The sequence below is a fragment of the Rhizobium sp. ERR 942 genome, assembly GCF_007828395.1.
Lineage (GTDB): Bacteria > Pseudomonadota > Alphaproteobacteria > Rhizobiales > Rhizobiaceae > Rhizobium > Rhizobium dioscoreae.
The window spans coordinates 288,358-345,489 of the sequence record NZ_VIUA01000005.1 but is presented as its reverse complement, the minus strand read 5'-3'; the positions used below and the strand labels follow the sequence as shown (position 1 = coordinate 345,489).

The window sequence follows — 57,132 nt, the reverse complement described above, 5'->3', positions numbered from 1 at the left end:
ACAGCACCGTCGCCCTCATGCTGGCGCTCTTCGTCAATGCCGCGATCCTGATCGTCGCAGCTGCCGCCTTCCACACCAGCGGCCATTCCGACGTCGCCGAGATCGGTCAGGCCTACGAGCTGTTGTCGCCGCTGCTCGGCCTCGGTATCGCCTCCACCCTTTTTGCGATCGCGTTGCTCGCATCCGGCCTCAACTCGACCGTAACGGCGACGCTTGCCGGCCAGATCGTGATGGAAGGCTTTCTCCGGCTCAGGATTCCGCACTGGGCAAGGCGACTTTTGACCCGCGGCCTCGCAATTATTCCGGTTGTGTGCGTGACCGCCATTTATGGTGAAAAGGGCACTGCGAACCTGCTCGTGCTGAGCCAGGTCGTGCTATCAATGCAATTGCCCTTTGCCGTCATTCCACTGGTCCAATTTGCCACGAATCGCGAGAAAATGGGCAGTTTCGTCATCCCCAGAAGCGTCGCGGTTCTCTCGTGGATAGTTGCCGCGATCATCCTGGCACTGAACTTCAAACTGCTCTACGACACCATCTTCGGTTGACGAATCATCTTGAACGCGCAAATCTCGCCCTGTGGATGATCACGGCAGTTAACCGACTCGTAATATTTGCCTAGATTTTGCCATGATTTGCCCTAGTTTGGGCCCACCGCAATCTGCAGGGTTCCTCACTTCATGGCCGAAAGTCCATTGCGCGTTCAATTTCCTGCAGAGGCTGCGATCCAGGCGCGGCCGCATCACGATTTTCATATTCCCTTTCTGCCGCGCTCTGCCCATCTTCGCCACCTGATCGTCATCGGTCTCGCAGGCACTGCCTCCTTCGGCCTGCTCGCCACCGTGCTCTATCCCCTGCTGGCGCGTCACACGATCGAACGGGCGACGCCGGTGCGCACGGCCCAGCTCGCGCGCTCTCAACCAGCCATGCGCAAAGCCAGCCGGCTGGCTGCAAAACAGCGCTTCGACGGCGCCCGCTTTGCGCAGGTGGCCGAAAAATTATCCAGCGGCGAAACCCGCATTTTCACCTATCATCGCACGACGCTGGTCTTCAAATCCGACGAAACCGCCCTGGCACGTGACGGCGGGGGCGCCATGAGTGCCTCCTATGGCGACGAACGCGCCGACAATGTGGCATTTTCGCCGCCTTCGCTTTCCGATATCCGCCACGGCATCTATCCGCAGACCACGCATTACGATGCCGTGCGCCGCTCTCGCTTTCCGGTTCGCGGCGTGCCGCTGAACGTCAGCGTAGCGCGCGCGACGACCGGCGAAGCCGGGCGCGAGTTCCACAGGCTCGTATCCATGCCGAAGGACAAGCAGGATCTTCAGGATATCCTGGCGTCTGCCGGCCTCGGCAGCGACGCCGGCGACGAGCTGCAGCGCGCCCTGGAGACCGATACCGTTTCCCCCGGCGACAGCCTGGAACTGCTGCTTGAGAAAAAAGGCCCCAATGCCCGCCCGAAGCTGATCATGGCGCGCCTCAGCGGCGACAAGACGCCAGAGCGCGTCGTTGCCCGCGATGATGCCAATGGCTTTGTTCCGATGGCCAATGACAGGCTGTTTTCCACGCTCTACAGCGAAAGCCAGGCCGAAGCTCCATCCTCGACGGAGGTCGCCGCGGTCGATTTGAAGGGTGTCGACGAGAGCGACGAGCGGGCAGTCAGCGACAAGCTCGAAAGAGCCGGCCTCACCAAGGAATATGCCTCGCAGCTCATCAAGCTCGCCAAGGCCAAGGGCATTTCGCTCACCAGCATCGACGATGCTCCCGACAGCGTCGACCTGCTCTTCCGCAAGGCGGAAGATGGCCGCACCGAACTGATGTTCATCGAATTCCATGCCGACGGCGACACGCATCGTTTCTATCTGCATAAGAATGAAGGCGAAGGCCCCTCGGAATTCTACGACGAGAGCGGCCACTCGATCGCGAAGTCGCTTGTGCACCGGCCCGTGCCGAATGGCACGCTTGGTGACGGCTTTGCCTGGCGCATCCATCCCATTCTCGGTGTGAAGAAATTCCACAACGGCGTCGATTTCCGTGCGCCGATGGGAAGCCCCATCCAGGCCGCCGGCGACGGCGTCGTCGAAAAGATCTCCTGGGAAACCGGCTACGGCAAATATGTCCGCATCCGCCACGACGGCGGCTACGAGACCACCTATGCCCATATTTCGGCAACGCCGTCGGATCTTCGCGTCGGCCAGCGCGTCACCCAGGGCCAGGTCATCGCCTATGTCGGCTCGACGGGCTACTCCACCGGCCCGCATCTCTATTACGAACTGCGCGTCAACGGCCGTTACGAAAATCCGCTGACAGCGCAATTGCCCGCCGGCACCAATCTAACCGGCAAGTCGCTCGACAGCCTGCGCTCACAGGTCAACCACGTCGAGAACATCATGAGCTACCTCGACGTTCCGCCGGCTCGCGGCAATCCCTCCGCCCCCTTCGCCAACTTCGAGCAGGGGCCGAGCTTCGGGCCGAATTCAGGATCGGATTTCGGACCGAATTTGGGACCGGGCTTTGGGCCGAGCCATTTCGGCGCGCCGTCTCCATAAGCCAGCCAGAAATCCGCACGAACGTCCTTCCCGATCCTTGCAAACCCGATTCCCGCGGGCGGCAATGGCGCCTCGATGACGAATGCGATAACAATCCTTCTGTATTTCGCCATGGAGAAGATATCGCCGCGCGCCATCTGACGCGATGCCGGATATCCTCACATGGTAACCTGCAAGGAGCAGAAATTGGCGCGCAAGCCGTTGCCGGAACCAAAACCCATGCTGCCGAATGAAAGCAGGCGTCTGCGCGCAGATGCGCGACGCAACTATGGCAAGTTGATCGAAGTTGCAGCACAAGCTTTCGCCAGCCATGGCACCGCCGCCTCCCTGGAAGACATAGCTCGCCGCGCGGATGTCGGCATTGGCACGCTCTATCGCCATTTTCCGAGCCGGGAACACCTGGTGGAAGCGGTTTATCATCACGAAGTCGAAGCACTGTGCGATGCCGCCGAAGAACTTTCACGCGAGCGCCCACCGGATGAAGCTCTGGAGGAATGGATGCATCGCTTCGTCGGTTACATCGCGACGAAGCGGGGCATGGCCGACAGTCTGCGCATCCTTTTCAACAGCAATTCCAAGCTCTTCGCCGACAGTTACGGCAAGGTGCCGGTCGCGCTCGCAAGTCTCATCGACCGCGCAGTCGCCGCCGGCGCGATCCGCACCGACGTCGACAGTACCGACGTGCTGCAGGCACTTTCCGGCACCTATTCCATGCCCGATTCACCGGAATGGTATGACCGATCCCGCCGCCTCGTACGCCTCCTCATGGATGGCCTACGCTGGGGGGCCTTGAAAACGCCGGGGTCGCAAGGGACCTGATAATCGGCAGGATGCTTCCTATATCCCTTTGAACTGAGATTGTCAGGCGAGTTTGGTTCTGCTGCAGTTTCGTGCATGGCCCCGCATCGCGGGGAGAGGGCTAGGGTGAGGGGTAGACCACATAAGCGGCAGCAGAACCAAACTCATCTGACATTCACCAAAGTTGAGGAGAGCCAGAATGTCCGAAAGAGCAGTCAAGATCCCCGGTCCCGATCATCCAATCACGATCGAGGAAAAGCAGGCCCATGTCATCGTCTCCGTCGCCGGCAAGGTGATCGCCGATACGCATGAGGCCCTTTCGCTCAAGGAAGCATCCTATCCAGCCGTCATCTATATCCCGCGCAGGGATGTCGACATGTCCTCGCTGGAAAAGACCAGCCACGAAACCTACTGCCCCTACAAGGGCGAATGCTCCTATTACAGCATTCCGGCCGGCGGCGAGCGCTCGGTTAATGCCATATGGAGCTATGAAAACCCCTATCCATCCGTCAGCCGGATCAAGGATTACATGGCCTTCTATGCCGATCGCGTCGATTCCATCGATGTGAGAACCTAAAGAGCCAGGCCGCTCGCGGCGTCGAAGACATAGACCTGCTCCGGGCTCACCGAGACATTCAGCGGCTGCCCATAGCGCACCGGCGCCTCGCCATCGACAACAGCCGTCACCTGTTCGCCGGCAAGGTCGAAGAGCACGTGTGTCTGGGCGCCGGTCGGCTCGACCAACAGCGTCTGACCGGTAAGGGGCGAACCGGCACTTGCAAGGCTCAGATGCTCGGGCCTCAAACCAACCTTCACGCTCTGGCCCGCCTTCACCTTGCGTTCCCCAGCGATGCGGATCGGCGTGCTGTCCTTCAGCCGCACGGCAGGAACGCCCTCGACGCCTTCGACCACGCCATCGAGAAAATTCATGGCCGGCGAGCCGATGAAGCCGGCGACGAAGAGATTGGCCGGCTTGCGATAAAGTTCGATTGGCGTGCCTTGCTGCTCGATGCGGCCCTGGTTCAACACCACGATCCGGTCGGCCAGCGTCATCGCCTCGATCTGGTCATGGGTGACGTAGATCGAGGTCGTCTGCACCTTCTGATGCAGTGCCTTGATCTCGGAGCGCATCTGCACGCGCAGCTTCGCATCGAGGTTGGAGAGCGGCTCGTCGAACAGGAAGACGGCGGGATTGCGCACGATGGCGCGGCCCATGGCGACGCGCTGGCGTTGACCACCGGAAAGCTGCGCCGGCTTGCGGTCGAGCAGCTTGGTGAGATCGAGCATGCGTGCGGCTTCATTGACCCGCTGTTCGATCACCTGCTTGGTCTCGCCCGAAAGCTTCAGGTTGAAGCCCATATTCTCGGCGACCGTCATATGCGGATAAAGCGCGTAGGATTGAAAGACCATGGCGATGTTACGCTCGCGCGGCGTCATCGAGTTGACCACCTGCCCGCCGATCGACACATCGCCATCGGTGATTTCCTCCAATCCGGCGATCATCCGCAGAAGCGTGGATTTGCCGCAACCGGAGGGGCCGACGAGCGCGATGAACTCTCCGTCCTCGATCGAAAGCGAGATATCGTGGATGACGGTCAGCGCCCCATAGGCCTTGTGGATGTTATGCAGTTCGACGGATGCCATGTTGTTTGCGCTCCAGTAAGGCTCAGGATTTCACGGCGCCGGCAGTCAGACCGGCAATGATGTGCTTCTGCGCCAGGAAGAAGACGATGACCGTGGGCAGGATGGTCAGCGTGATGAAGGCGAGCACCAGCTCCCATTCCGTGCCGAATTCGCCGCTATAGACCATCATGCCGAGCGGCCAGGGATAGATCGAATCCGAGTTCAGCATGATCAGCGGCAGGATATAGCTGTTCCAGCTGCCGACGAAGGAGATGATGCTGACAGTCGCGATGATCGGCCGCGAAAGCGGCAGCGAGATATGCCAGAAGAAACGGATATAGCCGCAACCGTCGACAAAGGCCGCCTGGAACAATTCTTCCGGAAGGTTTCGAAAATAATTCCGGAAGAGCAGGATGCTCATACCGAGGCCGAACGCCACCTGCGGCAGCACGACGCCCCAATAGGTGTTGAGCAGGCCGAGATCGCGGATGCGGATGAAGAGCGGCAGGATGGCGGTGGCGGCCGGAAACATCAGGCCAATGAGGAAATAGTTCAGCAGGAAATTCGAGCCGAAGAATTTCACATGCGCGAAAGCGAAGGCGGCCATGGCCGAGACCGACAGCGTCAGGAACACTGTCAGCACGGCGATGATCAGAGAATTCATCATCTGCCGCCAGTAGCGGTCGCCGAACAGAATGCCGGTATAATTCTCGAAATGCCACTCGGCCGGCAGACCAAACGGGTTGGTGCGGAGATCGCCGAGCGTCTTGAAGCCGCCGAGCGCCGTCGTCAGCAGCGGGATCAGCACGATCGCGGCAATGATGGTCAGCGACACATAGAGATAGATCTTTGTGCCGGTGGTCAGTCGAACGGATGAGGCCAGATCAGTCATTGCGCATAAATATCCGTTTATAGCCGAAGGCGAGGGTGACGCAGATCACGAACAGAACGACGCCGACGGCGCTGCCGAGTCCGACCTGCATGCGGGTGACGCCGAAATTGTAGAGGAAGGTCACCATCGTCTGGGTCGAGTTGAACGGGCCGCCGCCGGTGAGCGGCATGATCATGTCGAAGAGCTGCAGCGATCCTACGACAGCGAAGAAGACAGAAAGACGCAGCGTCGAGCCGAGCAGCGGCAGCGTCACGTAGCGGAATTTCTGCCAGCCGGTAGCGCCGTCGATCTCGGCCGCCTCGAGCACGCTCTTGTCCAGCGACTGCATACCGGCGATGAAGAGCATCATGTGAAAACCGAAATATTTCCACACGATCACGCCGAGCACGGCATACATCGCGAGATCCTTGTCGGCGAGCACGTAGGGCGTCGGCGTGCCGAGGAAATGCGCGATCGCGGCGAACAGGCCGTAGTCGCCGTCATAGACGAAGCGCCAGATCAGACCGGCAGCCACTTCGGCCAGCACGTAAGGCAGAAAGAAGATCAGCCGGAAAAGCACTACGCCGCGAATGCGGTGCGCCAGCATCGTCGCGAGCCAAATGGCAAGCGGCACCTGGATGGCGATCGACACGACGATGATCAGCGCATTGTTCTTGAGCGACGTCAGAAAGGCGCCATTCTTGAAGAGAACCTGGAAATTGCGCAGCCCGACGAACTCGGTCGGCGGGCCGTAGCCGTTCCAGCGATAGAGGCTGTACCAGGCAGCTTCACCCATCGGCAGGATGACGAAAATGGTGAAAAGCAGCAGCGCCGGTGGCAGGAACAGCAGAATGACGGGCAGGCGGCCACGCGCCGCCGGCGACTTTCGTTTCGCTGCGGGTCTTACTCTTGCGACGGAAGGCATGGCGGTCGTGGCGCTGACATCGGTCATGGGCAGTCTCGACAGTTGCAATTCAAAGAAGAACCGGCGCCGGCACAAGGGAGAGGCCGGCGCCGGAGGGCGCTAGAGCTGGTCCTGCTCGAAGGCATCCTGGACCTGCTGCGCGCCATCCTTCGGCGAAATCTGGCCGGAGACGATGCCGACGGCCACATCGTTGACGACGCGGCCGACCGAGGGGCCGAGATCCTGGTCGAAGAAGTTCTGATGCCAAGTCGAATGCGCCAGCTGGTCGGCAGCCTCGTGCATCAGCGGACCCTTGACGCCATCTTCCGCACCGACGGCAACCGGGATGATCATGCCGGCTTGCGCCATGGTGCGCTCGTTTTCGGCATTGGTGAGATAAGCGAGGAAATCGAGCGCCTCGGGCGGGGCTTTCTTGGTGACAGCCCAGCCGTTCAGCCCGCCGAGCGTATCAGTCGGAAGGCCGGCACCGCCGGTCACGGCCGGGAAGGCGAAGCGGCCGATATTGTCATCCGCCAGACCCTTGCCGTCACCGGAATTGGTGCGCTGGTTGGCAACGGTATTTTCGAAGCCGAGGATCATTGCAGCCTTGCCGTCGCCGAAGACGCCGAGCGCCTGCGGCCAGGTGGTGCCGAGATAGCCGGGCTGGAAAGGTTCGAGCTTGCCGAGCTCTGCAAGCTGTTCGCCGGCCTTGATGATAGCCGGATCGTTGAAGCCGTTGCCCTTGCCGTTCTTGGCGTCGTTGAAGACCTGCTGACCGCCGTCGCGCATCACCAGATAGCTCCAGTAGAAATGGATCGGCCATTTCTCTCCGCCGCCGCCGGCGATCGGCGCAATACCGGCAGCCTTGATCTTCTTGACTGCGGCCAGATAATCGTCCCAGGTCTTGATAGAGCTCGCATCGACGCCAGCCTTGGCGAACAGCGCCTTGTTATAGAAGAAGGAAACCGTGCCGAGCTTATACGGAACGGCGCTGATTTTGCCGTCGAAGGTCAGGCCCTTGATGGCCGCCTGATTGTAGCTCTTGAGCCAAGCGCCATCCTTGGCGTTCATTGCCGAAGTCAGATCCAGCAGCGCGCCGGTCTGCTGCTGCTGCTTCAAGACACCACCGCCCCAGCTGAAGAAGAAATCGGGCGCGTCCTTCGATTGCAGCAATGTCGGCAGCTTCGCCTTGAACGCCTCATTGGCCAGGAACTGCATCTCTATCTTTGTGCCGGGATGCTTGGCCTCATACTGATCCGCGATCTTGCGCCAGACGGCGACATAATTCGGATCGGTTTCCAGATGCAGCCATTTGACGACGGTATCGGCAGCAGCGCCCGTCGCGCCGGCGAGAATCGCCAGTCCAGTCGTGGCGGCGACAGCCGCGATGCGAAGGGCTTTGGCCCCGCGTAGATGGATCATGATTTTCTCCTCCCAAGGGAACCAAGAGCCTCAGATATTTTTTCCCTTATGCGGAATAATTCAACGGAGCTTTGCTGAAATGTCAACCGCCAACGCTAAATTTTCGGCAGACCGTCTGCAAAATGGCTTGACATTGGGCAATGGCCATAGGCTATTTAATTCGCATTCCGTTAAAAATATCAGGCCGCAGCCGAGCGGGTCCGTCATTCGGCGCCATTCTCATGAAAACAGCAGATCCCGAGCTTATGCGGGCGATAAACCGCTTCAATGTGCTGGATACGATCCGGCGGGCGGGCTCCATCGCACGTATCGAAATCAGCGACCGCACCCAGCTTTCCACGACCACAGTCTCGGCAATCACGGCCTCGCTGCTGGATGACGGGCTGATCCTGGCCCGCACCGAAGGCGACCTGCGCGAGGCGGCCAGCCGCGGCCGGCCCCGCGTCATGCTGGAGCTCAACCCGGATGCCGCGCGCGTCGTCGGTGCGAAAATCGCCGCCAATCGCATGGTCTTCGTCGTGACGGACTTTTGCGGCGAGGTTCTCTCGACGCTGACACTGGCGCTGCGCGTCGACCGCCAACCGATCGGCGTTATCGCCGATCTCCTCGAGGATGGCGTGCGCCGCTGCGTCGTTGACGCCAATCTGGCGCTGGACGAGATCGATTCCGTCTGCCTCGGCCTGCCCGGTGTCGTCGAGCACCGCACCGGCCATGTCCGCACCAGCCCGATCTTCCGAGAAGCCGGCGTCGATTTCGCCAAGGAAATGTCGGAGCGGCTGGGCGTGACCACCATCGTCGAAAGCGATGCACATGCCATCACGCTCGCGCACCACTGGTTCGGCAAGGCGAGAGACCTGGACGACATGGTACTGGTATCGCTAGAGCAGACGCTGGGCCTGGGTGTTCTGCATGGCGGCCAGCTCTTTCGCGGCGCCGGCGGCCTCAGCCATAACCTTGGCGACCTCGTTCTCGGCATGGGACCACAGGGCATCATTCGTTTGGCAAGCCTTGCCGGCGAGAGCGCCATTCTCGGCGATCAGCCGAGCGGCCGTTTTGCCGAAGCCATCCGCCTCGGACGCGGAATGGCGCATGCCAAGACGCTGATCGATGCCGAGGATGTCTCGCTCATCAGCGCGGCCATTCGTGCCGGCGAGGCCTGCGGCATGGCGCTCGCCAACATCGTCACGCTGTTTGCCCCGCCGCGCGTCATTCTCGTGGGTTCGAGCCTGGCGCTCGGCCAGCCCTTCCTCGACAGCCTGCGGGAGGCCTATTCACTGGCTATTCCACCGTCGATCAGGGGTGTGACCGAACTGGTTTTCGACCAGTCGACCGACGAGACCTGGGCGCAGGGCGCCGCCGTCGTGGCACTGCGCGAACTCTACGAATCGCCTTGGGGAACGACGGGGCCGGCACCGGCTCTCTAATTTCGCAGGACAGCAAAGACAATTCATCTGGAGGAATCTTATGAACAAGGTCGGCATCGGCATCATCGGCTGCGGGAACATTTCCGGCGCCTATCTCACCGCCATGAAATCCTTTCCCATTCTCGACATCAAAGGTGTCGCCGACCTCAATCGCGAGCTCGCCGAGGCAAAGGCCGCTGAATTCGGCTTGAAAGCGGTCGACATCGCCACGCTGCTTGCCGATCCCTCGATCGAGATCATCGTCAACCTGACCATTCCGAAGGCGCATGTCGCCGTCGGTCTGCAGGCGCTCGATGCCGGCAAGCACACCTATTCGGAAAAGCCGCTCGGCATCAATTTCGCCGAAGGCAAGAAGCTGGCGGATGCCGCTACCGCCAAGGGGCTGCGCATCGGCGCTGCCCCCGATACCTTCCTCGGCGGCGGTCACCAGACGGCGCGCGCGATCATCGACGAGGGCGCGATCGGCATCCCGGTCGGTGGCACCGCTACCTTCATGTGCCCCGGCCATGAGCGCTGGCATCCGAATCCGGCTTTCTATTATGAAGTCGGCGGCGGCCCGATGCTCGATATGGGTCCCTATTACATCACCGATCTCGTCAATCTGCTCGGTCCCGTCTCGGAGGTGGCAGGCTTTGCCGTCACGCCGCGTAAGGAACGCATCATCACCAGCGAACCCCGTAATGGGGAACACATCCCCGTGCATGTGCCGACACACGTCGCCGGTGTCATGGCCTTTGCCAATGGCGCGGTCGTCCAGATCGGCATGAGCTTCGATGTCGCCGGCCACAAGCATGTTCCACTCGAAGTCTACGGCACCGAAGGCACGCTAATCGTGCCCGATCCCAACCGCTTCGGCGGCCCGGTGGAGTTTTTGAAGAAGGGCGGCGAATTTGCCGAGCGCGAGATCACCGCGCCCTATGCCGACGGCAATTACCGTTCGCTCGGCGTCGCCGATCTGGCGCACGCCATCCGCTCGAACCGTCCCCACCGCGCCAATGGCAGCCTCGCGCTGCATGTGCTCGAGGTCATGGAAGCCTTCCAGACGGCTTCCGATACGGGTCGCACGGTCGCCATCACGACGCAAACGGAGCGTCCCGCCCCTCTGTCCGAATCCCTGGTGGATGGGCAGATCGGCCGCTAACCAAGTAATTTCAGGAGGATTATCATGCGTGAAGCACTTATCGTCTGGGGCGGCTGGAGCGGCCACGAACCGCAGGAATGCGCCCACATCATCCGCGACATGCTGGAAGAGGACGGTTTCAAGGTCTATCTCGAAAACAGCACCGAGGCCTTTGCCGACCCTTCGATCCATGATCTTAGCCTGATCGTGCCGATCGTCACCATGTCGAAGATCGAGAAGGAGGAGGTGAAGAACCTCGCCGCTGCGATCGAAAGCGGCGTCGGCATAGCCGGCTATCATGGCGGTGCTGGCGATAGTTTCCGCGAGAGCGTCGAGTACCAGTTCATCATCGGCGGCCAATGGGTCGCCCATCCCGGCAATATCATCGACTATACGGTCAATATCACCCGCCCGGACGATCCGATCATGGAGGGGATTACCGATTTCCCCTACACGTCGGAGCAATATTACATGCATGTCGACCCCTCGAACGAGGTGCTGGCGACCACCACCTTCACCGGCGATCATGCCTACTGGATCGACGGCGTCGTCATGCCGGTCGCATGGAAGCGCAAATACGGCCAGGGCCGCGTTTTCTATTCCTCGCTCGGCCATCAGGCCAAGGAATTCGACGTCCCGCAGATGAAGACCATCTTCCGCCGCGGCGCCAACTGGGCGGCGCGCTAAGTCCCGTCCATTTCGAAAACTGCCGCTCCTCATAATGCTTGAGGGGCGGTTCTGCGTCGGTAAACGATGACGGCGCGAGCGCGCACATGGCAGATTTCATCGTTTCGAGCAAATGATAAGCAGGCAGGGCAGACGCCCGTGAATGGAGCTTGGGCATGAGCTCCATCCCGCATCCTGCCATCGATCACCTTCCCTATTCACCGCCGGATATTGCAGATCCTGCCTCGCACTCAGTGCCAGGCTCCGAAACGCACGACTGTTCGGACGGGCGATCAGGCTCCGTCCGGCCATGATGCGAGTGGACGCATCGAAAGGGACACCAGCCTCCATTTGCAATTCAATCAATTGCTTACCGGATTGAGAATAAATCGCTAAAGCACGCCAGAGATGAGATTCATGAAGCGAAACTGAAACGCGGTCAATTTTCGTTTGACATTCCTTTATCTTCATTTATCGTCATTCTTGTTTCGGTTTTCGCGTGAGGGATGCAAATCGAAACAAGGGGAGGAATAATTGTCCGAAAATCAGATCAATACGGAAAACGGCTTGGTTTGCGGCATCGGCCGCACCTCCATTGACCTCGCGCGGCACCATTCAAGCCGATGCGATGTTTCCGCAGGCAGATCGGCACAATCCACCTCCCGACAACCATAATCTCAGCAATAGACACCGCCCGGCGACGGCATTTCCGGACGGATCAGTCTCTTCGCGATCCTCGCGGCAGCATCGATATGCGGCGCATGGAAGGAATCTATCGTGCTTGAACTCAGGGGCGTATCGAAGTCTGTCGGCGGCGAAACCCATATTGCCGAAACAAATCTGACGCTGCAGCGCGGCACGTTGAACGTGCTTCTGGGGCCAACGCTGTCTGGCAAAACGTCGCTGATGCGGCTGATGGCCGGCCTCGATAAGCCGACCACTGGCACGATCCACGTCGATGGCAAGGATGTCACCGGCCAGCCGGTGCAGCGCCGCAACGTCGCCATGGTCTACCAGCAATTCATCAACTATCCCGCCATGACCGTTTATGACAACATCGCCTCGCCGATGCGGTTGAGCGGCAAGAGCGCGGCGTCCATCGACAAGGAAGTAAAAAAGGCAGCCGATCTTTTGCGCCTCGGCCCCTTCCTTGATCGCCTTCCCTTGAGCCTTTCCGGCGGCCAGCAACAGCGTACGGCACTTGCCCGCGCCATCGTCAAGAATGCCGGCCTCGTGCTGCTCGACGAGCCGCTCGCCAATCTCGACTACAAGCTGCGTGAGGAGCTGCGCGCCGAATTGCCGAAAATCTTCGCCGAATCCGGTGGCATCTTCGTCTACGCCACCACTGAACCCTCCGAAGCGTTGCTCCTTGGCGGCAATACGGCGACCCTGGCGGAAGGCCGCATCACGCAATTCGGGCCGACGATCGATGTCTTCCGCAATCCTCGCGACCTGATTACCGCCACCACCTTTGCTGATCCGCCGCTAAATACAATCGCGCTCGATAAACGCGGCCGGGAATTCCTGCTCGACAGCAATATTCGCCTGCCCGTACCAAGGGGCTTGGAGGATCGGCCGGATGGCCGCTACACAATCGCCTTTCAGCCGCATCATCTCGCGCTCGCGCCGCAGACGCCGGAAGCCGTCGCCGCCCCGGCGCGTGTCATGGTGACCGAAATCACCGGCTCGGAGAGCTTCATTCATATCGATTTTGCCGGTCAGCGCTGGGTGATGCTGACACAGGGCGTGCAAGATATCGATGTCGATGATGCGATCGATGTCTACATCGATCCGCGCCACATCATGGTCTTCGACACCGATGGCGCCGCCGTCACTCCCGCCCTGCAACAAGCCGCCTGAGGAGAGACTATGGCCCGCATCGATCTTGACCACATCAGGCACGCCTACAACGATCATCCTAAATCCGACGCCGACTATGCGCTGAAGGAAGTGAACCACAGTTGGGAGGACGGCAGCGCCTATGCGCTGCTCGGCCCTTCCGGCTGCGGCAAGACCACGCTTCTCAACATTGTTTCGGGCCTGGTGCAGGCTTCCGAAGGCCGCATCCTCTTCGACGGCAAGGATGTGACGCGGCTGTCGACCCAGGAGCGCAACATTGCGCAGGTCTTCCAGTTCCCGGTCGTCTACGACACGATGACGGTCTACGACAATCTTGCCTTCCCGCTGCGCAACCGGCATATCCCGGAGACAGAGGTCAAGCGCAAGGTCGACGAGATCATCGAGATGATCGGCCTTTCCGACAGCGCCCACCGCAAGGCGCGCGGCCTGACGGCCGATGCCAAGCAGAAGATCTCGCTCGGCCGCGGTCTAGTGCGCTCGGATGTCAACGCCATCCTGTTCGACGAGCCGCTGACCGTCATCGACCCGCATATGAAGTGGGTGCTGCGCTCGCAGCTGAAGCAGCTCCACCGCCGCTTCGGCTTCACCATGGTCTATGTCACCCACGATCAAACGGAAGCGCTGACCTTCGCCGACAAGGTCGTGGTCATGTACAATGGCGAAGTGGTGCAGATCGGCACGCCAAACGATCTCTTCGAGCGCCCGCGCCACACCTTCGTCGGCTATTTCATCGGTTCGCCCGGCATGAACGTCATGCCTGTCGAAATCGAAGGCAATAGCGCGCGTATCGGCAACCGTATGATCGCGCTGCCCGGCGCGCCGAAAGAAAAGCGGGCCGGCCGTTCCGAACTCGGCATTCGCCCCGAATTCGTCCGCATCGGCCGCGAGGGCATGCCCGCCACAGTTACCAAGGTCGAGGATCTCGGCCGCCGCAAGGTGGTCCGCGCCAAACTCGACGGCCAGGAGATCGTGGCGGTCATCGGCGAGGACCAGACGGTGCCGGCCGAGCCGCACATCGCCTTCGATCCCGCCGGCATCAATATCTACGCCGACTCCTGGCGCATCGAGATGGGAGCCTGACGATGGACAAGACCTGGAACAACAAAGCCTGGTTCATGCTCATTCCGGTTCTGCTGCTCGTCGGCTTTTCCGCCGTCATTCCGCTGATGACCGTCGTTAACTATTCGGTGCAGGACACCTTCGGAAACAATCAATTCTTCTGGGCGGGCACACAGTGGTTCGAAGAGATCCTCCATTCCGGTCGTTTCTGGGATTCGATGATCCGCAACCTGATCTTCTCCTTCGTCATCCTGGCGATCGAGGTGCCGCTCGGCATCTTCATCGCGCTCAACATGCCGAAGAAGGGCATCGGCGTTCCCGTCTGCCTCGTGCTGATGGCCTTGCCGCTGCTGATCCCCTGGAACGTCGTCGGCACGATCTGGCAGGTCTTCGGCCGCAGCGACATTGGCTTGATGGGCTATGTCCTCGTCAATCTCGGCATCGACTACAATTACGTCTCCGATCCGGCGGACGCCTGGGCGACGATCATCATCATGGACGTCTGGCACTGGACGAGCCTCGTCGTGCTGCTTTGCTATGCCGGCCTCGCCTCCATTCCGGATGCCTTCTACCAGGCGGCCAAGATCGACGGCGCCTCGCGCTGGTCCGTCTTCCGCTACATTCAGCTGCCGAAGATGAACCGCGTGTTGCTGATCGCCGTGCTGCTGCGCTTCATGGATAGTTTCATGATCTACACCGAACCCTTCGTCGTGACGGGCGGCGGCCCCGGCAATTCCACGACCTTCCTGTCGATCGATCTCGTGAAGATGGCGCTCGGCCAGTTCGACCTCGGCCCGGCCGCGGCCATGTCGCTGATCTATTTCCTGATCGTGCTCCTACTGTCCTGGGTCTTCTACACCGTCATGACCAATTACGATGCGGGAGAAAGCCGATGAGCGGCAAACCCCTCTCCACCACGGCCGATAACGCCGCGATGCACAAGATGGCCGCTTCCGACGCCGCCGCGAACGCGACTGCTGCGACAAGCGCGCGGGTTGCCCGCCGTCACGGCGAAAAGGGGCGGTGGGCGTGGCTTGTGCCGACGCTTTATATCGTCTTCCTGCTGTTACCGATCTACTGGCTCGTCAATATGAGCTTCAAGACCAATGAGGAGATCGTCAGCGGCCTAACGCTCTATCCGCACCAGCCGACGCTGCGCAACTACACGATCATCTTCACCGATCCGTCCTGGTACAAGGGCTACATCAACTCGATCACCTATGTCGTCATGAACATGGTGATCTCGGTCGCCTGCGCCCTTCCCGCAGCCTATGCCTTCTCGCGCTACCGCTTCCTCGGCGACAAGCACGTCTTCTTCTGGCTGCTGACGAACCGCATGGCGCCGCCGGCGGTCTTTGCACTGCCCTTCTTCCAGCTCTATTCGGCCTTCGGATTGATCGATACCCATATCGCCGTCGCGCTGGCGCACTGCCTCTTCAACGTGCCGCTGGCGGTCTGGATCCTCGAAGGCTTCATGTCCGGCGTGCCGAAGGAAATCGACGAGACGGCCTATATCGACGGCTATTCGTTCCCGCGCTTCTTCATCAAGATCTTCATTCCGCTGATCGCAAGCGGCATCGGCGTCGCCGCCTTCTTCTGCTTCATGTTCTCCTGGGTGGAACTGCTGATCGCCCGCACCTTGACCACGACCGACGCCAAGCCGATCGCCGCCATCATGACGCGCACCGTCTCGGCCGCCGGCATGGATTGGGGCCTGCTTGCCGCCGCCGGTGTCCTGACCTTGGTTCCCGGCGCGCTCGTCATCTATTTCGTCCGCAACTACATCGCCAAGGGCTTCGCGCTCGGCCGCGTCTAAAGGAAAACCGCCATGAATACAGACTTTTCCTGGATGGCCTGGACGCTGCCGACGGCGCTGTTTTTCGCGACGATCCTGCTGCTGCTGATCGGCATGGCTGTGTGGGAGTATGTTTCGCCCGGCGGCCATCCGCGCCTCGGCATCCTGCGCTTCGAAACGACGCGTGGCGACCGGCTGTTCATTTCGCTGCTCGGCGCCGCCTTCATCCATCTCGCCTGGCTGGGTCTGGGAGGCCCAAGCCTGTGGTGGGCTCTTGCTCTTTCCGTGATCTACGCCATCGGCGTCTTCCGTCTGGTCTGACGCGGAAATTCAAACCGTTACCGCCCCGTTGCCCATCCGGTCATGCGGAGCAGTAAGGCAAATCGATACAGATGGCCGGAAATCCGGCTGGCTGACAATGCACTCGCAACCTGTAGGGAGGAATATATGCGACGGCATCTCTTGACGACAACGGCAGTTGCCTTGCTGGCCCTGGCCGGCACGGCGCATGCCGGCATGAACGAAGCCAAGGCATTCCTGGACAAGGAGATCGGCGATCTCTCGACGCTCTCGCGCGCCGACCAGGAAAAGGAAATGCAGTGGTTCATCGATGCGGCCAAGCCTTTCCAGGGCATGGAAATCAAGGTCGTGTCGGAAACCCTGACGACACACCAGTATGAATCGCAGGTTCTGGCCCCGGCCTTCACCGCCATAACAGGCATCAAGGTCACCCACGACGTCATCCAGGAAGGCGACGTCGTCGAGAAGATCCAGACGCAGATGCAGACCGGCCAGAACCTCTATGACGGCTGGGTGAACGATTCCGACCTGATCGGCACGCATTGGCGCTACAAGCAGGTTCGCAACCTGACCGACTGGATGGCTGGCGAGGGCAAGGACGTCACCAATCCGGGCATCGATATCGCCGATTTCATCGGCACCAGCTTTACGACTGCTCCCGACAAGAAGCTTTATCAGCTCCCCGACCAGCAGTTCGCCAACCTCTACTGGTTCCGTTACGACTGGTTCAACGACCCGAAGAACAAGGCCGATTTCAAGGCCAAGTATGGCTATGAGCTCGGCGTACCGGTTAACTGGTCGGCCTATGAGGATATCGCCCAGTTCTTCACCGGTCGCGATGTCGACGGCAAGAAGGTCTTCGGCCATATGGACTATGGCAAGAAGGACCCGTCGCTCGGCTGGCGCTTCACCGACGCCTGGCTCTCCATGGCCGGCAACGGCGACAAGGGCCTGCCGAACGGTCTGCCGGTTGACGAATGGGGCATCAAGGTCGATGCCAATTCCCGTCCTGTCGGCTCCTGCGTTGCCCGCGGCGGCGATACCAACGGACCGGCCGCCGTCTACTCGATCCAGAAATATCTCGATTGGCTGAAGGCATACGCTCCGGCGGAAGCCCAAGGCATGACCTTCTCGGAATCCGGCCCGGTTCCGGCACAGGGCAATATCGCCCAGCAGATCTTCTGGTACACGGCCTTCACCGCCGACATGGTCAAGCCCGGCCTGCCGGTCATGAATTCGGATGGCACGCCGAAGTGGCGCATGGCGCCGTCGCCGCATGGCGTCTACTGGAAGGACGGCATGAAGCTCGGCTATCAGGACGTCGGCTCCTGGACGCTGATGAAGTCGACCCCGGTCGACCGCGCCAAGGCCGCATGGCTCTATGCGCAGTTCGTCACCTCGAAGACGGTGGACGTGAAGAAGAGCCATGTCGGCCTCACCTTTATCCGCGAATCCACCATCCGCGATAAGAGCTTCACCAAGCGCGCGCCGGAGCTCGGCGGCCTGATCGAGTTCTACCGCTCGCCGGCCCGCGTGCAATGGTCGCCGACCGGCACGAACGTTCCTGACTATCCGAAGCTCGCACAGCTCTGGTGGCAGGCGATCGGCGATGCCGCTTCCGGCGCCAAGGATGCGCAAGGAGCCATGGATGCACTTTGCGCCGATCAGGAACGTGTCATGCAGCGCCTGGAACGCGCAGGCGTTCAGGGCGACATCGGACCGAAGCTCGCCGAAGAGCACGATCTTGCCTACTGGAACGCCGATGCCGTCAAGAACGGCCATCTCGCTCCGCAGCTGAAGATCGCCAACGAAAAGGAAAAGCCGATCACCGTCAATTATGACGAACTGGTCAAGAGCTGGGCCGACGCGAAGAAATAAGCAACCGCACTTGGAGATGCGGCGGTGCCGGGGTCTGAAAGGATCCCGGCATTTTATCGTTTCAGAGCTCCAGCATGACCTTTGTCAAAAATGCCGCCGCATGGAGGCGCTTGGCACAGGCAGGGACCGCAAATCAAAATCAACTGAACCCGGATCCGCCAGCTGTCATATACTTGACACATTCCGTCTGCGCGCAAACTATCCTTATCCGGGTCAAGACTTTGATGCCTGTTTAAAATCGTTAATGCGATGAGTTGATTTCCGGAATTTCATAAAGGAGAACGGAGTGGAAAATAGATATCTAGGGCGCCTGACATTCGTGATCGGCCTCGCGTCTGCCTTGCCGGCTTTGGCCGCCGATTTGCCGGCCGCCATGCCCGACGACAATCTCAATGCCGTTCTTTGGGATCAGACGTCGGTGGAGGCGCAGGCCAACGCGCTTGGTGCCTATGCGCTCGGCCGTATCAGGCTCGACGAAGCACTGGCCGACAAGAACTGGACCGCAGCTCCGGTCGAGCAAACAGGTAATTTCCAGGACTTTCCGCCCGCCATCATCCTCGATGTCGATGATACCGTGCTCAATACGTCGCCTTATCAGGCGCGTAATGTCACGGCGGGTACGAGCTTCAAGCCGGAAACCTGGACGCAGTATGTGAATGCCCAACAGGACAAGCCGATTCCCGGCGCGGTGGAATTCACCCAATATGCAGCATCAAAAGGCGTAAAGGTCTTCTACGTCACCAACCGCACCGCCGATGAGGAAGGTCCGACCGTTGAAGAAATGAAGCGCTTCGGTTTTCCGATGGGCGACAATGTCGACACTTTCCTGAGCGCCAAGGAGCAGCCGGACTGGGGTTCTGCCAAGGGCACGCGCCGCGCCTTCATCGCCAAGAACTATCGCATTCTCCTGATGTTCGGCGACAATTTCGGCGACTTCACTGACGACTACAAGGGTACGGTCGAAGAGCGCCAGAAGGTCTTCGAGGCCAATGCCGCGCATTTCGGCCACGACTGGATAGCCATCGCCAATCCGACCTATGGCTCGTTCGAAAGCGCACCCTATAAGGGGGATTACAAGCTTGCGCCGGAAGAACAGCGCAGGATGAAGCAGGATGCACTGAAGCCCTGGGATGGGAAGTAAACATTGGCAGTGGAGGTTGAGGAGGGTCCGCACCCCCCTCTGTCACTTCGTGACATCTCCCCCACAAGGAGGGAGATTGGTCGCGCGGAATTCTAACCTGCCTCAAGCTAATATCACGCCCGCTGAAATCGAAATGAACTGCTTGGATAAAAGCGGCGGCAAACTCCAAACAATCTCCCCCCTTGTGGGGGAGATGTCGCGATAGCGACAGAGGGGGGTACAGCCTCTCCCGTTACAGGAAAGCCTCCGATGAGCTTCAATCAACCCTTCCGCTTCAATTTCGCCGCACCTTCTTCCACCAGCCGCTTCGCCGCCTCGGCGACCGTGATCTTACCGAAGGCGAGCTGGTCGGCGACGGGGCGGGCGACGTTCGCGTCGAATTCCTGGGAGCCGAGCGGCGCCGGCACGGGATAGGTGCCGACCTGATCCTTCAACAGCTCGATATAGTGCACCGTCTGCTGCTCCACCGGATTGAGCGTCGGCAGGATGGCGGCGCGTACGGCGGGCGACATCGGCACGCCGCGTTCGACGCCGAGGATCTTGCCAGCATCGACATCATTGACGAAGAAATTGATGAACTTGGCGGCCGCTTCGCCATTCTTGCTGGTGGCACCGACGCTCCAGATCAGCGCCGGACGGTAATAATGGCCGGAGGGACCATCTTTCTTCTCGCGTGGCAGCATGGTGACGGCGAGCTTGCTCTTGACAACAAGCTGATAGCCGACGAGCTGGTTGGAATAAGCCATGCCGATGGCCGATTTGCCGAGCGCCAGGCAATTGCTCTCGATAACGTTCTGGTCGAGCGTCTGGACATCGGCGGAGACCGTACCGCCGCGTTTGCGCAGCTCTTCCCAGTAGCTGTACCATTCCTTGGCATCGTCGACACCGAAGCCGAGCCCGCCCTCTTCCGTAAAGAGGCTCTTGCCGCGCTGGCGCAGCCAGACATCGAGCACATAATTATAGCGTGCGCCATAAGGACCGCCCCAATAGCCGCGCTTGCCGGCAGCCTTGGTCATTTCCACGGCGAGATCGGCATATTCGGCCCATGTCGTCGTCGGACCGGGCGGCGTCAGGCCGGTCTTCTTGAACATGTCCTCGTCATAGAACATTGCGAAGGAATTCAGCCCGAGACCGACACCATAAAGCTTGTTGTCGACCGTGGTCAGCTTCAGCACGTCCTTGCCGAAACTGTCGACATTCAGTGTCGAGGGCACGAATTGGTCGAGCGGCATGCAGGCGCCACGCTTGGAATAGTCGGAGATCGTGCTTGGCTCGAGCTGGAAGACATCGGCGATGTTCTGGCTGGCCATGCCGGTGGCAAGCTTCGCCCAATAGCCGTCGCCGCTGATGCTCTCGCCGATGACGGACAGATCGGGGTTCTTGCTGTGAAACAGTTCGGCAACAGCGACCGTGCGCTTGCCGCGATCGGGCGAACCCCACCACATCGCCCGGAGCTGCGTCGCGTCGGCAAAGGCGGGCATTGCGCTTCCCCCAAGGGCAAGGCCAGCTGCGGTTCCGGCAGCTCCGATCATGAAAGAACGACGATTCATGCGCATGAGATTCCTCCTTCTCTTGCGTTGTCATCCGCGGCGATCTCCCCGACGCCTTCAGCGGACAAGTCAGCGCGACGATATGCAACTTCATTGCACTGTGCAATAAAAAATCTTTCTATTGCAAATTTGCACAAGTTTGCATAGCGTTTGCGACATGAACGATATTCGCTCCAAACGCATCAGGCAGGCCGACATCGCCACTGCCGCCGGCGTCTCCGTCTCGACGGTGTCGCGGGTCCTCACCAATGAACCCGGCATCAGCGAGACGATCCGCCAGCACATCTTCAAGGTGGCAAGCGATCTCGGCTACCCGCTGAAGACCGCAGCCGAGACGGCGGCCGGCGGCCTTGCATTGATCGCCAGCGACAGCGTCACCGGCGGCTTGAGCGTCTTCTATGAGGGTATTCTGGAGGGCCTGAGGGCGGGCGCTGCCGAGCGCGGCATGCGCTTCGACATCCGTCTCATTCGGGAGGCAAGGACGGAACCGGAACTGGTGAAGGAATATCTGCAGACCGCCGGTGCCGAGGGCCTCTTTCTCGTCGGCATCGACCCCTCGGAAGAGCTCTGCCGGTGGCTCGAGACCAGCGGCACGCCGACCGTGCTCGTCAACGGCACCGACCCGAAGCTGCGCTTCGACGGCGTTTCACCCTCGAATTTCTTCGGCGCCTACAACGCAACCCGGCGCCTGCTTAAAGCCGGTCACCACCGCATCCTGCATCTGACCGGCTCGCATCGTCAGACGATCCGCGAGCGCATCCGCGGCTTCGAGGCGGCGATCGCTTCGGTGGAAGGCACTGAAGGCCGCATCGTGCCGATGAATTTCAGGGGCAGCTCCAGCCAGGAAGCCCATGACAAAACCGCCGAGATCCTTGCCGCACGCGAAGGCTATACCGCCGCCTTCTGCATGAACGATTTCATCGCCGTCGGCGTGCTGGACGCCGTCACCGAAGCCGGCCTGCGGGTGCCGGAGGATTTCGCCATTGTGGGCTTCGACGATCTTCCCTGTGCCCTGATGACCAATCCGCGGCTGGCAACCATGCGCGTCGATCGCGCAGCCCTCGGCCGGGAAGCCATCGGCCTAATGATCGCACGCTTCCGCGACCGCGATGCGCCGGCCCGCCACATCTGCCACGGCGTCCCGCCGATCGCCGGCGGCACGCTGCCACCCGAAACCTGAAACTCAATCCCGCCGCGGAAACGATCGAGAAGGCCGAACCGATGATCTATGACCCCGCCAGCGCCAATCCGCTTGCCGGCAACCCGCTGAAGACCCTTACGGACATGCGCCGCGCGCTGACCGACCTGTTCGATCCGTTGCTGCCTTATTTTTCCGAGGGCAATGCCCGCGTCCGCATCGATGGCGCAGGCGCCCATTTCGACCGGGCGGCCGCCGATCTCGAAGGTTTCGCCCGCCCTCTCTGGGGGTTGGCGCCGCTCGGCGCCGGTAGTGGCGACTTCAGCCACTGGGGCCGCTACGCTGAAGGCCTCGCCAATGGCGTCGACCCGAAGCATCCGGAATATTGGGGCACGGTCAACGGCCGCGACCAGCGCATGGTCGAACTGGCCGCCCTCGGCTTCGCGCTGGCGCTCGTGCCGGAGAAGATTTGGGAGCCGCTCGACCAACGTGCTCGTGACAATTTGATCGCCTACCTTAAGCACGCCCGCACCTTCGACTACGCCGACAACAATTGGAAGTTCTTCCGCATCTTCGTCGATATCGCGCTCGACCGGCTCGGCGCCACCTTCGACCGCAGCCTGACGGAAAGCTACCTGAACGAGCTCGACGGTTTCTACATCGGTGACGGCTGGTATCGCGACGGCAATGTCCGCCGTATCGATCATTACATTCCCTTCGCCATGCACTTTTACGGGCTGATCTATTCTAAGCTCGTCAATGACGACCGCTCCGAGCGCTACCGCGAGCGCGCCATCCTGTTCGCGAGGGATTTCCGCCATTGGTTCGCGCCCGATGGTGCTACGATCCCCTTCGGCCGCAGCCTGACCTATCGCTTCGCATGTGCCGGCTTCTGGTCGGCGCTCGCTTTTGCTGATGTCGAGGCGCTGCCTTGGGGCGAAATCAAGGGCCTGTGCCTCCGGCACCTGCGTTGGTGGTCCGACAAGCCGATCGCCCATCGCGACGGCACCCTGCCGATCGGCTTTGCCTATCCCAACCTGCTGATGTCGGAGAATTACAATTCCGCCGGCTCACCCTATTGGGCCTTCAAGGCCTTCCTGCCGCTGGCACTTCCCGAAACGCATCCGTTCTGGACTGCGGAAGAAAAGCCACCAGAGAGTGAGCCGGCTATCATCCCACAAAGACACCCCGGCATGGTCCTGATGCGCGGCAAGAATGATGTCGTTGCACTCTCCTCCGGACAGGAAAACCAGCAGATGCGCTTCGGCGCCGAGAAATACTCGAAATTCGCCTATTCCGCCCGCTACGGCTTTAGCGTCGAAAGCGATGAGCGCATCTTTGCCGGCGGCGCCTTCGACAGCATGCTCGCCTTCAGCGACGATGGCCTGCACTACCGCGTGCGCGAAACCAATGAAGAGGCGAAGCTCGCCGACGATACGCTTTACGCCAAGTGGTCGCCCTATCTGGATGTGACGGTGGAGACCTGGCTTATCCCCGCAACGCCCTGGCACATCCGCCTGCACAGGATCACTACGCCGCGGCCGCTACAGACGGCAGAAGGCGGCTTTGCCAGTGCCCGGCGCGACTTCGAAGCCGACACGCTTTCCTCCGCAACCGGTGCCGCTTATGCCGTCGGCGAAGAGGATTTCAGCGGCATTCTCGACCTCGGCTCGACGATCACACGTGAAGGCATCGCGCAGAAAGCGCCCCCAAACACCAACCTCATCGTTTCCAAAACGCTGGTGCCGCAATTGCGGGGCACGATTCCTGCTGGCGAGACCATTCTCGTCTCAGCCGTACTTGCGGAGAAAGACCCAGCTGCCGTCGATCACGCCTGGAGCAGGCCGCCAGCCAAACCCGATATCGACGCACTGCGCGCCCTCATCAGAGACAAGGGCGTTACGGTCAGCGCCATTGAGGCGCCGGGCCGCCTGCCATGACGCCATCCCTCTCCGGCCGCCCCGCGATATCATTCGCCATGCTACCGTCGCGCACACAGCACGTCCTGCCCGAGGCGCTCATTCAGCGCCTCGATTCTATCGGCCGCGTACTCGATGCCGCACCGATGCAAAGCTTCGACGATTCGCGTGCGGCCAAGCTGCTCGCGGAAACCGAAATTCTGATCACCGGCTGGGGGGCGCCGACGATCGATGGTGCCGCGCTCGCACAGGCGCCGCATCTCAAGCTGGTGGTTCATGCCGCAGGCACGGTGAAAGGACTAGTGGGCGACAGCCTATTCGATCGCGGTATCCTGGTGAGCCACGCGGCACAGGCCAATGCCCTGCCGGTTGCCGAATTCACGCTTGCCGCCATCATCTTCGCCGGCAAGAAGGTCTTCCGCTTTCGCGATTTCTACGTCGCCGACCGCAACCGCAACCGGACGGTACCAATGCAGGCCGACGCCATCGGCAATTACGGCCGCACCATCGGCATCATCGGCGCCTCGCGGATCGGCCGGCGGGTGATCGAACTGCTGGCGCCCTTCAACTACCGCGTCCTGCTCTATGACCCGATGGTCAATGCGGCCGAAGCGACGCCCCTCGGTGTTGAAAAAGCCGAGCTGGATGCACTGATGGCATCGGCCGACATCGTCTCGCTGCATGCACCCTCGCTGCCCGCCACACGCCATATGATTAATGCGCAACGCCTATCGCTGATGAAGAAGGGCGCAACGTTCATCAATACGGCGCGCGGCGCACTGGTCGATGAAGCGGCCCTGATCGCCGTGCTGAAAACTGGCCATATCGACGCGATCATCGACGTCACCGATCCGGAAATTCCAGAAGCCGCCTCGGCGTTTTACGAGCTGCCGAACGTCTTCCTGACGCCGCATATTGCCGGTGCCGTCGGGCTGGAGCGGACCCGCCTCGGTGAGATGGCGGTGGATGAAGCCATCCGCTTTATCGAGGGCAAGCCGCTCCTCTATGAAATCCGCCGCGAGGATATGGCGCTGATGGCATGATGCGACGCAGCAAATCCATGAAAACACCCTGAAATCGCCCCATTTCGGCACAGGCAAACAACCCGTTTTTAATCATTCCGCGCTAGCAATCTCATGAGCGTCGGTCCGCCAAAAGCTCTGCCTCGAACTTTTGGAAAGGATCATGCGCCGGTAGGTTGTTGCTGCATATCTCGTGCTTTTGAAAGACGCACGGCGCAGCAATGAAGAGGTTCTAGTAATGCGTACCCGCGTTCTTTCCATTCTGGCCGTAATGCTGCTCGGCGTGCTGGCGGGCTGCGCCACCGCACCCCGCCATACCCGCAACATCTGCGCGATCTTCGATCAGCGCGATGGCTGGTTCAACAATTGGCAGCGCGCTGCCGAACGCACGGAACGCAAATACGGCGTGCCGGTGCCGATCCTGATGGCGACGATCTATACCGAATCCGGCTTCCGGCCGCGCGCCCGCCCGCCGCGGCGCTATTTGCTCGGCTTCATTCCCTGGAAACGCCCGACGACGGCTTACGGCTATTCGCAGGCGCTCGACGGTACTTGGGACAAATACAAGCGCGAAACCGGCAATTGGACGGCAAGCCGCACCAATTTCGCCGACGCCATCGACTTCGTCGGCTGGTATCACTACCAGACGCACCTGCAGACCGGCATTGCCCTGAACGATTCCTACGATCTCTATCTCGCCTATTATTCCGGCGCCAAGGGTTATCTGCAGGGAGCGTGGCGCGGCAATGGAACCGCTCTTGCCGGCGCCAAGCGCTTCAACGGCATGACGCGGATCTACGCGCAGCAGCTGCCGAGCTGCAGCTGATCTCGAAACCCGAAAGCTCAATACCGCGGCCCTAAGGCCGCGGCTCCAGCAAATTCAACCCGCCATCTTCGCCCCAGATATCGGCAACCGACACCTGCTGGCCGGTCTGGCTGCTCTGTAGCGCGGCAATGCCACAGAGGACCGACATCGCCCCTGCCCGCGAACCTGCTCGCTGCTTGAGTTCGTCATTCGGGCCGGAGCGCAGCAGCATGTTACGCAGCCGGTCGTCGCCGCCATAGTGCCCGCCGGAGGAGTGCGGCACCCATATGCGCTCGACATCGCCGAAATTCTTCATCACGACGATCTCGTCGGCCGGCGGCGTTGTCCAGTTCTGCTTCTCGTATTGGCGCAGCTCGATGCGGCCCTTGTGTCCGTTGAAGGCGATGTGATGACCTTCGATCGGCATATAGGTATTCAGGGAATAGGAGACGTTGACACCACTGCGATAGCGGATGGAGGCGACCATCGTATCGGGGATGTCAATATCCTCGCGGAAGACGCAGGCGTCGCGCACATACCCATCGACGGATGAGGGGTCTTCATAGAGGCTCTCGAGCAGCGGCGTTGCGCTGATGTCGAGATAATAGTCGCACTCGCCCTTGTAACGACAGGTGCTACAGCGCTCGCCGCGGAACGGGCCTTTGCGGCCGTAATGCTTGAGATCGGCAAAGGCGGCGACCGTTTCCGGATCGGAATCCAGATACCAATTCAGAAGGTCGAAATGATGCGTCGCCTTATGAACGAAAAGGCTGCCGGAATTTTCGACATAAGCATGCCAGCGGCGGAAGTAATCGGCGCCATGGCTGGTGTCGAGATACCAATGGAAGTCGACCGAGGTGACATCGCCGATGATGCCTGAATTGATCAGCTCCTTGATCTTTGCAGCGGTCGGCGCGAAGCGGTAATTGAAGGAAATATCAAGCCGTTTGCCGGTACGCGCCTCGGCATTGAGAATGCGCTTGATCTTGTCGACGGTCGTCGTCATCGGCTTCTCGCTGATGACATCGGCGCCAGCCTCCATCGCCTTGACGATCAGATCGTCATGGGTGGAATCGCGGGTGCAGACGATGACAAGATCCGGCTTTTCCGTCCGCAGCAATTCGTCGAAGTCGGTATAGATGGGCACCGATGCGCCGATATACTCCAGAGCCCGCTTTGCCCGCATGGCATTGAGATCGCAGACCGCCACGAGCTCGACCTCGTTGCTCCAACGCTCGACCAGATCCTTGCCCCACATAGTCGTGCCGCGATGACCCGTCCCGACCAGAACATAGCGTTTCTTCGATGACTGCATCTGCTCCTCCACAATCTGCAAACAGCGATAATGAGGCCTCGGCGGCCTGAATTCATTTCGGCGGCGTGCCCCTCACCCCAACCCTCTCCCCGCTAGCGGGGAGAGGGTTGGGGTGAGGGGCCAAGCGCGACAAGGCGTCGGACGCAAAATCCTATGTCAACGACCTTTCCATCGCCGCCCAATCCGGCTCGACCGACGAGCCAAGGCCGACGGCACCGATGACGGAGCCGATCGCAAGCTGCCCCGCTTCGATCCGCAACCGCGTGCGGCCATTGCTGATGCGGTAGAGATCGGAATGCACGTCGGCGAAAGCGGCCTGCTCCGCCTCCGGCGCGCCGGCCATGCCGTCGACATAATGATGACCGTTGCGCTCGATATGCGTCATGCCGATGAGCGATGCGAGCGCCAGATCCTGCTGCACGGCAAGGCCTCCTTGCGTCGTCAGATCCTCGGCCGACATGAAATAGGGAATGCCGTCCTCGGCACTCCATTTGGCGACGCGCGCGCGGTTCAATAGCGAGCGATAGAAGCCTTTGCAGGATTTCGAGGAGATGCCGGTATAGCCAAGCCCCCTCGCCGTGACGAAGGCATCGATATCGGCATCGGATTCGTCGATCTCCACCGGCTTGAAGGCAGCAAGCGCCTTCACCGGCTTCTCGAAGGCATGGGCGCGGGCGATCGGCTGCTCAACGAATAGGATCGAAGAGGCAAATCTTGCCAGCCTCGGCTCTTCCTTCACCCGGGAAAGCAGATCGGCAACAGCCTCTGCAGAGGCAAATTGCTCGTTGCCGTCGAGCGTCACCGAATAGTTCGGCACCTTGGCATCGATGACGGCAGCGACGCGGCAAAGGCGGTCGATATCCGCGTCGGGAACGCCCGACACCTTCACTTTGAAGAACGTCAGCCCATAGGCGTCGATCGCCTCTTCGAAACTTTCCGGCAGGCCGTCGTTCAGCCGCTCGCTTGCCGGGATATCGGCGCGCACGATCGCATCCACCAGACCGACAGTGTGGCGCGCGGCAAGGCTTGCCGAAGGCTCCAATGTCGAGAGGAAACCGGAGAGATCGAAGCCCGAGAGATCACGTGCTGTGGAGGTATCGATGCCGGGGCGGTTCGCCTTGATCGCTTCCGCGACGGTCAATCCCTCCAGCCGGCAGAGCGCATCGAGAATAGCCCGGTTGGCAAGTGCCAGGCCGAATGATGCGACAAGCCCGTTCAGCTTCTCCGCCGCCGCTTGGGCATGATGTGAGGCCTCGACGGCGGCATGCAGGCCGAAAGCCGTTCCCGCACCAGCACCTCTTAAGGAATTAAGCGCCAGGACCAGCGAACGCCGCAGCTGGTTTTCATTGTCGGCATTGGAAAGATCGGGCGATTTATCGAACCATTTCGGCACCATCAACTCGGCGGCCATACCCTCGGCCGGGCGCCCTTGCACATCCACGATTCGCACGCGCAGAAAGATCTGCCGCGCCTCGCGCAAGGTTGCTGCACCGAAACGGAAAGGAAGCCGCAGCTTGACCGGCCGCTCGAATGTCTCGGCCTCGACAAGCCTGATGGTCAATGGTTCGGTCATGATGCTGGTCGGCTCCTGTGATGGTCAGGCAAGTCTATTTGCATAGGGCACCAATATGCGTGGCCCCTCACCCAGCCCTCTCCCCGCCTGCGGGGAGAAGGAGTTTTCAAGCCCATGACCAGCACGAAACCAGTAACGGCCAGCTGGTTTGCTCTGTCGCCCCCTCTCTCCGCCTCAACGGGGAGAGGGCTGGGGTGAGGGGCTATTCAGTTCATTGCAGAAGCGGTTCTTCAAATCTCCGGCCACGCCGCATTGTAACGACAGGCACACGCTATCTCCTCCATGCCCGATTCCCTCCAGAACCAGGAAAGCAAATGCTTAGTCGCCCAAGCAATGTAACCATATGGTTACAAGATCGCGCGTTACCTCCGGCGTTGTCAATCACCTTTTGAAAATTTCTCGAACCGCCGCACTGCCGAACACTACGCGCGGATCGAAGCGAGCGTGACGGCAACGATATGCTCACCCCACTCATTTAGCGCATCCGGTGCCATCAGCTTCCGCGCGAAAATCGTCGACAAGGTGTGCCGGTTCGACAGATAGAAAAAGCCGAGTGCCGCGATCGTGAGATAGACTGATATGGGATCGACCGCCGGCCGGAAAATGCCAAGCGCCTCCCCACGGCGCAGCACGTCTGCAAGTTCGTCGATCAGATGCGAATGCATGGCCGAGACTTTGTCGGAGCGCTGCAGATAATGCGCATGATGCAGGTTTTCGGTGGCAAGCAGGCTCAGAAACTCAGGATGCGCTAGAAAATGCCGCCAGGTGAACAAGGCCAGCTCCCGCATCCCCTCTTCCGGATGACGATGCGCCAGATCCAGCTGCTTTTCTGCATTACGGATCGTCGCATATGTCGCCTCCAGCACGGCGAGATAGAGCCCCTCCTTGTCGCCGAAATAATGATAGAGCATCCGCTTGTTCGTTTGTGCCCGCGCTGCAATCGCATCCACCCTGGCGCCACCGAAGCCATGCGCGGCAAATTCCTCCGTCGCCGCGTCCAGGATCGTGGCATGGGTGCGCTGCGGATTGCGAGACGCTTTTCTCGACCGCTTGCCCAAGGTCTTGCCGGCATCCGCTTGCGCTTTATTTTCAGGCTCTTGTCTCGCCCTGACCGCCATGGACGATCTCCTTCCGAACGGTAGCATTAGCGACGGATGCTGCCGGTTCCGGCATGCATCGTTTTGATTGCCGCACGATTGGCGCTTGACAGCGGTCGCGTTTCTATCCAACTTGTAACCAAATAGTTATATCATGCAAAGCAGTTCGTAAATCATCGGTTCACTGGGGAGGAGACCAGGATGACGTTGACGATCGATCGCCGGCAGTTGCTAGCCGGCATGGCAGCCACGCTTGCATTCAGCGGTATGGGACTTTCACGCGCCAATGCGGCAACCGCGATGCGCCTTCTTTGGTGGGGATCGAAGGAGCGTAGCGACCGGACATTTGCGGCGGTAAAGGCCTATCAGGCCAAGAACCCGGATATCACCATCGCCGGCGAATCCTTCGGTTGGGACAGCTATTGGACGCGCTTGGCCACCCAGACCGGCGGCGGCAACGCGCCCGACCTCATCCAGATGGATTATCGTTACATCTTCGAATATGCCCGCCGCGGCGCGCTGCTCGACATGACGCCCTATCTCGGCAAGAGCTTGGCGATCGAGGATTTCGGCCCGGCCAACATCGATTCCGGCAAGGTCGACAACAAGATCTACGGTGTCAGCCTCGGCGTGAACTCCTTCATGGTCGTCGTCAACACGGCCGCCTGGACCGAGGCCGGCGTCGAACCGCCACATGACGCCATGACATGGGAGCAGATCGGCGATGCCTGCGCCAAGGTCACGGCTGCCAAGAAGCGTCGCGGTTTCTACGGCACGGCCGACGCAAGCGGCGGGGAGCCGGCGCTCGAATGCTGGCTGCGCCAGCGCGGCAAGGCGCTGTATACGACGGACGGCAAGCTCGCCTTCGAAGCGAAGGACGCGACCGAATGGTTCGATCTGTGGGGTCACATGCGCAAGATTGGCGCCTGTGTTCCGGCCGACGTGCAGGCGCTCGATAAGCAGACGCTCGAAACCGATATGCTTGTCACCAAAAAAGCAGCGATGAGCTTCGCCCATTCCAACCAGTTCGTTGCCATTCAAGGTCTGAACAAGGAAAAGCTCGATATCGTCTCCTATCCGGCCAATGCCGACAGCAAGCCCGGCCAGTATCTGAAGCCGTCGATGCTGATGTCGGTTTCGGCGACGTCAGCAAACAAGGATGCCGCCGTCGCCTTCGTCAATTATCTGGTCGAAGACCCAGAAGGCACGAAGGCACTCGGAGTCGAGCGCGGCGTTCCGCCTTCAAAAAAGATCCGCGACCTCCTGACGCCGGATCTGGATCCCGTCAGCAAGCAGGTGGTCGACTATATCGGCCGGCTGACGCCGCACGTCGGAGCGCTGCCGCCATCCCCACCGAACGGCGCCGGCGAGAATGCATTCCTGTTGAAGAAGATCGCCGAGGAGGTGGCCTTCGGCAAAACCAGCGCACAGGACGCTGGAACGAAGTTCACCGAACAGGCAGCAGCAAACATTACGCGAGGCTGATACCGTGGGTACAAACAGCAAGAGCGTTGCCGGCGGCTTGGCCGTCGGCGCGCGCGCGCCGTTGCGCGTGGAGACCTCCTACAAGGCGCCGAGCGCATTCGCGCGCAACGCACCCGGCTATCTCTTTCTTCTGCCGTGGTTCATCGGCTTCTTCGGACTAACCCTCGGACCGGCGATCGCCTCGCTCTATCTATCCTTTACCGACTACAATCTGCTGCAGTCTCCCAATCTCGTCGGCATAGACAACTATGTGCGGATCGCGACGGCGGACGACAAATTCCTGTCGTCGATGAAGGTGACGCTGTTTTATGTCGTCTGCTCCGTGCCGCTGAAGCTCGCCTTCGCGCTGCTGGTGGCGCTGCTGCTCAACCGCGGCATCAAGGGCCTGCCGGTCTATCGCGCCATCTTCTATCTGCCGTCACTGCTCGGCTCCAGCGTCGCCATCGCCGTGCTGTGGCGGCAGATCTTCGATGCTGACGGTATCGTCAATACCCTGCTCTGGTACGCCTTCGGCATCAACGGGCCGAGCTGGATCTCCAATCCCGATTACTCGCTCTATACGCTCGTCATTCTCGCCATCTGGCAGTTCGGTTCGCCGATGATCATCTTCCTCGCAGGCCTGCGCCAGATCCCGACCGATCTTTATGAAGCCGCCAGCCTCGACGGCGCCTCCAAGGCACGGATTTTCTTCAAGATCACCCTGCCGCTTCTGACGCCCGTGATCTTCTTCAACGCCGTCGTCCAGACGATTGATGCCTTCAAAGCCTTCACGCCGGCCTACGTCATTTCCTCCGGCACCGGCGGGCCGATCGATTCGACGCTGTTCTACACGCTCTATCTCTACCAGGAAGCCTTCGGCTATTTCCGCATGGGCTATGCCGCCGCACTCGCCTGGATCCTGGTGATCATCATCGCGATCTTCACCGCCTTCTCCTTCCTCTCCGCTCGTTATTGGGTCCACTACGATGACTGACGCGAAGCTCACCCATTTTGCCGAGGACATGAAGCCGCCGCGCGAGCGCCCGTGGTTCCTCTCCGTCCTCATCCATGTCGCTCTCATCGCCGCGTCGATCGTGATGCTCTATCCGCTGCTGTGGATGCTGTCCGGCTCGATCAAGGACCAGAACGAGATCTTCGGCACGGCCTCGCTGATCCCCTCGCAATTCGATTTCAGCTCCTATGCCCGCGGCTGGTTCGGCGGCCAGGTCACCTTCGGCAAATTCGTCTGGAATTCGGCCGTCATCGCCGTGCTTTCGGTCATCGGCAACGTCATTTCCTGCTCGCTGGCGGCTTACGCCTTCGCGCGGCTGAACTTCTGGGGCAAGAATTTCTGGTTCGCGCTGATGCTGGGCACGCTGATGCTGCCCTATCACGTCACGCTGATCCCGCAATATATCCTCTTCCTCAAGCTCGGCTGGGTGAAGACCATGCTGCCGCTCGTCGTACCGAAATTCCTGGCCGTCGATGCCTTCTTCATCTTCCTGATGGTGCAGTTCTTCCGCGGCATTCCACGCGAGCTGGACGAGGCCGCCATGATGGACGGCTGCAGCCCATGGCGCATCTACTGGCGGATCATGCTGCCGCTGTCGCTTCCCGTTCTGGCGACGGCCGCCATCTTCTCCTTCATCTGGACCTGGGATGATTTCTTCGGGCCGCTGATCTACCTCTCGGACATCAACACCTACACGGTACAGCTCGGCCTGCGCTCCTTCGTCGACTCCACCGGAAGTTCCGACTGGAGCAGCCTGTTTGCCATGTCGAGCCTGTCGCTGATCCCGGTCTTCCTGATCTTCCTCTTCTTTCAGAGGCTGCTGATCGACGGCATCGCGACCGCCGGCCTCAAACGCTGATTATGAACCCCGCAGTCCCGAATACCCAAGGTTTGGGACTGCGAACCAACAAAACCACGAAAGGAAATGTCGCATGAGCGCGCTGCGCTTCGCCGCCATCGGCCTTAATCACGATCATATCTACGGCCAGGTCAACGTCATGCTGCGGGCCGGCGCCGAACTCGTCGCCTTCCATGCGGTGGAGAACGATCTCGCCGCCACCTTTGCCGAACGCTTCCCGCAAGCGAAACGCATCGCTGACAAGCGCGAAATCCTGGAGGACCACTCCATCGCGCTGATCGTCAGCGCCGCGATTTCCAGTGAGCGCGCCGATCTCGCTATCGAGGCCATGCGCCACGGCAAGGACGTGATGCTCGACAAGCCCGGCATGGTGACGCTGGATCAGCTCGCTGAAGTGCGAAAAGTGCAGGCCGAGACCAAGCGCATCGTCTCCATCCTCTATTCCGAACATTTCGAGACGGCATCGACGGTCAAGGCCGGCGAATTGGTCAAGGCGGGCGCCATCGGCAAGGTCATCCACACGACCGGCCTCGGCCCCCATCGGCTCCGCAAACCCACCCGGCCGGACTGGTTCTTCGACCGCAAGCGCTATGGCGGCATCATCGCCGACATCGCCTCGCATCAGTGCGAGCAGTTTCTGTTCTTTGCAGACTCTCTCGAAGCCGAAGTGCTGTCGGCAACTGTGTCCAACCGCGCCAATCCGGAAACGCCGGGCCTGCAGGATTATGGCGATTTCCATGTGAGGACGCCCGACGTCACGGGCTATGTCCGCGTCGACTGGTTCACGCCGGATGGTCTGTCGACATGGGGCGACGGCCGCCTCTTCATCGTCGGCACGGAAGGGACAATCGAGCTGCGCAAATATATCGATGTCGCCGGCCGGCCCGGCACCGACCATCTCTTCCTTACCGACCGCAAGGGCATGCAGCATATCGACTGCAGCGGAGTGGAGCTGCCCTATGGCCGCCAGCTTGTGGCCGACATCAGAGACCGCACCGAAACAGCCATGGGCCAGGAACATTGCTTCAAGGCCATGGAGCTGGCACTGAAGGCGCAGGCGCTCGCCGAGGCAACATCTCTCAACAGCATTCAGAGGTAATTGCGACATGTCCGACATCAAGAAAGTCGCGATCATCGGCCTCGGCATCGGCCGCTCTCACATCGTCGAAGGGTATCTGCCACATCCGGATCGTTTCGAAGTCGCGGTTCTCTGCGATCTCAACGAGGAACGCCTGAACGCCGTCGGCGACGAATTCGGCATCGGCAGGCGCCTCAAGGATTTCTCCGAAGTCCTCAACATGCCCGATATCGACATCATCGACATCTGCACGCCGCCCGGCTCGCATTTTCAGCTCATCATGCAGGCGCTTGCCGCCGGCAAACACGTGGTCTGCGAAAAGCCGCTTGTGGGATCGCTCGCCGATGTCGATGCGGTCATCGCGGCCGAAAAGACCGCCAAGGGCCGGCTGATGCCGATATTCCAGTATCGCTATGGCGACGGCATCCAGAAGGCCAAGCGCATCATCGCTTCGGGTATTGCCGGCAAGCCCTATGTCGCCACGTCGGAGACGCATTGGGTGCGCGGCGCCGATTATTATGCGGTTCCCTGGCGCGGCAAGTGGGATACCGAACTCGGCGGCGTGCTGATGACGCACTCCATCCATCTGCACGACATGCTGACCTATCTGATGGGGCCGATCGCGGGCCTCTTCGGCCGTGTCGCCACCCGCGTCAACGATATTGAGGTGGAGGACTGCGCCAGCGCCAGCCTGTTGATGGAAAACGGCGCGCTCGCCACCATCAGCGCAACGCTCGGCTCGCAGGAACAGATCAGCCGCCTGCGTCTCGCCTTCGAAAACGTCCTGATCGAAAGCAATCATGAGCCCTACAGCCCCGGCCAGGACCCCTGGAAAATCGTCCCCGCCAATGACGAGATCGGCGCAAAGATCGATGCGCTGCTCGCCGATTGGTCGCCGATCCCCAACCGTTTCAACACGCAGATGAGGCTGTTCCACGACGCGCTGGTGTCCGGCGGACCGCTGCCGGTGACGACGGCCGATGCCCGCCAGGCACTGGAACTGGTCACAGCCTTCTATGAATCGTCGGAAACGCGCACCGAAGTCCGCTTTCCGGTGGGACCAGAAGCCAAGAAATACAAGAGTTGGAGGCCGTCATGAACGTTGCCCCGCGAGCCATCAGGACCAACAAGGAGGGAGCGCCCATGGCGACAAGCGTATCGCTGCAGAAGGTTATCAAGCGCTACGGCGAGCTTCAGGTGGTTCACGGGATCGACCTGGAGATCGAACCGGGTGAATTCACCGTTTTCGTCGGCCCCTCCGGCTGCGGCAAGTCCACGCTCCTGCGCATGATCGCAGGCCTCGAGCCGATTTCCGGCGGTGGCCTCTATCTCGACGGCAGCCGCATGAACGATGTCCCCGCCTCCAAGCGGGGCATCGCCATGGTCTTCCAGTCCTATGCGCTCTATCCGCATATGACCGTCTACAAGAACCTCGCCTTCGGCCTGGAAACGGCTGGCATGAAGAAACAGGACATCCAGCCGCGCGTCGAAAAAGCGGCCGAAATCCTGCAAATCAAGCAGCTGCTGCAGCGCAAGCCGAAGCAGCTTTCCGGCGGCCAGCGCCAGCGCGTCGCGATTGGCCGCGCCATCGTGCGCGAGCCCAACATCTTCCTCTTCGACGAGCCGCTTTCGAACCTCGACGCGGAACTGCGCGTGCAGATGCGCGTCGAGATCGCCCGCTTGCACCAGCGCCTCGGCAACACCATGATCTACGTCACCCACGACCAGACCGAGGCCATGACCATGGCCGACAAGATCGTGGTGCTGAACGGTGGCAAGATCGAGCAGGTGGGCGCGCCGCTCGACCTCTACAACAAGCCGAAGAACAAGTTCGTTGCCGGCTTCATCGGCTCACCGAAGATGAACTTCCTCGATGCGAAAATCGTCGCCTCCGACGACGGCTCCGCCGTCATCGATCTCGCCGGCCAGACGGTGCGCCTGCCGCGCCGGCTAGGCAGCCTCCAGCCTGGACAGCCGGTGACCCTCGGCGCCCGCCCGGAGCACCTGAACGTCGGCGATCGGGGCCTGGCTCTCGGCAATGCCCGCGTCGATCTCGTCGAACATCTCGGCGGCCAGACGATCCTCTACGTCACGCTACATGGCGGCCAGGCGCTGACGGTCGCGCTGGAAGATCAGCAAGCCATCCGCGCCGGCGAGACGGTTAGCATTCATATCGATCCCGAGCGCTGCCACCTGTTCGGGCCAGATGGGATGACGTTGTAGGAGAGCTGGTGTGAAGAGTTATCTCGCACCTGGCGGGCGAGATAACTCCTCGCGCCCGCCATCAACTACACCTCGACGATCCGCCGGCTGCCGATGGCGCGGATCTGACCGGATGGAATGACATCGGCCGGAACGCTCTCCCGCCGGTACAGGCGAATCCGGCGGCTGCCCGGCGCAAGATGGAACCAGTCGTCCTCGGCCCGATAGGCTTCTAGATCGATCTGCACCGATTGTGCCAGCCGGTCGCTGATCAGCTCCAAATACCAATCCTCGCCTTCCTGAAGAACCGATGCAGTGATCTCGGCGTCGTGAAAAGCTTTCGTTCTGCCTAACGGGAAGTAGAAGGCCTCAGCGATCACCGCGCCGGTTACCGAGTTCGTCAGCCGAGCCACCACGACGTCATGTGATGGCGGACCGAAACGGAAAGCATAGGTCGTGTCAAAGAAGGCGCCAAACAGATCAGTGCAGGCTATCTTTTGCTTGGCGCGGGCTTCGAGCACCAGATCGCGGCCGCCACCGACGACGACCTGACGGCCATCGCGCAGGCAGGAGACTTCGACGGTCAGATCGAGCGCCGCATCACTCTCGTTGATGACATGTACGTCGAGACCGTTCGTACCCTCGTCCATCAGCAGCACCTGCACTGGCCGGAAGGCACGGCGCAGCCCATACCAGACCGGCTTCGGCTCTCCGGTCGAATCGATCACGCCCCAGCCGGCGCCGGGAAGCAGATCCTGCAGCGTCCAGACAAGCGCGCCATTGCAGCCGGAACCTCGGCGGCGCCACTCCGCATAGGTCTCCTCGGCCACTTCACCGGTCACCGCCCGCGAGAGGTTGAGATAGAGCTCCGGGTCTTCCCGCCGCAATCGGTTGGGCTCGACACCGTAAAGCTCCTGAAGATAATGATCACGCACATCCTCGAAATCCCAGGATGCGCCACGATCGCGCGGTACCCGCTCTTTCCATAGCGGGCTATGGACTGCCGGAACCGGCAGATGCTGCCCCAGAGTACGGGCTTGCGGCACATGCGCGAAAGCCAGGCTCTCTGCGGCGAAGCGGACGTCGGCGCGGCGCGCATCGGCAAGCGGCCGCATATACGCCCCGACGCCATAATAATGCGTGACGCCGGTATTTGGCGAAAACGGCATCGGCCCGCCCGAAGGTGAATTGACGACATAGGGCACATCCGGCCGCAGCGATTGCACCAGCGGCGGAATGATCTCCTCCACAACAGCGCTTTTCCAGAACTGTTCCGGCAGGCCCATCATGGCCGCCTGCTGATGGATCTCGTTGCCGCCGCAAAGGACAGCCAGCGAAGGCGACAGACGCGTGCGTCCTAGAAACTGCGAAACCTCCGCCTCGACATGGGCGTTGAACGCCTTGTCGTTCTTCGGATAATCGAAATTGGCGAACATGAAATCTTGCCAGACCAGCAGGCCAAGTTCGTCGCATAGGCGGAAGAACTCCGGCGTTTCATAGGCCATGGTGCCGCCGATACGGATCATGTTCATGCCGGCTTCAGCCGCCAGCCGCAGCCAGGGTTCATAATCGTCGCGGCCGCCAGGCAGGCGTACGATATCGGCTGTGGTCCAGACCGCGCCGCGGCAGAAAATCCGCTCGCCATTCACGACAAGAGCGAAATCCTGGCCATCGGCGCCGCGATCGACCGACAGCCGACGGAAACCGGTCTTTCCGAGCGCATGCTCCACGCCATCGACGACGAGCGAGATATCATGGAGTTGCGGCACGCCATGGGTATGCGGCCACCAGGGCACCACATCGGGAATTTTGAGGATTGCGGTATAACGGCCGGCGCTATCCTTTTCGAAGGCCTGCTCCGTCTCTCCGCACTTCAATACCAGCTCTTCAACGTCGCCCTCGATCGAGAGCGAGGCGTAGAGCCTGCCCTCGCCATTCTCAAGCAAATCCGGCCGCAAGGAGAGATCACGAATGACAGGCGCGCTCGGCCGCAGCAGCGAGATCGGCCGCCACGGACCGACGGCCTGAACATCCGGGCACCAGCCTGGCATATGGCCGAGCAATGTCGTGCGCACCATGCGCAGGCCCTGGGGCGTGATCATCTGCGGCCGCCAGCGGGCGCGTGGCCCGGGCTCGGAAAGCTTCGGCTCCAGCGCACGGAAGCAGAGCGCCAGCTCGTCACCGCCAAGCAGGGTGACGTCGATGTCATGGGCCTCGAACATGCTTTCGGACACAAGGATTTGCTGGCCGTTGAGGAAGACTTCGCAAAGCGTCGCCAGCCCCTCCAGTCGCAGGACCGCCTCGCCCGCCTCCACATCCACCAGACGGCAGATGTACCAGGCATCGCGATCATGAAGCGGCTGCGGCCTTGTCCGGTCGAAACGCCCGGCCTTTTCCAGCGCCTCTGCCACCGTGCCCGGCACGGGCGCGGGAATGAAACCTGAGGTCAGCGGCACATCGGAGGGTAAGAGGCAGGTGCCCGCCTCCGTCAGTACCAGATTCCAACCTTCGCTCAGCCGCATTCCGCCGCCGAGATCCGCCAAGCGCCCGCCCATGACATCTTCGAGGGATTACCCCCGCCCCAATATGTTCAGAAATAACCCATCCGTATCGCGGATCAAACGGAAGCCGTCAAAGCTTCCGTTCAAGTTCGCTCATCATGGAATCCCACGCATCGGCGGCGGGATCAAGCGCCGTGCGCAGCGGCTCGAATTTCTTGCGCGTGATGGCGCGGGCAAGCTGGAACTGCACCGATTTTGCCGTCTCGGAAATTTTCCGCGCTTCGCCAGCCGCGTTACCCAAATCGGCCGCAAGCCAATCGAAATGGCTGCCGGCCAGTTCGAAATTGGCGCCGAGCTGACGCAGCGTGTTGAACGCATATTTATGGAAGAAGCCGAAAGGCCGTTCGGCGATCGCCTCCACCTGCGCCGGGAAGACCTCGGCGAAGGCGCGGATCGGATTGGCCTTGGGGCGACGGCGGAAATGGAAGGACAGAAGCTGCCGGGCCGTCTCGCGGATTCCAGCGTCAGCCGGTACCTTCTCCGGAAATTTCGCAAATTCCGTATAGGGCAGGAAGGGCAGGTCCTCGTCCGTCAGATGCAGCTGGAACAGTCCGTCGAAATCCTCGCCCGACAGCTGGAAGAAGCCGCCATTGTGGAAATAATCGAGCGTGCGGCCTTCCATATCGATTCGGTTGATCGCGACCGTCGTCTTGCCATGTTCGCGGCGATAGCCGACGCCTTGCGTGTCCGGCATGAAGAAGGAATCCATCTCCACCAGGCAGAGCCGACCGCGGCCGATCTGCTCGACGACATGGTTCTCGACCTTGTCGTAAATCGCAAGCTCGGTGCAGCGCACGCCATAGAGCGCTTCCAGATCCTCGAGCGGCACCTTGAAGAAGGTGAACTGATCGCCCTCGAAATCCTGGGTGACCGTGAAGCTGAGCATGGCCTCCGGTGGCAGCTTCAGGCTCGAAAGCACCTCGATCCAGAGATCGATGTAGCAGTTGGTCTCAGGCCACATGCGCTCGCTGTCGTGCAGCACATGTGGCTTGTAGGCGGCGGGGTCCAGTCCCTGAAACACGGAAGCCATGGGTGCGATCAGCCCCACAGCGTCTTGCGCACGCTCTCGGGCCATTCCTTGGTGTCGAGACCATGGGTGTGGAACAGCGCCAGCGCGATGCGCTCCAGGCCGAAGCCGACGCAGGCCGTGTGCACGACGCGGCCATCGGCAAAGTTCAGGCCCCACTTCGTGCCGAAGGCATCCTGATGGTAGTTGAAGCTCATGCAGGCGGTCGGCTTGGCGGTCGAGGTGATTGGGATCAGCAGCTCGAACTTCAGGTTCTGGTCGCGCTGGTTGTTGGCGAGCATCTTGCCGGCCCGACCGAAGAACGGGTCGTTGGCGACATCGATGGTGACGTCGAGGCCGACGGCCTTCATCATCTCGACACCGCGATCCATCCAGCTCTGGCGGAAATCCGTCACATGCTTTTCGCTGCCCATGCAGACATATTCGCGCATGCGGAAGAGCTGCTGGCGGGCCGGGTCCTTGGAAGGCTCGTGGCGGAAGCAATAGGATTGCAGATCGTAAAGCGCGCCGTCTTCCGGAATGGCGCCGCGCTTGGCAACCGTCGGATAGAGCGGATAGCACGCGGCAGGCGTCAGCACGATATCGGTCGCCTGCTGGTCTTTCGTCCAGTCGTCGCCGACTTCCATGCACTTCAGCAAGCTCATATGGTCGAGCTCGTTACCGCAGAAGCTATGCACGGTGCCGGCCAGCTGCGGGAAGCTCTTCATATAGCCGCTCGTCTCAAAGAAGGCGCGGTTCATGCCCGGCGGAAAGCGGATGGCTTCGGCGCCATCGGCGCCGCCGAATTTGTCGATCAGCCGCTCGAAGGCGGAAATCACATCTTCGAACTGGCCGCTGCGCCCGTAGAGGCCATCAACGCCGGTGTCGATCAGCAGGCCGGATTCGAAAAGACGGTCGAGAAACGATGTTTGCATATCCATGACGGTTACCCCAACAGGCTGGTATCTTGTTTGTGGACGAGCAGCATGGTCGACGTATTGCCGAGAATGCGGTCATTCGAAATCATCAATTGCGCCGAGTGCGCGTCGCGCAGGTGGCGGCCGAGGCTGTAGGGCGTACCGTTCTTGTAGCCCATGATGCCGCAGATCAGCATCGCATGATTGATGATCGGCAGGATCATCTCCGAGGATGCGATCTTGACGTTGTTCATCGCCACGGCGAAAGCCATCGACGACAGGCGGTCCGCATCGAGCTTCGCCTCCTCATAGGCCTTCAGCCCGGCAACCACATTGGATTTCACCATCTGCAGCATGCTGGAGGCTTCGGCGAGACGCAGTGCACCGGGCGGCGGTGCGCCGGGAGACTTGCGGGCAGCGGCACGAACGAAAGCTTGTGCGCGCGAAACCGCATCGGCGGCAATGCCATACCACACACCGCTCCAGAGCAGGTGCGAGCTTGCCAGCATCGATTGCGCGGCGATCTCGGCAAATGGCTTCGGCAGGATCTGCTTGGCCGGCGCCACGCCCTTGAACAGGAAGCCGTCGGAGCAAGTGCCGCGCATGCCGAGCGTGTTCCACTCGATCGTGCGCTTGATCTCGTATTGATCCCTAAGGAAGCAGGTCAGCACCTGATCGGAAGACGCCGCCTCGGCATGGCTGCGCGAGGTGATCAGAATGGCGTCGGCATGGGCGCCATAGGAGATGACGGTCGCATCTTTTTCGAGATAGCAAGTATCGCCTTCGACCTTGATGGCGCAGATGCTGTTGCGCAGGTTGCCGCCGATCCCGCCCTCGGTTGTCGCCGAGGCGAGCAGCAGCTGTTCCCTGGCGATGCGGCGCATGAAATCGCGGTGCCAGTCGCTGTCGGCGCCGTGCTCGACCAGGCTCGATAGCTTGATCTGGTGCATAGCGAAGACCATGGCGCTTGCAGCGCAAGCCTGACCGAGGATCGAGCAGAGCTCGGCGATTTCGGTCACCGACGCGCCTTCACCGCCAAGATCGGCGGGGATCTGAATGGAGAGCAGCTTCTCGGCGCGCATCGCGTCGACGGCTTCGCGTGGGAACCGGCCTTCGGCATCGACGGCATCGGCGTGCTGGCTGGCGATCGCTGCGACGCGGGCGGCGCGCACCGCCGCTCCTTCGCCCGACCCAACCTCGAGTAAAGCGACCGCCGCAGTCATTATGCGACCTTTCTACTATCGAGGATCATGCCGACAGTTCTTTCGATCGCGGCAATGCTGGCGAAGGACTTGCGGTTCAGCAGGTTGTCGGGAAACTCGATGTCGAAGGCTTCCTCGATGCCGAGCATCAACTGGACGGAAGCGAAAGAAGACAGGCCGGTCGCATAAAGATCGGCATCGTCTTCGATTTGATCAATAGCAACGGGAAGCGCGCCGAACTTGGCCAGCAAATCGCGAATCGTCTTGTTCATAGTCTAGTCCCTTCTGGCAATGGTAAGCATAACCGCAGTTACGCCGTCTTATCCTTCACCAAGAAGTAACAGGCAAAATAGAACATTCCGCTAAGCGACGTGGTAAACACAAACAACTTATACTTGGTAGAAAATTGCTATATTCAACACTTGTCTGATTAAAATTTACCTTCCGTAAGCCATATAAATGATGACTTCCGCAAAAATATTATATTTTTCTAATATTATGCCATGTCGATTTTTGGAAGAGCTAGGCATCAAAAAAGGTTAACGCACCAAAATTCGCCACTACGTTTTATTCGAAAATAACAATCACAATCAGAGCGTCAGTGCAATAAGATCATAAGTACGCACTTTAGCTTTGCGGCGGATAAATATGCTCGCCACCGCGATAGTCTGAAATCGAGTAGCAACCTTCACCCAGCTCACGGACGGAGCTCTGGCCGATATCGGCCTTGCCATAGCCACCGGGGATATCGAGAATGTAAGTGGGCTGGCAAAGGCCGGAAATGCGGCCGCGCAGGCTTGCTACGATTGCCTGCCCTTCGGCGATACCAAGGCGGAAGTGGCTGGTTCCGGGCGCAAGGTCCGGATGATGCAGGTAATAGGGCTTCACCCGCGTCTCCACGAAAGCCTTCATCAGCGCCGCCAGCACCTCCGGATCGTCGTTGACGCCCTTCAGAAGGACCGACTGGCTGATAAGCACGATTCCGGCATCGACCAGCCGGGCGCAGGCGGCGCGCGCCTCCTCCGTCAGCTCGCGTGGATGGTTGGCATGCAGCGCCACATAGATGGTCTTACCGCTCGCCTTCAAAGCCGCAATCAGCGCCGCATCGATCCTTGACGGGTCAACGACGGGGATGCGGGTATGGAAGCGGACGATCTTCACATGGTCGATCTCGGCAAGCTGCCCGAGAATCTCTTCCAGCCGGCGCGGCGAGAGAATGAGCGGATCGCCACCGGTCAGGATGACCTCCCAGATCTCCTTATGGTCGCGGATATAGGCAAAGGCGCCGTCCAACGCATCCCCATCCAGCGTCCCAAGTCCCTGCGGCCCGACCATCTCGCGGCGGAAACAGAAGCGGCAATAGACCGGGCAGACATGCACGGCTTTCAGCAAGACGCGATCCGGATAGCGGTGTACGATGCCTTCGACCGGGCTGTGCGCGTGATCGCCGATCGGATCGGCGCGTTCCTCCGAAGTGACGGTAAGTTCGGCGGCATCCGGCACGAACTGCCGGGCAATAGGATCGGCGGGGTTTGCGGGGTCGATCAGACGCGTGACGGTGGGCGTCAGGGCGACGGCATAGCGTTCCGCCACCGCTTCCAGCGCCGCTGCCTGATCGGCATCGATCAGCCCGGCGCGCTCAAGCTCTCCGATGGTCCGGATCGGGCGCACCACATTCATGCGTCATACTCCGCGACCGGTGCCCACAGCACCTGCTCGATCCGTGAGGCGCCGGTTGCCAGCATCACGAGCCGGTCAAAGCCTAGCGCGATGCCGCTCGCCTCGGGCATGGCGGCAAGCGCCTCCAGAAACTCCTCGTCCAACGGATAGGTCTCGCCATAGACACGCTGCTTTTCCGCCATTTCGATCTCGAAGCGACGACGCTGCTCTTCCGCATTGGTGAGTTCGCCGAAAGCATTGGCCAGCTCGACGCCGCAGGCATAGAGCTCGAAACGCTCGGCAACGCGATGATCCCTGGCCGATGGCCGCGCAAGCGCCGCCTCAGAAACGGGATATTCGTCGAGAATGGTGGCGCGTCCGAAGCCCAGATTCGGCTCGATCTTCTCCACCAATACGCGGCTGAAAAGATCCTGCCACAGATCGTCGTCGGCAACGCGAATGCCCGCCTTGCGCACATCCGCCGCCAGGCGCTCGCGATCCGTCGATCCGTCGAGACCGATGGAGGCGAAGAGATCGATACCGGCATATCGTTCGAAGGCGGCCGCGACGCTGATTCGCTCGGGCGGGAGAAATGGATCGATCTCCGCGCCGCGGTAGCTGAGTTTCTTCGCCCCGACCGTCTCGGCCGCCAGCGCCAGCAGCGCGGCACAATCCACCATCAGGATTTCGTAGCTCTCTCCTGCCCGATACCATTCCAGCATGGTGAATTCCGGATGGTGCAGCGGCCCACGCTCGCGATTGCGATAGACATGGGCAAAGCAGGCAATGCGTTCTTCACCTGCCGCAAGCAGCTTCTTGCAGGCAAATTCGGGTGATGTATGCAGATAAAGTGGCGATGCCTTGCCGTCGGTGGTCAGCGCCTCGGTCTCGAAAGCATGCAGATGAGCCTCGTTGCCGGGCGACACCTGCAGCGTTGCCGTATCCACCTCGATGAAGTCGTTGCGCGTGAAGAAAGTCCGCAGCGCCGCCTGGATGGCATTGCGGCCGATCAGGAACGGCCGCCGGTCCGCATGGACATTGCGGGTCCACCAGGGGGACGCTTTGCTCGTCTTTGGCTTCATTCCTAGCTTTCTTCAGGGCACCGGCCGCCTTGGGGGTGGCTATTTCCGTTGATTTAGGGTAGTTGCGCCCCCAAGCAAACAAAAGCTGCGTCTCGGAGAGCATTTCGACAGTCCCTCTACGACGCAAAAGGCAGCGTTACAAGGAAGTCTTATGGTCAAGGTCATCGCCTCTTCGGTCCGCAAGGGCAACGTTCTCGACGTCGACGGCAAGCTCTACGTCGTTCTCACCGCACAGAACTTTCATCCGGGCAAGGGTACGCCGGTCACGCAGGTCGACATGCGCCGCATCGTCGACGGCGTGAAGGTGTCCGAGCGTTGGCGCACCACCGAGCAGGTCGAGCGCGCCTTCGTCGAAGACGTGAACTTCCAGTACCTCTATGAAGACGGTGAAGGCTTCCACTTCATGAACCCGGCCACCTACGACCAGGTCGTCGTCGATGCCGAAACCATGGGCGACCAGAAGGCCTACCTTCAGGAAGGCATGACATGCATCCTGTCGATCCATGAAGGCGTTCCGCTGGCACTCGAACTGCCGCGCCACGTTACGCTCGAGATCACCGAGACCGAGCCGGTCGTCAAGGGCCAGACGGCGTCCTCGTCCTACAAGCCCGCCATGCTCTCGAACGGCGTGCGCACCATGGTTCCGCCGCACATCAACGCCGGCACCCGCGTCGTCATCGCAACGGAAGACAATTCCTACGTCGAGCGCGCCAAGGACTGAGCCTCGGCCACCTGCTTGCATGAAGAACGCCTCGTCCTGGTGACGGGGCGTTTTGCGTTTTGGGAGAATTGAAGCCGGAGGGGCAGCGACTGCGCCAAGACTTGCCGTACCGCCCTGGTTGCGGTGGACCTGGTTATGGCGCACTGGCCTTTTTCTCATCCACCTGCGCCGCACCGGTAGTTTCGGAAGGCGTTTGCATATCGGTGCTGTGCTCATGCGGAGCCAGGGACTGCAGATGCAGGACGCGCGGCGACATGGCGTGCATGAAGGCGTCGGAGCGGCCGATATAGATAAGGGTTGCATCTTCCAGCTCGGCCAGCAGAGCAAAGGCCTTCGCCTGAACCTCGGCCTCCAGCCCTTCCAAGGCATCATCGAAGACGACCCATTTCGGCTTTGCGAGCAGCAAGTGGGCAAAACCGACGGCTTTCTGCTCTTCGGTATCGAGCAATCGATCCCAGCGAGCCTGCGTATCGAGACGGCTCTTCAGACGGCCAAGCCCTACCTTGTCGATGACGGCATCGACGGCGGCATCGTCATAGGCGTCCCGATCGTCCGGAAAACAGATTGCCTCCCTGAGGGTGCCGGTCGGCACATAGGGCGTGTGCGGCACGAACAGCATGTCGTCCATCGGCGGCAGGCTGACCGTGCCGGAACCGCTATACCATTGATGCGCCAGCACCTCGAACAGCAGCCTGCGGTTCACGCCGTGATCGCCGTTGATCATCACATGCTCGCCGGCATTGATCGTGACCGTACCCTCCGCGATCCGGAAGCCGTTTTCCGTCGCCTCGTCGCTGGTCTTCGTCGAAATCTCCAGATCGGTCCAGACCATCGTGCCCGGCGCCGCCTTTTCGAAGACGAGGGTGTGCGGCATCGGCATTTTATCGTCCATTTCCGTCAGTGCCTTGCGGAAATCGGTCACGCGCATCAGCGTCGCACGCCATTCGGCAATCGGGCCGAAATTGGCGACATACCAGCGCAGCGCGGAATTGACCTGATTGAAGGCGCCGACGGCCACCATCAGCTGACCGAAGGTCAGGCCGCCGGAGAAATAGGCGGGCGCGGCAACGAGGATGGGAATGATCAGCACCAGCCAGCCATAGCCGGCCGAAACCCAGGTGAGATTGGTATTGGCGATGGCAAGCTGACGGATGACAGCAAGCACGGCCGATATGTCGAGATTGATCCGCCGGCGCTCGTTCTCCTCGCCTCCGGCGATGGTGATTGCCGGCATATGCTCATTGGCATGCATGAGCGCGAAGCGCAGCTCGGCTTCCTTCGAATAGCGGTCTGCATTCAATCTCACCAGACGCCGGCCAACAAATTGGCTGAGGAAAGAGGCGGATCCGGCATAGAGGATTGCCGCCCAGACCATGTAGCCGGGAATGGAGAAGCTCATGCCCCGGAGGTGAAAGACCATGCCGCTGGAGAGCTCCCAGAGCACGCCGATGAAGCTCAAAAGCAGGATCGTCGCCTGTACCAGTCCAATGGCAAGCCCCGTCGAGCTTTCGGCAAGATTGCGGGCGTCCTCATGCAACCGCTGGTCGGGATTGACGCCGATCAGGCCGGAGGAGGCAAGACGAAGCGCACGCTTGGCCTGCAGCCATTGATCGACCAGATCGCGCGCCAGCCCCTCACGCATGTAGAGCGCGGTCATCTGGTTGAGCCAGGCCTGAACGACATTGAGGACCAGCAGCGAGCCGGCGATGATGCCGAAGACGCCGAGCTGATGGAAGAAAGCGGAAATATCGCGCCTTGCCAGCGAATCGTAGAAGGGCGCATTCCAGTTGTTGAGCAGCACCTGGACATAGGCCGTGACCAGAATGATCACGAAAAGCGCGATGGTCAGGGAAATGATCTTGATGCGAACAGCCGAATTCCAGAAAGCGGAGAACATCATCCTCAGCCGAAAGAAAAGGCTCAAATCGTATCCGACCTGTTCATTTCCCTGGATATTCGGCTTGGCTTGCTTTTCAACTGCCATCAGCACTTCCCTGCGACGCGTCCCGTCAGTTAATCATGACCCGCCCTCATGTCCACCCTTGCAATAGATCGGTGGGATCACATTCCTATATACACGGTTTCGCGTCTTGAACCGAATAAGGTCAGCAATTAGCTTGCGCTCGAAAGATTGAGAAAGCCTTCCGATGCAATTCCAGGGAACCGCCGACTATATCGCCGACAAGGATCTGATGGTCGCCGTCAATGCCGCCATAAGGTTGGAGCGTCCGCTTCTCGTAAAGGGCGAACCTGGTACGGGCAAGACCGAACTTGCACGCCAGGTGGCGGCCGCGCTCGGTCTCGACCTGATCGAGTGGAATGTCAAATCGACGACGAAAGCCCAGCAGGGTCTCTACGAATATGATGCGGTTTCACGCCTGCGCGACAGCCAGCTTAGCGACGTCAGAGTTCATGATGTCAGGAACTATATCCGCCAGGGCAAGCTCTGGCAGGCCTTCACCTCGCTGAAGAAGTGCGTGCTGCTGATCGACGAGATCGACAAGGCCGATATCGAATTCCCGAACGATCTCCTGCAGGAACTCGACCGCATGGAATTCCATGTCTACGAGACCGGGGAGACCATCCGGGCCGCGATCCGCCCGATCGTCATCATCACCTCGAACAACGAGAAGGAACTGCCGGACGCCTTCCTGCGCCGCTGTTTCTTCCACTATATCCGCTTTCCCGACATGGAGACGCTGAAGCGCATCGTCGAGGTGCATTATCCCGGCATCAAGCAGGCGCTCGTTCATGCGGCACTGACGCAATTCTTCGAAATCCGCGACGTGCCTGGCCTGAAGAAGAAGCCTTCGACCTCCGAAGCGCTCGACTGGATTCGCCTGCTTGTTACAGACGATATCGATCCCGAAACGCTACGCGCCGATGCGAAGAACGCGTTGCCGAAACTGCATGGCGCGCTTCTGAAGAACGAGCAGGACGTGCATCTGTTCGAGCGGCTGGCTTTCATGGTGCGAGGGCAAGGGAAGTGATTCAGTCGGATGCCGCGCTTTCCGCGCATAAAACTGCGGAACCCTTCTCCAAGGGATAACGAGATCATCACCCGCCCTCGCCCTTCGAGGCTCCGGCTTTTAGCCTCCGCACCTCAGGGTGAGGTCTGATCTCTTGTATCTCGGCTCGAATCCTCTCCGCCTCACCCTGAGGTGCCCTGGCGTTGAAGCGTCAGCGTAAAGGCCAGGGCCTCGAAGGGAGAGGCGGCCCGCTGGGGTTTGCCCCATTGACCCGCGGAGATGTCGGGTTTATGAAATTTCCCTCGTGGTGATTTGGCCGGCCGGCTTGCAGCCACGTTAAATAAGTCGCTAAAGGGCCGCGTGCGGACCGGTAGCGATTCTTATCGCGGCCGGTTTTTTTGTATTTGGCGAGTGAAACGATGCCCATCAAGATTCCCGATACGCTCCCCGCGTTTGAAACCCTCCAGAATGAGGGTGTGCGGGTGATGACCGAAACGGTGGCGTTCCGACAGGATATCCGCCCCCTTCAGATCGGGCTTCTCAACCTCATGCCGAACAAGATCAAGACCGAGATCCAGATGGCGCGCCTGGTCGGCGCATCGCCGCTGCAGGTGGAGTTTTCGCTGGTGCGCGTTGGCGGCCACAAGGCCAAGAACACCTCGCAGGAGCATCTGCTTGCTTTCTACGAGACGTGGGAAGAAGTGAAGCACCGCAAGTTCGACGGCTTCATCATAACCGGCGCACCGATCGAGCTGCTGGAATATGAGGACGTCACCTACTGGAACGAGATGCAGGAGATCTTGGACTGGACGACCACCAACGTCCATTCGACGATGAACGTCTGCTGGGGGGCGATGGCGGCGATCTACCATTTCCACAAGGTGCCGAAATATACGCTGACGGAGAAGGCTTTTGGCGTCTATCGCCACCAGAACCTGAAGCCCTCTTCGGTCTATCTCAACGGCTTTTCCGACGATTTCGCCATTCCGGTGTCCCGCTGGACCGAAGTGCGCCGCGCAGACATCGAAAAAGTGCCCGGCCTGGAAATCCTGATGGACTCGAGCGAGATGGGCGTCTGTCTCGTGCACGAACAAGCCTGCAACCGGCTCTACATGTTCAATCACGTGGAGTATGATTCCACGTCGCTGGCGGACGAGTATTTCCGGGATGTGAATGCGGGCGTGCCGATCAAGATGCCGCACAACTACTTCCCGCATAACGATCCGGAAATTCCTCCGCAAAACCGGTGGCGCAGCCACGCGCATCTGTTCTTCGGCAACTGGATCAACGAGATCTACCAGACCACGCCGTATGATCTGGAGGAGATCGGCCAGGAAAGGACGTGAGGCTTGTTCATTCCCTTCTTCCTGAAACTTAAGGAAGCGAAGGTTCCGGTGACGCTCCGGGAATTCCTCTCGCTGCTTGAGGGAATGGAAGAAGGGATTGCCGATTACGACGTGGAGGCCTTCTACTATTTGGCCCGCGCGACGCTAATTAAGGACGAACGCTTCATCGATCGCTTCGATCAGGTCTTCGCCGATTACTTTCGCGGCGTCGAGGCGATCGGCGGCAATGCCGACGGAGAAGCAATGGAGCCGACCGCCATTCCCGAGGAATGGCTGCGCAAACTTGCCGAGCGGCATCTGACCGAAGACGAAAGACGGCAGATCGAGGCGCTCGGCGGCTTCGACAAGCTGATGGAGACGCTGCGCGAACGGCTGGCCGAGCAGAAGGGCCGGCATCAGGGCGGCTCGAAATGGATTGGCACGGCAGGCACCTCGCCCTTCGGCGCCTACGGCTACAATCCGGAAGGCGTGCGCATCGGCCAGGAAACCTCGCGCCATCGCCGGGCGGTAAAAGTCTGGGATCGGCGCGACTTCAGGAATCTCGACGACGGCGTCGAGCTCGGCACCCGCAACATCAAGGTGGCGCTAAAGCGCCTGCGCCGCTGGGTGCGCGAGGGCGCGGCCGAGGAACTTGATCTTTCCGGCACGATCCGCTCCACCGCGGAGCATGGCTATCTCGATGTCCAGACACGGCCGGAACGCCGCAACGCGGTGAAGCTGCTGATGTTCTTCGATGTCGGCGGATCGATGGACGACCATATCCGCGTCGTGGAGGAACTCTTCTCCGCCGCCCGCGCGGAATTTCGCCACATGGAGTATTTTTACTTCCACAATTGCCTCTATGAAGGCGTGTGGAAGGACAATCGCCGCCGGCGCGTCGATATTACGGCAACGACCGACCTCATCCGCACCTTCGGTCCCGACTACCGCGTCGTCTTCGTCGGCGACGCATCCATGAGCCCCTATGAGATCACTCAGCCAGGCGGCTCGGTGGAGCACTGGAACAAGGAGGCCGGCGAGACCTGGCTCGCCCGCATGACCGGCCATTTCCGCAAATGCGTCTGGATCAATCCCGTGCCGGAAAGCTATTGGGGCCATACGACCTCGATCTCGATGATCCGCCGGCTGATGACCGATCGCATGTATCCCCTGACGCTCGGCGGGCTGGAGAGAGCGACAAGAGATTTGTCGCGCTGACTGATCAGCATTTGCATGCCGCAGCGCCACCAAATTACCACAACCATTTGTAGATAAAGAAGCACAGCAGATACCGTCCCAAATCGCTGCGGAAACTGGTGGAGATGTGCGTGCACCACGCTGTAAAATTACTTCTCTTCATCGCAATCACTTTGCTCGTCTCGCAGCAGGCAAGATCCGAGGAAGAGGACTTCTCCGGACAATGGGAACAGATCGACTCCAACGTGAGCGCCGGTGAAAAATGCCGCGTGGGAATAATCAGGCAAGGCAGATTCATGAGGATCAGCACGAACAACGGCTGGAGCGCCACCGCCGAGACGAGCAGCTACGGAAATTCCAACTACGCGGCAGGCATGGGACGTTGGAACTCCTACGTGGAAAAATACAGTCAAAAGGCGTTCTACATCCTTCTCGCCGTTCGCGGCGACAGGTTGATGGTGATCATGAAGACCGAAAAAGCGGATGGGTCGAACCAAATGATCAGAACGCTTTTCAGCAGACGGACAGCCAGCTCTCTTCACGATAAGCCGAACGGATCAGGACGAAATCGACCGCCTGTCTTATGCGCCTCACATTCACAGCATAGCCTGTCAGTCTAGCTATGGGCAAAGCCTAATCAGACCTTGATCCCTTTCCGCTTGCCCTTAAATTTCGCCTTCTGCCCGGTTGCGGAACGGCGCGAATGGAGGCAGGGTCTGACCTCGCATACTCAAAAGCAATGGATGAGCTGATATGACGGAAAGCACTTTGCAGCGGGAACATTTTGGGACGACGGCGGATGGGGAGACCGTTTATCGCGTCAAGATCGTCGGTGGCGGCCTGACCGCTCATATCATGTCCTGGGGCGCGGTCATCCAGGATCTGCGTCTTGATGGCCATGAGCCGGCGCTCCTGCTCGGTTTCGACAATTTCTCTGACTATCCGGCTCATTCCTCCTATTTCGGCGCCACGCCCGGCCGCTGCGCCAATCGCATCGGCGCCGGCCGCTTCACGCTCGACGGCAAGCAGTACCAGCTGGAGCTCAATGAGAAGGGCGTCACCCATCTGCATGGCGGCAAGAACAATATCGCCAAGCGCAACTGGACCATCGTCGAGCACGATACCGACCGCGTCGTCCTGAAGATCGTCGATCCCGATGGTCGTGCCGGCTATCCCGGCAATTGCACGATCCAGGCGACCTATTGGGTCCATGGCAATGGCGAACTGTCGGTCACCTACGAATCGACCACCGATCAGCCGACGCTCGCCAATGTCTGTCAGCACGCCTATTTCAATCTCGATGGCCGCGACGATGCACTTGGCCACGATATCATGATCGCCGCCGACCATTACACGCCGACCGATGACAAGCAGGTGCCGACCGGTGAGATCCGCTCCGTCGAAGGCACCGCCTTCGATTTCCGCGAGATGGCGCCGATGAAGCGCTTCGAAGGAAGCGAGCAGGCGCTTTACGACCACAATTTCTGCCTCTCGACCGAGCGTACCGCCAAGCGGTCCGTGGTCCTTGCCCGCAGCGTCAATTCCGGCGTCTCGCTCGAGGTGCGCACCACCGAGCCCGGCGTGCAGTTTTATACCGGTTTCAAGCTGGACGTGCCGGTTCCCGGCCATGACGGCCGCAAGATCGGCCCGTTTGCCGGTTTCTGCCTGGAAACGCAGGTTTGGCCCGACGCCATCAACCACCAAGGCTTCCCCAATGCCGTGCTCCGCCCGGGCGAGGTATTGCGGCAGGAAACGGATTATATCTTCACCAAGAACTGAGTTGGGCATGGCCCGCTCATTTGAAAGTCGGCCGGGCGTCCAAAGCGCCCGGCCGATTCTTTTTTGCGATGCGACCAGATTCACCTTGTGAATTGGTTCTAAATAGGTTCTATATAAACACCATGGATAGAACCAGTTTGATCCTCGAATTGAACAATCGCGGTTTGAGCGACGAGACCGCGAGCGGACCGCTTTACAAGCGCCTGGCGCAGGCGCTGACCGGCCTCATCCAGGAAGGTTTGCTGAAGCCGGGCACGGCGTTGCCGGGCGAGCGAGACCTAGCCGGAGCGTTGGAAATTGGCCGCGTCACGGTGCGTACCGCCTATCGCGATCTCCTCGCCTCGGGCGTCATCGAATCCCGCCACGGCAGCGGCACCTTCGTCTCGCAGCATGTCGAGCGCATCGAGCAACCACTCTGGCGCCTCTCCTCCTTCTCCGCCGACATGCGCTCGCGCGGCCGCGAACCGGCGGCGCGCATCCTGTCACGCACCGTCAGCGCACCGGCGCCGGAGGAATCGTTCCTGCTCGGCCTCAGCCTTGATGAGCCCGTGTTGCGGCTCGACCGACTGCGCCTGGCGGATGGCCAGCCACTCGCTATCGAGCGCGCCGTCGTTCCCATCAAGTTTCTGGGCGAAGATGCCATATCCGAAGGATCGCTCTATGACGCCCTTGCTGCCAAGGGTTTCAAGCCGGTGCGTGCCCAGCAAAGGCTGACCGCTGTGACGCTCGACCCGACCTCCGCCTCGATCCTGACCGTGAAGGCCGGCGCGCCGGCGCTTCTGATCGAACGCGTCTCCCGCCTGGCCGACCAGCGCGTCGTTGAATATACCCGCTCGCATTATCGCGGCGATGCCTATGATTTTGTTGCTGAATTGAGAATTGGAGATGACCTATGAGCGAAACCCAATCCCTGATGCTGACGGAAGCCGGCCAATCGCCCGAGGTGGTTGCGACGCTGCTTGAAAAGGAAAAGCCAGCTTTCGCCGAGATCGCGAAGCTCTTCTCGACCGGTCGTCCATCGCTGATCACGACGGCCGCGCGTGGCTCTTCGGACCATGCCGCCACCTTCTTCAAGTATCTCTTCGAAATCTCCTGCGGCGTCCCCGTCGCTTCTGTCGGCCCGTCGATCGCCTCCGTCTATGGCGCACCACTGCATCTGAAGGGCGGCATCCACTTCACCGTCTCCCAGTCCGGCGGCAGCCCTGACATTATCGCCCTGCAAGCCGCTGCCAAGAAGGGTGGCGCCACCACGATCGCCGTGGTCAACGTCACCGACAGCCCGCTCGCCAAGGAAGCCGACGTCGTGCTCGGCCTCAATGCTGGCAAGGAACAGAGCGTCGCTGCGACAAAATCCTTCATCGCCTCGGTTGCCGCCCTTGCCGGCGTGACGGCAGCGATTTCGCAGGATAAGGCCCTGATCGACGGCCTTGCGAAACTGCCGGAAGCGCTTGCCGCCACCTCGGGCATCGACGGCAAGGCTGCCGAGGATGTGCTTTTCAATGCCTCCTCGCTCTATACCGGCGGGCGCGGCCCCGCCTTCGCTATCGCGCTGGAAGCAGCTCTAAAGGCCAAGGAAACAGCCAGCCTTCATGCCGAAGCCTTCTCGCTGGCCGAACTCATGCACGGCCCGATGCGCCTCGTGCAGCCGGGCTTCCCGATCGTCGCCTTCTCGCCCGACGATGCTGCCTTTGCCAACAATGCTCAGGCGCTCGAACGCCTGCAGAAGCTCGGCGCCACAGCCGTCTCCTTCTCGACCGCACCGCTTGCCGGCATAAACCTGCGCATGCCGACGACGGGCAACGGCCTGCTCGATCCGCTCGTGTCGCTGCTGTGCTACTATCGTCTCATCGAGTCGGTGACGCGTCGCAAGGGTTTCGACCCGGACAAGCCGGCTAATCTCCTCAAGGTAACGGAGACCATGTGATGGACTACAAGGTCTTTACCGGCGCCCGCATCTTCGATGGCGATCGGTTTCACGAGGATAGCGCATTGGTGATCGGTAATGGCCGTATCCATGCCATTACCGGTGCCAATGATGTGCCCGACAATGCCGAAACGATCGCGTTGAACGGCGGTGTGCTTGCTCCCGGCTTCATCGACGCGCAGGTCAATGGTGGCGGCGGCCGCATGTTGAATGACGAGCCCTCGGCCGACTCCATGTTTATGATCGCCGCAGGACACCGCCCCTACGGTACGACATCGCTACTGCCGACGCTGATCACCGATGTCGCGGCCGCGAGCGCGGCGGCGATCGAAGGCGCGATCGAGGCGGTGAAAGCCAATCGCGGCGTCGCCGGACTGCATCTGGAAGGCCCCCATCTGGCGCCGGCCCGCAAGGGCGCGCATCTTGCCGAGCTGATGCGCCCGGTCGAAGACAGCGACGTCCGGACCTTCATCCGCGCCCGTGAGGCGATCGGCACCTTGCTGGTGACGATTGCGGCCGAGCAGGTCACCGAGCGGCAGGTGCAGGCACTCGCCGAAGGCGGCGTCATCGTCAGCATCGGCCATAGCGATTGCACGGCGGAAGCCGCCGATGCGCGTTTCGATGCCGGTGCGCGCGGCGTTACCCATCTTTTCAACGCCATGAGCCAGATGGGCCATCGCGCACCCGGTCTCGTCGGTGCGGCGATCGATCACCCTGCCCCCTGGTGCGGCATCATCGCCGACGGCCATCATGTCGATCCGATAGCACTACGCGTCGCGCTGCGTGCAAAGCGCGGCGAAGGCCGGCTGTTCTTCGTCACGGATGCCATGTCGCTCGTCGGCACCGATCTTCCGAGCTTTACGCTGAACGGCCGCACGGTCTATCGCACCAAGGGCGGCTATTGCTCCAAGCTGACGCTCGATGACGGCACGCTGGCGGGCTCCGATGTCGATATGGCCTCCACCATCCGCTACGGCGTCAATATTCTCGAGCTGCCGCTGGCTGAGGCCCTGCGCATGGCGACGTCCTATCCCGCCCGCTTCCTGCGGCTTACCGACCGCGGCTATCTGACGCCGGGAACCCGCGCCGATCTCGTCCACATCAACGACGCCATCGAAGTCACCGAAACATGGATCTCCGGCCAGCCTTCGGCCTAAAATTTGAAAAGGAGGCTCGGCATGACCGCAGTCACGGACAGCTATTTCACCGCCCTCATCGGCCGGCTGGAAACCTTGCGTGAAACGCTGGCCGAGCCGATGTCGAGGGCTTCGGCCGCCATTTGCGCGGCCGCACGCGCCGATCGCCGCGTCTATGTCTTCGGCACCGGCCACTCGCACATGCTGGCCGAGGAGGTGCATTATCGCGCCGGCGGCCTCGCCTTCACCATCCCCGTGCTGGTGGGCTCTGCCATGCTGCATGAAGGCGCCGTTATCAGCTCGGTCTATGAGCGCACCGAAGGGCTTATCCGCCCGGTCTTCGAACGCTATGGCATGCAGCCGGGCGACGTGCTGATTATCGCCTCCAATTCCGGCGTCAACGCCGCGCCGATCGAGGCGGCCGATTATGGCCGCGAAATCGGCGCGACGGTCATCGCCATCACATCGCTCGCCTATTCGGCCGCCATCGCCAATGGACGCCGGAGATTGGCCGACATCGCCGATATCGTGCTGGACAACGGCTTGCCGCCGGGCGATGCCATGATCGATCTGCCGGGCACGGAGCTGAAGGTCGGGCCGGCCTCGACAGCAGTCGGTACGACGGTCCTGAACGCCATCTTCGCCGATGTCGCTGCCGAACTCTGCAAGGATGGCAATCCGCCCGTCTACCTCAGCGCCAACATGCCGGGCGCCAAGGAAACCAACCAGCAGCTGGTCAAGAAATACCGGCCTCGCAACCCGCATCTCTAAAGCAATTCTAGGAAAAGTGCGCAGCGGTCTTCCGTCCGGGATTGCGTACAGCCAAAGAGATAGAGCGGCTCAGAGATTCCGTGAAAAACTGAAACGCTCTCAGGCCCCCCCCGAAAGCTCGCAGCAGCTTCCTGCCTGAAACCCGTAAAAACAATGGGATAGGGCGGTTGAGCGTTTCCCGTGAAACACCCAGCCGCTTGGTCAGGCATCATTGTGCCGCGGCATCGGTGGCCGAGGGCTCCTGCGCGGCTTCCGCCTGCTTGCGCCGCCGGCGCAGAACGACATAGAAAACCGGCGTCAGGAACAGACCGAACAGCGTCACGCCGAGCATGCCCGAAAAGACGGCCGTACCGAGCGATTGCCGCATTTCCGCGCCGGGGCCTGTGGCAATCATCAGCGGCACGACGCCGAAGATAAAGGCGAAGGCCGTCATCAAGAT

General features: G+C 60.6%; 52 protein-coding genes and 1 riboswitch (2 of these 53 cut by a window edge). Of the genes, 34 read left to right on the top strand and 18 right to left on the bottom strand.

Going from position 1 to position 57,132, the window contains the following annotated elements; all coding sequences use genetic code 11:
* The 4 genes from FBZ97_RS21720 to FBZ97_RS21705 all read left to right on the top strand — a co-directional run.
* Nucleotides 1–545 carry the 3' portion of an Nramp family divalent metal transporter gene (locus FBZ97_RS21720; protein WP_145321948.1) on the top strand. 814 nt of this gene lie to the left of the window's left edge, so only the last 545 of its 1,359 coding nucleotides appear in the window; its start codon lies beyond the left edge, outside the window; its stop codon occupies nt 543–545.
* A gap of 132 nt (nt 546–677) precedes the next feature.
* Nucleotides 678–2,549 carry a M23 family metallopeptidase gene (locus FBZ97_RS21715; RefSeq protein ID WP_113421201.1) on the top strand — a complete coding sequence of 624 codons (1,872 nt, stop codon included), beginning with the start codon at nt 678–680 and terminating at the stop codon, nt 2,547–2,549.
* Between the two features lie 219 nt (nt 2,550–2,768).
* Complete coding sequence (locus FBZ97_RS21710; protein WP_233788643.1) at nt 2,769–3,368, top strand: TetR family transcriptional regulator; 600 nt, start codon at nt 2,769–2,771, stop codon at nt 3,366–3,368.
* A gap of 178 nt (nt 3,369–3,546) precedes the next feature.
* Nucleotides 3,547–3,924, top strand: coding sequence for a DUF427 domain-containing protein (locus tag FBZ97_RS21705; protein WP_113421202.1), 378 nt, complete (start codon nt 3,547–3,549; stop codon nt 3,922–3,924).
* On the opposite strand, the gene ugpC (FBZ97_RS21700) is transcribed toward FBZ97_RS21705, so the two are convergent.
* The 4 genes from ugpC (FBZ97_RS21700) to FBZ97_RS21685 all read right to left on the bottom strand — a co-directional run bounded on the left by ugpC (FBZ97_RS21700) (nt 3,921) and on the right by FBZ97_RS21685 (nt 8,167).
* Nucleotides 3,921–4,991, bottom strand: coding sequence for a sn-glycerol-3-phosphate ABC transporter ATP-binding protein UgpC (ugpC, locus tag FBZ97_RS21700; RefSeq protein WP_113331557.1), 1,071 nt, complete (start codon nt 4,989–4,991; stop codon nt 3,921–3,923). The two genes, FBZ97_RS21705 and ugpC (FBZ97_RS21700), sit on opposite strands and share 4 nt — an antisense overlap.
* Before the next feature lie 22 nt (nt 4,992–5,013).
* Nucleotides 5,014–5,862 carry a carbohydrate ABC transporter permease gene (locus FBZ97_RS21695; protein ID WP_015341575.1) on the bottom strand — a complete coding sequence of 283 codons (849 nt, stop codon included), beginning with the start codon at nt 5,860–5,862 and terminating at the stop codon, nt 5,014–5,016.
* Nucleotides 5,855–6,793: a sugar ABC transporter permease gene (locus FBZ97_RS21690; RefSeq protein ID WP_113331556.1), complete on the bottom strand. Its 939-nt coding sequence runs from the start codon at nt 6,791–6,793 to the stop codon at nt 5,855–5,857. Before FBZ97_RS21690 ends, FBZ97_RS21695 begins: the two co-directional genes overlap by 8 nt.
* A 72-nt stretch (nt 6,794–6,865) precedes the next feature.
* A complete protein-coding gene (locus FBZ97_RS21685; RefSeq protein WP_145321946.1) occupies nt 6,866–8,167 on the bottom strand; it encodes an extracellular solute-binding protein in 1,302 nt (433 codons plus the stop codon).
* A gap of 221 nt (nt 8,168–8,388) precedes the next feature.
* On the opposite strand from FBZ97_RS21685, the gene FBZ97_RS21680 reads away from it, so the two are divergent.
* The 3 genes from FBZ97_RS21680 to FBZ97_RS21670 are packed head-to-tail and all read left to right on the top strand — an operon-like array spanning nt 8,389 to nt 11,398.
* Nucleotides 8,389–9,591 (top strand): ROK family transcriptional regulator, encoded by a 1,203-nt coding sequence (locus FBZ97_RS21680; protein WP_113353764.1) that lies wholly within the window; start codon nt 8,389–8,391, stop codon nt 9,589–9,591.
* 40 nt (nt 9,592–9,631) lie between these two features.
* Nucleotides 9,632–10,732 carry a Gfo/Idh/MocA family oxidoreductase gene (locus tag FBZ97_RS21675; protein WP_145321944.1) on the top strand — a complete coding sequence of 367 codons (1,101 nt, stop codon included), beginning with the start codon at nt 9,632–9,634 and terminating at the stop codon, nt 10,730–10,732.
* A gap of 24 nt (nt 10,733–10,756) precedes the next feature.
* Nucleotides 10,757–11,398 (top strand): ThuA domain-containing protein, encoded by a 642-nt coding sequence (locus FBZ97_RS21670; RefSeq protein WP_113331552.1) that lies wholly within the window; start codon nt 10,757–10,759, stop codon nt 11,396–11,398.
* Nucleotides 11,399–11,494: 96 nt separating this feature from the next.
* Here FBZ97_RS21670 and FBZ97_RS21665 read toward each other — a convergent pair whose 3' ends face one another.
* Nucleotides 11,495–11,848: a hypothetical protein gene (locus tag FBZ97_RS21665; protein ID WP_145321942.1), complete on the bottom strand. Its 354-nt coding sequence runs from the start codon at nt 11,846–11,848 to the stop codon at nt 11,495–11,497.
* A gap of 306 nt (nt 11,849–12,154) precedes the next feature.
* Between FBZ97_RS21665 and FBZ97_RS21660 the strand changes: the two genes are divergently transcribed.
* The 7 genes from FBZ97_RS21660 (at nt 12,155) to FBZ97_RS21630 (ending at nt 19,410) form a co-directional block, all read left to right on the top strand.
* Nucleotides 12,155–13,237 (top strand): ABC transporter ATP-binding protein, encoded by a 1,083-nt coding sequence (locus FBZ97_RS21660; protein ID WP_145321940.1) that lies wholly within the window; start codon nt 12,155–12,157, stop codon nt 13,235–13,237.
* A gap of 9 nt (nt 13,238–13,246) precedes the next feature.
* Entirely contained in the window at nt 13,247–14,317 is a 1,071-nt protein-coding gene (locus FBZ97_RS21655; protein ID WP_145321938.1) for an ABC transporter ATP-binding protein, read from the top strand.
* Nucleotides 14,318–14,319: 2 nt separating this feature from the next.
* Nucleotides 14,320–15,192: a sugar ABC transporter permease gene (locus tag FBZ97_RS21650; protein WP_113331545.1), complete on the top strand. Its 873-nt coding sequence runs from the start codon at nt 14,320–14,322 to the stop codon at nt 15,190–15,192.
* 47 nt (nt 15,193–15,239) lie between these two features.
* Nucleotides 15,240–16,112, top strand: a complete 873-nt coding sequence (locus FBZ97_RS21645; protein ID WP_233788642.1) for a carbohydrate ABC transporter permease — start codon at nt 15,240–15,242, stop codon at nt 16,110–16,112.
* Nucleotides 16,113–16,124: 12 nt separating this feature from the next.
* Nucleotides 16,125–16,412 (top strand): DUF2160 domain-containing protein, encoded by a 288-nt coding sequence (locus FBZ97_RS21640; RefSeq protein ID WP_113331541.1) that lies wholly within the window; start codon nt 16,125–16,127, stop codon nt 16,410–16,412.
* A gap of 126 nt (nt 16,413–16,538) precedes the next feature.
* Nucleotides 16,539–18,269 (top strand): ABC transporter substrate-binding protein, encoded by a 1,731-nt coding sequence (locus FBZ97_RS21635; RefSeq protein WP_113331538.1) that lies wholly within the window; start codon nt 16,539–16,541, stop codon nt 18,267–18,269.
* A gap of 286 nt (nt 18,270–18,555) precedes the next feature.
* Nucleotides 18,556–19,410: a 5'-nucleotidase, lipoprotein e(P4) family gene (locus FBZ97_RS21630; RefSeq protein WP_113421209.1), complete on the top strand. Its 855-nt coding sequence runs from the start codon at nt 18,556–18,558 to the stop codon at nt 19,408–19,410.
* A gap of 260 nt (nt 19,411–19,670) precedes the next feature.
* Here FBZ97_RS21630 and FBZ97_RS21625 read toward each other — a convergent pair whose 3' ends face one another.
* A complete protein-coding gene (locus FBZ97_RS21625) occupies nt 19,671–20,966 on the bottom strand; it encodes an ABC transporter substrate-binding protein (protein ID WP_113421210.1) in 1,296 nt (431 codons plus the stop codon).
* Between the two features lie 151 nt (nt 20,967–21,117).
* Here FBZ97_RS21625 and FBZ97_RS21620 point away from each other — a divergent pair, with 151 nt between their 5' ends.
* The 4 genes from FBZ97_RS21620 to FBZ97_RS21605 all read left to right on the top strand — a co-directional run bounded on the left by FBZ97_RS21620 (nt 21,118) and on the right by FBZ97_RS21605 (nt 25,865).
* Nucleotides 21,118–22,140, top strand: coding sequence for a LacI family DNA-binding transcriptional regulator (locus FBZ97_RS21620; RefSeq protein WP_145321936.1), 1,023 nt, complete (start codon nt 21,118–21,120; stop codon nt 22,138–22,140).
* 41 nt (nt 22,141–22,181) lie between these two features.
* Complete coding sequence (locus FBZ97_RS21615; RefSeq protein WP_145321934.1) at nt 22,182–24,038, top strand: DUF2264 domain-containing protein; 1,857 nt, start codon at nt 22,182–22,184, stop codon at nt 24,036–24,038.
* Entirely contained in the window at nt 24,035–25,060 is a 1,026-nt protein-coding gene (locus FBZ97_RS21610) for a hydroxyacid dehydrogenase (RefSeq protein WP_145321932.1), read from the top strand. Before FBZ97_RS21615 ends, FBZ97_RS21610 begins: the two co-directional genes overlap by 4 nt.
* A 217-nt stretch (nt 25,061–25,277) precedes the next feature.
* Nucleotides 25,278–25,865, top strand: coding sequence for a transglycosylase SLT domain-containing protein (locus FBZ97_RS21605; protein WP_113331524.1), 588 nt, complete (start codon nt 25,278–25,280; stop codon nt 25,863–25,865).
* 31 nt (nt 25,866–25,896) lie between these two features.
* Here the strand turns inward: FBZ97_RS21605 and FBZ97_RS21600 are convergent, their stop codons facing one another.
* From FBZ97_RS21600 to FBZ97_RS21590, 3 genes are all read right to left on the bottom strand, one after another.
* Nucleotides 25,897–27,159 carry a Gfo/Idh/MocA family oxidoreductase gene (locus tag FBZ97_RS21600; RefSeq protein ID WP_145321930.1) on the bottom strand — a complete coding sequence of 421 codons (1,263 nt, stop codon included), beginning with the start codon at nt 27,157–27,159 and terminating at the stop codon, nt 25,897–25,899.
* Between the two features lie 151 nt (nt 27,160–27,310).
* A complete protein-coding gene (locus FBZ97_RS21595) occupies nt 27,311–28,732 on the bottom strand; it encodes a mandelate racemase (protein WP_145321928.1) in 1,422 nt (473 codons plus the stop codon).
* 422 nt (nt 28,733–29,154) lie between these two features.
* Nucleotides 29,155–29,850 (bottom strand): TetR/AcrR family transcriptional regulator, encoded by a 696-nt coding sequence (locus tag FBZ97_RS21590; RefSeq protein ID WP_113352696.1) that lies wholly within the window; start codon nt 29,848–29,850, stop codon nt 29,155–29,157.
* Between the two features lie 180 nt (nt 29,851–30,030).
* Here FBZ97_RS21590 and FBZ97_RS21585 point away from each other — a divergent pair, with 180 nt between their 5' ends.
* From FBZ97_RS21585 to ugpC (FBZ97_RS21560), 6 genes are all read left to right on the top strand, one after another.
* The gene (locus tag FBZ97_RS21585; RefSeq protein ID WP_145321926.1) at nt 30,031–31,314 is read left to right on the top strand and encodes an ABC transporter substrate-binding protein; all 1,284 of its coding nucleotides are present in this window, start codon (nt 30,031–30,033) and stop codon (nt 31,312–31,314) included.
* A 61-nt stretch (nt 31,315–31,375) separates the two neighbouring features.
* Entirely contained in the window at nt 31,376–32,287 is a 912-nt protein-coding gene (locus tag FBZ97_RS21580) for a sugar ABC transporter permease (RefSeq protein ID WP_210296295.1), read from the top strand.
* A gap of 28 nt (nt 32,288–32,315) precedes the next feature.
* Nucleotides 32,316–33,164: a carbohydrate ABC transporter permease gene (locus FBZ97_RS21575; RefSeq protein ID WP_173002562.1), complete on the top strand. Its 849-nt coding sequence runs from the start codon at nt 32,316–32,318 to the stop codon at nt 33,162–33,164.
* A 73-nt stretch (nt 33,165–33,237) separates the two neighbouring features.
* Nucleotides 33,238–34,263 carry a Gfo/Idh/MocA family oxidoreductase gene (locus FBZ97_RS21570; protein ID WP_145321923.1) on the top strand — a complete coding sequence of 342 codons (1,026 nt, stop codon included), beginning with the start codon at nt 33,238–33,240 and terminating at the stop codon, nt 34,261–34,263.
* Nucleotides 34,264–34,270: 7 nt separating this feature from the next.
* Nucleotides 34,271–35,341: a Gfo/Idh/MocA family oxidoreductase gene (locus FBZ97_RS21565; RefSeq protein ID WP_113389799.1), complete on the top strand. Its 1,071-nt coding sequence runs from the start codon at nt 34,271–34,273 to the stop codon at nt 35,339–35,341.
* A gap of 44 nt (nt 35,342–35,385) precedes the next feature.
* On the top strand, nt 35,386–36,465 hold the full coding sequence (gene ugpC, locus FBZ97_RS21560; RefSeq protein ID WP_113421266.1) for a sn-glycerol-3-phosphate ABC transporter ATP-binding protein UgpC: 1,080 nt from the start codon (nt 35,386–35,388) through the stop codon (nt 36,463–36,465).
* Nucleotides 36,466–36,530: 65 nt separating this feature from the next.
* Here ugpC (FBZ97_RS21560) and FBZ97_RS21555 read toward each other — a convergent pair whose 3' ends face one another.
* The 7 genes from FBZ97_RS21555 to epmA all read right to left on the bottom strand — a co-directional run bounded on the left by FBZ97_RS21555 (nt 36,531) and on the right by epmA (nt 44,871).
* Nucleotides 36,531–38,999: a glycoside hydrolase family 2 protein gene (locus tag FBZ97_RS21555; protein ID WP_145321921.1), complete on the bottom strand. Its 2,469-nt coding sequence runs from the start codon at nt 38,997–38,999 to the stop codon at nt 36,531–36,533.
* Between the two features lie 76 nt (nt 39,000–39,075).
* Nucleotides 39,076–40,035, bottom strand: a complete 960-nt coding sequence (locus FBZ97_RS21550; protein WP_113421267.1) for a DUF1839 family protein — start codon at nt 40,033–40,035, stop codon at nt 39,076–39,078.
* 8 nt (nt 40,036–40,043) lie between these two features.
* On the bottom strand, nt 40,044–40,952 hold the full coding sequence (locus tag FBZ97_RS21545; protein WP_145321919.1) for an amino acid--[acyl-carrier-protein] ligase: 909 nt from the start codon (nt 40,950–40,952) through the stop codon (nt 40,044–40,046).
* Nucleotides 40,953–40,957: 5 nt separating this feature from the next.
* On the bottom strand, nt 40,958–42,151 hold the full coding sequence (locus FBZ97_RS21540) for an acyl-CoA dehydrogenase family protein (protein WP_145321916.1): 1,194 nt from the start codon (nt 42,149–42,151) through the stop codon (nt 40,958–40,960).
* On the bottom strand, nt 42,151–42,402 hold the full coding sequence (locus tag FBZ97_RS21535; protein WP_075853503.1) for an acyl carrier protein: 252 nt from the start codon (nt 42,400–42,402) through the stop codon (nt 42,151–42,153). The genes FBZ97_RS21540 and FBZ97_RS21535 overlap by 1 nt, the downstream gene beginning before the upstream one ends.
* Nucleotides 42,403–42,757: 355 nt before the next feature.
* Nucleotides 42,758–43,810 carry a lysine-2,3-aminomutase-like protein gene (locus FBZ97_RS21530; protein WP_113421220.1) on the bottom strand — a complete coding sequence of 351 codons (1,053 nt, stop codon included), beginning with the start codon at nt 43,808–43,810 and terminating at the stop codon, nt 42,758–42,760.
* Nucleotides 43,807–44,871, bottom strand: coding sequence for an EF-P lysine aminoacylase EpmA (epmA, locus tag FBZ97_RS21525; protein WP_145321914.1), 1,065 nt, complete (start codon nt 44,869–44,871; stop codon nt 43,807–43,809). Before epmA ends, FBZ97_RS21530 begins: the two co-directional genes overlap by 4 nt.
* A gap of 151 nt (nt 44,872–45,022) precedes the next feature.
* Here epmA and efp point away from each other — a divergent pair, with 151 nt between their 5' ends.
* A complete protein-coding gene (gene efp, locus FBZ97_RS21520; RefSeq protein WP_069611558.1) occupies nt 45,023–45,592 on the top strand; it encodes an elongation factor P in 570 nt (189 codons plus the stop codon).
* Between the two features lie 133 nt (nt 45,593–45,725).
* Here the strand turns inward: efp and FBZ97_RS21515 are convergent, their stop codons facing one another.
* Nucleotides 45,726–47,576: an ABC transporter ATP-binding protein/permease gene (locus FBZ97_RS21515; protein ID WP_145321912.1), complete on the bottom strand. Its 1,851-nt coding sequence runs from the start codon at nt 47,574–47,576 to the stop codon at nt 45,726–45,728.
* A gap of 163 nt (nt 47,577–47,739) precedes the next feature.
* Here FBZ97_RS21515 and FBZ97_RS21510 point away from each other — a divergent pair, with 163 nt between their 5' ends.
* The 9 genes from FBZ97_RS21510 (at nt 47,740) to FBZ97_RS21470 (ending at nt 56,693) form a co-directional block, all read left to right on the top strand.
* Nucleotides 47,740–48,582 carry a MoxR family ATPase gene (locus FBZ97_RS21510; protein WP_145321910.1) on the top strand — a complete coding sequence of 281 codons (843 nt, stop codon included), beginning with the start codon at nt 47,740–47,742 and terminating at the stop codon, nt 48,580–48,582.
* A gap of 273 nt (nt 48,583–48,855) precedes the next feature.
* A riboswitch (SAM riboswitch) is annotated at nt 48,856–48,933 on the top strand.
* A 47-nt stretch (nt 48,934–48,980) separates the two neighbouring features.
* On the top strand, nt 48,981–49,907 hold the full coding sequence (metA, locus tag FBZ97_RS21505) for a homoserine O-succinyltransferase (RefSeq protein ID WP_113331489.1): 927 nt from the start codon (nt 48,981–48,983) through the stop codon (nt 49,905–49,907).
* Nucleotides 49,908–49,910: 3 nt separating this feature from the next.
* Nucleotides 49,911–51,104 (top strand): VWA domain-containing protein, encoded by a 1,194-nt coding sequence (locus FBZ97_RS21500; RefSeq protein ID WP_145321908.1) that lies wholly within the window; start codon nt 49,911–49,913, stop codon nt 51,102–51,104.
* A gap of 110 nt (nt 51,105–51,214) precedes the next feature.
* Nucleotides 51,215–51,703: a hypothetical protein gene (locus tag FBZ97_RS21495; RefSeq protein ID WP_145321906.1), complete on the top strand. Its 489-nt coding sequence runs from the start codon at nt 51,215–51,217 to the stop codon at nt 51,701–51,703.
* A 133-nt stretch (nt 51,704–51,836) separates the two neighbouring features.
* Nucleotides 51,837–52,862 (top strand): aldose epimerase family protein, encoded by a 1,026-nt coding sequence (locus FBZ97_RS21490; RefSeq protein ID WP_113331483.1) that lies wholly within the window; start codon nt 51,837–51,839, stop codon nt 52,860–52,862.
* A 122-nt stretch (nt 52,863–52,984) separates the two neighbouring features.
* Nucleotides 52,985–53,758 carry a GntR family transcriptional regulator gene (locus FBZ97_RS21485; protein WP_112724171.1) on the top strand — a complete coding sequence of 258 codons (774 nt, stop codon included), beginning with the start codon at nt 52,985–52,987 and terminating at the stop codon, nt 53,756–53,758.
* Complete coding sequence (locus FBZ97_RS21480) at nt 53,755–54,786, top strand: SIS domain-containing protein (protein WP_113389789.1); 1,032 nt, start codon at nt 53,755–53,757, stop codon at nt 54,784–54,786. The genes FBZ97_RS21485 and FBZ97_RS21480 overlap by 4 nt, the downstream gene beginning before the upstream one ends.
* Nucleotides 54,786–55,943, top strand: coding sequence for an N-acetylglucosamine-6-phosphate deacetylase (gene nagA, locus FBZ97_RS21475; protein ID WP_113389788.1), 1,158 nt, complete (start codon nt 54,786–54,788; stop codon nt 55,941–55,943). The genes FBZ97_RS21480 and nagA overlap by 1 nt, the downstream gene beginning before the upstream one ends.
* 21 nt (nt 55,944–55,964) lie before the next feature.
* Entirely contained in the window at nt 55,965–56,693 is a 729-nt protein-coding gene (locus tag FBZ97_RS21470) for an SIS domain-containing protein (RefSeq protein WP_113352713.1), read from the top strand.
* 208 nt (nt 56,694–56,901) lie between these two features.
* Here FBZ97_RS21470 and FBZ97_RS21465 read toward each other — a convergent pair whose 3' ends face one another.
* A protein-coding gene (locus FBZ97_RS21465; protein ID WP_113352714.1) for a multidrug efflux RND transporter permease subunit crosses the window boundary here: on the bottom strand, nt 56,902–57,132 show its 3' portion. It continues 2,946 nt past the right edge of the window; only the last 231 of its 3,177 coding nucleotides appear in the window; its start codon lies off the right edge, out of view — the gene reads right to left on this strand; its stop codon occupies nt 56,902–56,904.

Bases quoted from the DNA above. Each gene is read 5' to 3' on its own strand.
- FBZ97_RS21715 (WP_113421201.1), top strand. From the start codon at position 678: ATGGCCGAAAGTCCATTGCGCGTTCAATTTCCTGCAGAGGCTGCGATC.
- FBZ97_RS21710 (WP_233788643.1), top strand. From the start codon at position 2,769: ATGCTGCCGAATGAAAGCAGGCGTCTGCGCGCAGATGCGCGACGCAAC.
- FBZ97_RS21705 (WP_113421202.1), top strand. From the start codon at position 3,547: ATGTCCGAAAGAGCAGTCAAGATCCCCGGTCCCGATCATCCAATCACG.
- ugpC (WP_113331557.1), bottom strand. From the start codon at position 4,991: ATGGCATCCGTCGAACTGCATAACATCCACAAGGCCTATGGGGCGCTG.
- FBZ97_RS21695 (WP_015341575.1), bottom strand. From the start codon at position 5,862: ATGACTGATCTGGCCTCATCCGTTCGACTGACCACCGGCACAAAGATC.
- FBZ97_RS21690 (WP_113331556.1), bottom strand. From the start codon at position 6,793: ATGACCGATGTCAGCGCCACGACCGCCATGCCTTCCGTCGCAAGAGTA.
- FBZ97_RS21685 (WP_145321946.1), bottom strand. From the start codon at position 8,167: ATGATCCATCTACGCGGGGCCAAAGCCCTTCGCATCGCGGCTGTCGCC.
- FBZ97_RS21680 (WP_113353764.1), top strand. From the start codon at position 8,389: ATGAAAACAGCAGATCCCGAGCTTATGCGGGCGATAAACCGCTTCAAT.
- FBZ97_RS21675 (WP_145321944.1), top strand. From the start codon at position 9,632: ATGAACAAGGTCGGCATCGGCATCATCGGCTGCGGGAACATTTCCGGC.
- FBZ97_RS21670 (WP_113331552.1), top strand. From the start codon at position 10,757: ATGCGTGAAGCACTTATCGTCTGGGGCGGCTGGAGCGGCCACGAACCG.
- FBZ97_RS21665 (WP_145321942.1), bottom strand. From the start codon at position 11,848: ATGAAGATAAAGGAATGTCAAACGAAAATTGACCGCGTTTCAGTTTCG.
- FBZ97_RS21655 (WP_145321938.1), top strand. From the start codon at position 13,247: ATGGCCCGCATCGATCTTGACCACATCAGGCACGCCTACAACGATCAT.
- FBZ97_RS21650 (WP_113331545.1), top strand. From the start codon at position 14,320: ATGGACAAGACCTGGAACAACAAAGCCTGGTTCATGCTCATTCCGGTT.
- FBZ97_RS21645 (WP_233788642.1), top strand. From the start codon at position 15,240: ATGGCCGCTTCCGACGCCGCCGCGAACGCGACTGCTGCGACAAGCGCG.
- FBZ97_RS21640 (WP_113331541.1), top strand. From the start codon at position 16,125: ATGAATACAGACTTTTCCTGGATGGCCTGGACGCTGCCGACGGCGCTG.
- FBZ97_RS21635 (WP_113331538.1), top strand. From the start codon at position 16,539: ATGCGACGGCATCTCTTGACGACAACGGCAGTTGCCTTGCTGGCCCTG.
- FBZ97_RS21625 (WP_113421210.1), bottom strand. From the start codon at position 20,966: ATGCGCATGAATCGTCGTTCTTTCATGATCGGAGCTGCCGGAACCGCA.
- FBZ97_RS21620 (WP_145321936.1), top strand. From the start codon at position 21,118: ATGAACGATATTCGCTCCAAACGCATCAGGCAGGCCGACATCGCCACT.
- FBZ97_RS21615 (WP_145321934.1), top strand. From the start codon at position 22,182: ATGATCTATGACCCCGCCAGCGCCAATCCGCTTGCCGGCAACCCGCTG.
- FBZ97_RS21610 (WP_145321932.1), top strand. From the start codon at position 24,035: ATGACGCCATCCCTCTCCGGCCGCCCCGCGATATCATTCGCCATGCTA.
- FBZ97_RS21605 (WP_113331524.1), top strand. From the start codon at position 25,278: ATGCGTACCCGCGTTCTTTCCATTCTGGCCGTAATGCTGCTCGGCGTG.
- FBZ97_RS21600 (WP_145321930.1), bottom strand. From the start codon at position 27,159: ATGCAGTCATCGAAGAAACGCTATGTTCTGGTCGGGACGGGTCATCGC.
- FBZ97_RS21595 (WP_145321928.1), bottom strand. From the start codon at position 28,732: ATGACCGAACCATTGACCATCAGGCTTGTCGAGGCCGAGACATTCGAG.
- FBZ97_RS21590 (WP_113352696.1), bottom strand. From the start codon at position 29,850: ATGGCGGTCAGGGCGAGACAAGAGCCTGAAAATAAAGCGCAAGCGGAT.
- FBZ97_RS21585 (WP_145321926.1), top strand. From the start codon at position 30,031: ATGACGTTGACGATCGATCGCCGGCAGTTGCTAGCCGGCATGGCAGCC.
- FBZ97_RS21575 (WP_173002562.1), top strand. From the start codon at position 32,316: ATGAAGCCGCCGCGCGAGCGCCCGTGGTTCCTCTCCGTCCTCATCCAT.
- FBZ97_RS21570 (WP_145321923.1), top strand. From the start codon at position 33,238: ATGAGCGCGCTGCGCTTCGCCGCCATCGGCCTTAATCACGATCATATC.
- FBZ97_RS21565 (WP_113389799.1), top strand. From the start codon at position 34,271: ATGTCCGACATCAAGAAAGTCGCGATCATCGGCCTCGGCATCGGCCGC.
- ugpC (WP_113421266.1), top strand. From the start codon at position 35,386: ATGGCGACAAGCGTATCGCTGCAGAAGGTTATCAAGCGCTACGGCGAG.
- FBZ97_RS21555 (WP_145321921.1), bottom strand. From the start codon at position 38,999: ATGGGCGGGCGCTTGGCGGATCTCGGCGGCGGAATGCGGCTGAGCGAA.
- FBZ97_RS21550 (WP_113421267.1), bottom strand. From the start codon at position 40,035: ATGGCTTCCGTGTTTCAGGGACTGGACCCCGCCGCCTACAAGCCACAT.
- FBZ97_RS21545 (WP_145321919.1), bottom strand. From the start codon at position 40,952: ATGGATATGCAAACATCGTTTCTCGACCGTCTTTTCGAATCCGGCCTG.
- FBZ97_RS21540 (WP_145321916.1), bottom strand. From the start codon at position 42,151: ATGACTGCGGCGGTCGCTTTACTCGAGGTTGGGTCGGGCGAAGGAGCG.
- FBZ97_RS21535 (WP_075853503.1), bottom strand. From the start codon at position 42,402: ATGAACAAGACGATTCGCGATTTGCTGGCCAAGTTCGGCGCGCTTCCC.
- FBZ97_RS21530 (WP_113421220.1), bottom strand. From the start codon at position 43,810: ATGAATGTGGTGCGCCCGATCCGGACCATCGGAGAGCTTGAGCGCGCC.
- epmA (WP_145321914.1), bottom strand. From the start codon at position 44,871: ATGAAGCCAAAGACGAGCAAAGCGTCCCCCTGGTGGACCCGCAATGTC.
- efp (WP_069611558.1), top strand. From the start codon at position 45,023: ATGGTCAAGGTCATCGCCTCTTCGGTCCGCAAGGGCAACGTTCTCGAC.
- FBZ97_RS21515 (WP_145321912.1), bottom strand. From the start codon at position 47,576: ATGGCAGTTGAAAAGCAAGCCAAGCCGAATATCCAGGGAAATGAACAG.
- FBZ97_RS21510 (WP_145321910.1), top strand. From the start codon at position 47,740: ATGCAATTCCAGGGAACCGCCGACTATATCGCCGACAAGGATCTGATG.
- metA (WP_113331489.1), top strand. From the start codon at position 48,981: ATGCCCATCAAGATTCCCGATACGCTCCCCGCGTTTGAAACCCTCCAG.
- FBZ97_RS21490 (WP_113331483.1), top strand. From the start codon at position 51,837: ATGACGGAAAGCACTTTGCAGCGGGAACATTTTGGGACGACGGCGGAT.
- FBZ97_RS21485 (WP_112724171.1), top strand. From the start codon at position 52,985: ATGGATAGAACCAGTTTGATCCTCGAATTGAACAATCGCGGTTTGAGC.
- FBZ97_RS21480 (WP_113389789.1), top strand. From the start codon at position 53,755: ATGAGCGAAACCCAATCCCTGATGCTGACGGAAGCCGGCCAATCGCCC.
- nagA (WP_113389788.1), top strand. From the start codon at position 54,786: ATGGACTACAAGGTCTTTACCGGCGCCCGCATCTTCGATGGCGATCGG.
- FBZ97_RS21470 (WP_113352713.1), top strand. From the start codon at position 55,965: ATGACCGCAGTCACGGACAGCTATTTCACCGCCCTCATCGGCCGGCTG.